The organism is Mycolicibacterium parafortuitum (assembly GCF_002086815.1).
GTDB lineage: Bacteria > Actinomycetota > Actinomycetes > Mycobacteriales > Mycobacteriaceae > Mycobacterium > Mycobacterium parafortuitum.
The window spans coordinates 1-56,273 of record NZ_MVID01000022.1 but is presented as its reverse complement, the minus strand read 5'-3'; the positions used below and the strand labels follow the sequence as shown (position 1 = coordinate 56,273).

The 56,273-nt window shown below is 68.4% G+C and carries 56 protein-coding genes, 1 tRNA gene and 1 pseudogene (1 of these 58 running past the window's edge); 28 read left to right on the top strand and 30 right to left on the bottom strand.

Translation table 11 applies throughout. The features are described 5' to 3' along the window. From BST38_RS20925 to BST38_RS20915, 3 genes are all read left to right on the top strand, one after another. Nucleotides 1-452 carry the final stretch of an MFS transporter gene (locus BST38_RS20925; protein ID WP_083145398.1) on the top strand. Its footprint begins 868 nt before the window's first position, so the window shows 452 of its 1,320 coding nt (coding positions 869-1,320); its start codon lies off the left edge, out of view; the stop codon is at nt 450-452. Between the two features lie 165 nt (nt 453-617). Beyond that, nucleotides 618-1,478: a lysophospholipid acyltransferase family protein gene (locus tag BST38_RS20920; protein WP_083145397.1), complete on the top strand. Its 861-nt coding sequence runs from the start codon at nt 618-620 to the stop codon at nt 1,476-1,478. Nucleotides 1,479-1,485: 7 nt separating this feature from the next. Beyond that, a complete protein-coding gene (locus BST38_RS20915) occupies nt 1,486-2,064 on the top strand; it encodes a TetR/AcrR family transcriptional regulator (RefSeq protein WP_083145396.1) in 579 nt (192 codons plus the stop codon). Nucleotides 2,065-2,073: 9 nt separating this feature from the next. Here the strand turns inward: BST38_RS20915 and BST38_RS20910 are convergent, their stop codons facing one another. From BST38_RS20910 to BST38_RS20890, 5 genes are read right to left on the bottom strand one after another with little or no spacing between them, the layout of a single operon-like run. Beyond that, nucleotides 2,074-2,484: a nuclear transport factor 2 family protein gene (locus BST38_RS20910; RefSeq protein WP_083145395.1), complete on the bottom strand. Its 411-nt coding sequence runs from the start codon at nt 2,482-2,484 to the stop codon at nt 2,074-2,076. A 14-nt stretch (nt 2,485-2,498) separates the two neighbouring features. Further along, entirely contained in the window at nt 2,499-2,915 is a 417-nt protein-coding gene (locus BST38_RS20905; protein WP_083145454.1) for a Zn-ribbon domain-containing OB-fold protein, read from the bottom strand. Between the two features lie 8 nt (nt 2,916-2,923). Further along, complete coding sequence (locus tag BST38_RS20900) at nt 2,924-4,159, bottom strand: thiolase family protein (RefSeq protein WP_083145453.1); 1,236 nt, start codon at nt 4,157-4,159, stop codon at nt 2,924-2,926. 11 nt (nt 4,160-4,170) lie between these two features. Beyond that, the gene (locus BST38_RS20895) at nt 4,171-6,396 is read right to left on the bottom strand and encodes an acyl-CoA dehydrogenase family protein (RefSeq protein ID WP_083145394.1); all 2,226 of its coding nucleotides are present in this window, start codon (nt 6,394-6,396) and stop codon (nt 4,171-4,173) included. Beyond that, entirely contained in the window at nt 6,393-7,406 is a 1,014-nt protein-coding gene (locus BST38_RS20890) for an NAD-dependent epimerase/dehydratase family protein (protein WP_083145393.1), read from the bottom strand. Before BST38_RS20890 ends, BST38_RS20895 begins: the two co-directional genes overlap by 4 nt. 112 nt (nt 7,407-7,518) lie before the next feature. Between BST38_RS20890 and BST38_RS20885 the strand changes: the two genes are divergently transcribed. Genes BST38_RS20885 through BST38_RS20875 form a run of 3 tightly spaced genes read left to right on the top strand, consistent with a single transcriptional unit; the run spans nt 7,519 to nt 10,398 of the window. Continuing rightward, on the top strand, nt 7,519-8,094 hold the full coding sequence (locus BST38_RS20885) for a TetR/AcrR family transcriptional regulator (RefSeq protein ID WP_083145392.1): 576 nt from the start codon (nt 7,519-7,521) through the stop codon (nt 8,092-8,094). 37 nt (nt 8,095-8,131) lie between these two features. Next, entirely contained in the window at nt 8,132-8,578 is a 447-nt protein-coding gene (locus tag BST38_RS20880) for an SRPBCC family protein (RefSeq protein WP_083145391.1), read from the top strand. Then, nucleotides 8,575-10,398, top strand: coding sequence for a sulfatase-like hydrolase/transferase (locus tag BST38_RS20875; RefSeq protein WP_083145390.1), 1,824 nt, complete (start codon nt 8,575-8,577; stop codon nt 10,396-10,398). Before BST38_RS20880 ends, BST38_RS20875 begins: the two co-directional genes overlap by 4 nt. Here BST38_RS20875 and BST38_RS20870 read toward each other — a convergent pair. After that, on the bottom strand, nt 10,395-11,657 hold the full coding sequence (locus BST38_RS20870) for an amidohydrolase family protein (RefSeq protein ID WP_083145452.1): 1,263 nt from the start codon (nt 11,655-11,657) through the stop codon (nt 10,395-10,397). The two genes, BST38_RS20875 and BST38_RS20870, sit on opposite strands and share 4 nt — an antisense overlap. 36 nt (nt 11,658-11,693) lie before the next feature. Between BST38_RS20870 and BST38_RS20865 the strand changes: the two genes are divergently transcribed. After that, entirely contained in the window at nt 11,694-12,536 is an 843-nt protein-coding gene (locus tag BST38_RS20865) for an AraC family transcriptional regulator (RefSeq protein ID WP_083145389.1), read from the top strand. An 11-nt stretch (nt 12,537-12,547) separates the two neighbouring features. On the opposite strand, the gene BST38_RS20860 is transcribed toward BST38_RS20865, so the two are convergent. Then, nucleotides 12,548-13,165 carry a TetR/AcrR family transcriptional regulator gene (locus tag BST38_RS20860; protein WP_237160862.1) on the bottom strand — a complete coding sequence of 206 codons (618 nt, stop codon included), beginning with the start codon at nt 13,163-13,165 and terminating at the stop codon, nt 12,548-12,550. A 117-nt stretch (nt 13,166-13,282) separates the two neighbouring features. Between BST38_RS20860 and BST38_RS20855 the strand changes: the two genes are divergently transcribed. Further along, entirely contained in the window at nt 13,283-13,555 is a 273-nt protein-coding gene (locus BST38_RS20855; RefSeq protein WP_083145387.1) for a WhiB family transcriptional regulator, read from the top strand. Between the two features lie 6 nt (nt 13,556-13,561). Here BST38_RS20855 and BST38_RS20850 read toward each other — a convergent pair whose 3' ends face one another. Continuing rightward, a complete protein-coding gene (locus BST38_RS20850; protein WP_083145386.1) occupies nt 13,562-14,440 on the bottom strand; it encodes an alpha/beta fold hydrolase in 879 nt (292 codons plus the stop codon). A gap of 159 nt (nt 14,441-14,599) precedes the next feature. On the opposite strand from BST38_RS20850, the gene BST38_RS20845 reads away from it, so the two are divergent. Then, entirely contained in the window at nt 14,600-14,863 is a 264-nt protein-coding gene (locus tag BST38_RS20845) for a hypothetical protein (protein WP_083145385.1), read from the top strand. Between the two features lie 273 nt (nt 14,864-15,136). Next, nucleotides 15,137-15,754, top strand: coding sequence for a hypothetical protein (locus BST38_RS20840; protein WP_083145384.1), 618 nt, complete (start codon nt 15,137-15,139; stop codon nt 15,752-15,754). Nucleotides 15,755-15,790: 36 nt separating this feature from the next. Here the strand turns inward: BST38_RS20840 and BST38_RS20835 are convergent. Next, nucleotides 15,791-15,874, bottom strand: a tRNA-Leu gene (locus BST38_RS20835). 162 nt (nt 15,875-16,036) lie between these two features. Here BST38_RS20835 and BST38_RS20830 point away from each other — a divergent pair. From BST38_RS20830 to BST38_RS20820, 3 genes and pseudogenes are all read left to right on the top strand, one after another. Further along, nucleotides 16,037-16,447: a hypothetical protein gene (locus BST38_RS20830; protein WP_083145383.1), complete on the top strand. Its 411-nt coding sequence runs from the start codon at nt 16,037-16,039 to the stop codon at nt 16,445-16,447. Then, nucleotides 16,444-16,788, top strand: coding sequence for a DUF3817 domain-containing protein (locus BST38_RS20825; protein WP_083145382.1), 345 nt, complete (start codon nt 16,444-16,446; stop codon nt 16,786-16,788). The genes BST38_RS20830 and BST38_RS20825 overlap by 4 nt, the downstream gene beginning before the upstream one ends. A 52-nt stretch (nt 16,789-16,840) precedes the next feature. Continuing rightward, nucleotides 16,841-17,977, top strand: a pseudogene (locus BST38_RS20820) (acyltransferase family protein); the annotation flags it as partial. On the opposite strand, the gene rdgB reads toward BST38_RS20820, so the two are convergent. Genes rdgB through clpS form a run of 11 tightly spaced genes read right to left on the bottom strand, consistent with a single transcriptional unit; the run spans nt 17,974 to nt 25,395 of the window. Then, a complete protein-coding gene (rdgB, locus tag BST38_RS20815) occupies nt 17,974-18,582 on the bottom strand; it encodes an RdgB/HAM1 family non-canonical purine NTP pyrophosphatase (RefSeq protein WP_083145451.1) in 609 nt (202 codons plus the stop codon). The pseudogene BST38_RS20820 and the gene rdgB overlap by 4 nt on opposite strands. Continuing rightward, nucleotides 18,579-19,361, bottom strand: a complete 783-nt coding sequence (rph, locus tag BST38_RS20810) for a ribonuclease PH (protein WP_083145381.1) — start codon at nt 19,359-19,361, stop codon at nt 18,579-18,581. Before rph ends, rdgB begins: the two co-directional genes overlap by 4 nt. A 51-nt stretch (nt 19,362-19,412) precedes the next feature. Then, the gene (locus BST38_RS20805; protein WP_083145380.1) at nt 19,413-20,186 is read right to left on the bottom strand and encodes a cyclic nucleotide-degrading phosphodiesterase; all 774 of its coding nucleotides are present in this window, start codon (nt 20,184-20,186) and stop codon (nt 19,413-19,415) included. 58 nt (nt 20,187-20,244) lie between these two features. Next, the gene (gene murI / locus BST38_RS20800) at nt 20,245-21,078 is read right to left on the bottom strand and encodes a glutamate racemase (RefSeq protein WP_083145379.1); all 834 of its coding nucleotides are present in this window, start codon (nt 21,076-21,078) and stop codon (nt 20,245-20,247) included. Next, complete coding sequence (locus tag BST38_RS20795; RefSeq protein ID WP_083145378.1) at nt 21,075-21,752, bottom strand: rhomboid family intramembrane serine protease; 678 nt, start codon at nt 21,750-21,752, stop codon at nt 21,075-21,077. Before BST38_RS20795 ends, murI begins: the two co-directional genes overlap by 4 nt. Continuing rightward, nucleotides 21,749-22,720, bottom strand: a complete 972-nt coding sequence (locus tag BST38_RS20790) for a cysteine synthase (protein WP_083145377.1) — start codon at nt 22,718-22,720, stop codon at nt 21,749-21,751. The genes BST38_RS20795 and BST38_RS20790 overlap by 4 nt, the downstream gene beginning before the upstream one ends. Continuing rightward, nucleotides 22,717-23,013: a MoaD/ThiS family protein gene (locus BST38_RS20785; RefSeq protein ID WP_083145376.1), complete on the bottom strand. Its 297-nt coding sequence runs from the start codon at nt 23,011-23,013 to the stop codon at nt 22,717-22,719. Before BST38_RS20785 ends, BST38_RS20790 begins: the two co-directional genes overlap by 4 nt. A 17-nt stretch (nt 23,014-23,030) precedes the next feature. Beyond that, the gene (locus BST38_RS20780; protein ID WP_083145375.1) at nt 23,031-23,444 is read right to left on the bottom strand and encodes a M67 family metallopeptidase; all 414 of its coding nucleotides are present in this window, start codon (nt 23,442-23,444) and stop codon (nt 23,031-23,033) included. A 25-nt stretch (nt 23,445-23,469) separates the two neighbouring features. After that, nucleotides 23,470-24,504, bottom strand: coding sequence for a P1 family peptidase (locus BST38_RS20775; protein ID WP_083145374.1), 1,035 nt, complete (start codon nt 24,502-24,504; stop codon nt 23,470-23,472). Next, complete coding sequence (aosR, locus tag BST38_RS20770; RefSeq protein WP_083145373.1) at nt 24,501-25,085, bottom strand: oxidative stress transcriptional regulator AosR; 585 nt, start codon at nt 25,083-25,085, stop codon at nt 24,501-24,503. The genes BST38_RS20775 and aosR overlap by 4 nt, the downstream gene beginning before the upstream one ends. A gap of 7 nt (nt 25,086-25,092) precedes the next feature. Next, nucleotides 25,093-25,395, bottom strand: a complete 303-nt coding sequence (gene clpS, locus BST38_RS20765) for an ATP-dependent Clp protease adapter ClpS (protein ID WP_083145372.1) — start codon at nt 25,393-25,395, stop codon at nt 25,093-25,095. A gap of 64 nt (nt 25,396-25,459) precedes the next feature. Here clpS and BST38_RS20760 point away from each other — a divergent pair, with 64 nt between their 5' ends. From BST38_RS20760 to BST38_RS20750, 3 genes are all read left to right on the top strand, one after another. Further along, nucleotides 25,460-26,827, top strand: coding sequence for a nicotinate phosphoribosyltransferase (locus BST38_RS20760; RefSeq protein WP_272818857.1), 1,368 nt, complete (start codon nt 25,460-25,462; stop codon nt 26,825-26,827). Between the two features lie 3 nt (nt 26,828-26,830). Further along, nucleotides 26,831-28,849: an ATP-dependent DNA helicase gene (locus BST38_RS20755; RefSeq protein WP_083145370.1), complete on the top strand. Its 2,019-nt coding sequence runs from the start codon at nt 26,831-26,833 to the stop codon at nt 28,847-28,849. 98 nt (nt 28,850-28,947) lie between these two features. Next, nucleotides 28,948-30,411 (top strand): neutral zinc metallopeptidase, encoded by a 1,464-nt coding sequence (locus BST38_RS20750; RefSeq protein ID WP_083145369.1) that lies wholly within the window; start codon nt 28,948-28,950, stop codon nt 30,409-30,411. A gap of 3 nt (nt 30,412-30,414) precedes the next feature. Here the strand turns inward: BST38_RS20750 and glgP are convergent, their stop codons facing one another. Further along, a complete protein-coding gene (glgP, locus tag BST38_RS20745; RefSeq protein WP_083145368.1) occupies nt 30,415-33,045 on the bottom strand; it encodes an alpha-glucan family phosphorylase in 2,631 nt (876 codons plus the stop codon). 181 nt (nt 33,046-33,226) lie between these two features. On the opposite strand from glgP, the gene BST38_RS20740 reads away from it, so the two are divergent. After that, nucleotides 33,227-35,317 carry an alpha-1,4-glucan--maltose-1-phosphate maltosyltransferase gene (locus BST38_RS20740; protein ID WP_083145367.1) on the top strand — a complete coding sequence of 697 codons (2,091 nt, stop codon included), beginning with the start codon at nt 33,227-33,229 and terminating at the stop codon, nt 35,315-35,317. A 4-nt stretch (nt 35,318-35,321) separates the two neighbouring features. Then, a complete protein-coding gene (gene glgB / locus BST38_RS20735; protein WP_083145366.1) occupies nt 35,322-37,559 on the top strand; it encodes a 1,4-alpha-glucan branching protein GlgB in 2,238 nt (745 codons plus the stop codon). Nucleotides 37,560-37,575: 16 nt separating this feature from the next. On the opposite strand, the gene BST38_RS20730 is transcribed toward glgB, so the two are convergent. The 3 genes from BST38_RS20730 to BST38_RS20720 are packed head-to-tail and all read right to left on the bottom strand — an operon-like array spanning nt 37,576 to nt 40,104. Then, nucleotides 37,576-38,472 carry a tetratricopeptide repeat protein gene (locus tag BST38_RS20730; RefSeq protein WP_083145365.1) on the bottom strand — a complete coding sequence of 299 codons (897 nt, stop codon included), beginning with the start codon at nt 38,470-38,472 and terminating at the stop codon, nt 37,576-37,578. Between the two features lie 13 nt (nt 38,473-38,485). Then, complete coding sequence (locus BST38_RS20725) at nt 38,486-38,869, bottom strand: DUF3817 domain-containing protein (protein ID WP_181792065.1); 384 nt, start codon at nt 38,867-38,869, stop codon at nt 38,486-38,488. A gap of 53 nt (nt 38,870-38,922) precedes the next feature. Then, the gene (locus BST38_RS20720; RefSeq protein ID WP_083145364.1) at nt 38,923-40,104 is read right to left on the bottom strand and encodes an acetyl-CoA C-acetyltransferase; all 1,182 of its coding nucleotides are present in this window, start codon (nt 40,102-40,104) and stop codon (nt 38,923-38,925) included. A gap of 93 nt (nt 40,105-40,197) precedes the next feature. On the opposite strand from BST38_RS20720, the gene mce reads away from it, so the two are divergent. Then, entirely contained in the window at nt 40,198-40,674 is a 477-nt protein-coding gene (gene mce / locus BST38_RS20715) for a methylmalonyl-CoA epimerase (protein WP_083145363.1), read from the top strand. A 15-nt stretch (nt 40,675-40,689) separates the two neighbouring features. Here the strand turns inward: mce and BST38_RS20710 are convergent, their stop codons facing one another. Together BST38_RS20710 and nucS are read right to left on the bottom strand one after the other, a co-directional pair. Beyond that, nucleotides 40,690-40,983: an Rv1322 family protein gene (locus tag BST38_RS20710; RefSeq protein WP_083145362.1), complete on the bottom strand. Its 294-nt coding sequence runs from the start codon at nt 40,981-40,983 to the stop codon at nt 40,690-40,692. Further along, entirely contained in the window at nt 40,983-41,654 is a 672-nt protein-coding gene (gene nucS / locus BST38_RS20705) for an endonuclease NucS (RefSeq protein WP_083145361.1), read from the bottom strand. Before nucS ends, BST38_RS20710 begins: the two co-directional genes overlap by 1 nt. Nucleotides 41,655-41,701: 47 nt before the next feature. Here nucS and BST38_RS20700 point away from each other — a divergent pair, with 47 nt between their 5' ends. The 5 genes from BST38_RS20700 (at nt 41,702) to BST38_RS20680 (ending at nt 49,084) form a co-directional block, all read left to right on the top strand. Continuing rightward, nucleotides 41,702-43,312: an adenylate/guanylate cyclase domain-containing protein gene (locus tag BST38_RS20700; protein ID WP_083145360.1), complete on the top strand. Its 1,611-nt coding sequence runs from the start codon at nt 41,702-41,704 to the stop codon at nt 43,310-43,312. 108 nt (nt 43,313-43,420) lie between these two features. After that, nucleotides 43,421-44,533 (top strand): acyl-CoA dehydrogenase family protein, encoded by a 1,113-nt coding sequence (locus tag BST38_RS20695; RefSeq protein ID WP_083145359.1) that lies wholly within the window; start codon nt 43,421-43,423, stop codon nt 44,531-44,533. A 1-nt stretch (nt 44,534) separates the two neighbouring features. Then, nucleotides 44,535-45,737, top strand: coding sequence for an acyl-CoA dehydrogenase family protein (locus tag BST38_RS20690; RefSeq protein WP_083145358.1), 1,203 nt, complete (start codon nt 44,535-44,537; stop codon nt 45,735-45,737). 4 nt (nt 45,738-45,741) lie between these two features. After that, complete coding sequence (locus BST38_RS20685) at nt 45,742-48,084, top strand: CaiB/BaiF CoA-transferase family protein (RefSeq protein WP_083145357.1); 2,343 nt, start codon at nt 45,742-45,744, stop codon at nt 48,082-48,084. 67 nt (nt 48,085-48,151) lie between these two features. Then, nucleotides 48,152-49,084, top strand: coding sequence for a LysR family transcriptional regulator (locus BST38_RS20680; RefSeq protein ID WP_083145356.1), 933 nt, complete (start codon nt 48,152-48,154; stop codon nt 49,082-49,084). A 2-nt stretch (nt 49,085-49,086) separates the two neighbouring features. Here the strand turns inward: BST38_RS20680 and glsA are convergent, their stop codons facing one another. From glsA to BST38_RS20660, 4 genes are read right to left on the bottom strand one after another with little or no spacing between them, the layout of a single operon-like run. Further along, nucleotides 49,087-50,382 (bottom strand): glutaminase A, encoded by a 1,296-nt coding sequence (glsA, locus tag BST38_RS20675; protein ID WP_083145355.1) that lies wholly within the window; start codon nt 50,380-50,382, stop codon nt 49,087-49,089. Nucleotides 50,383-50,408: 26 nt separating this feature from the next. After that, a complete protein-coding gene (locus BST38_RS20670) occupies nt 50,409-51,002 on the bottom strand; it encodes a carboxymuconolactone decarboxylase family protein (protein WP_083145354.1) in 594 nt (197 codons plus the stop codon). Next, nucleotides 50,999-51,463, bottom strand: coding sequence for a hypothetical protein (locus BST38_RS20665; protein ID WP_083145353.1), 465 nt, complete (start codon nt 51,461-51,463; stop codon nt 50,999-51,001). Before BST38_RS20665 ends, BST38_RS20670 begins: the two co-directional genes overlap by 4 nt. Next, nucleotides 51,460-52,830: an aromatic ring-hydroxylating oxygenase subunit alpha gene (locus BST38_RS20660; RefSeq protein WP_083145352.1), complete on the bottom strand. Its 1,371-nt coding sequence runs from the start codon at nt 52,828-52,830 to the stop codon at nt 51,460-51,462. Before BST38_RS20660 ends, BST38_RS20665 begins: the two co-directional genes overlap by 4 nt. Before the next feature lie 164 nt (nt 52,831-52,994). Between BST38_RS20660 and BST38_RS20655 the strand changes: the two genes are divergently transcribed. The 4 genes from BST38_RS20655 (at nt 52,995) to BST38_RS20640 (ending at nt 56,160) form a co-directional block, all read left to right on the top strand. Further along, a complete protein-coding gene (locus tag BST38_RS20655) occupies nt 52,995-53,501 on the top strand; it encodes a hypothetical protein (RefSeq protein ID WP_083145351.1) in 507 nt (168 codons plus the stop codon). Next, nucleotides 53,494-54,093 carry a TetR/AcrR family transcriptional regulator gene (locus BST38_RS20650; RefSeq protein WP_083145350.1) on the top strand — a complete coding sequence of 200 codons (600 nt, stop codon included), beginning with the start codon at nt 53,494-53,496 and terminating at the stop codon, nt 54,091-54,093. The genes BST38_RS20655 and BST38_RS20650 overlap by 8 nt, the downstream gene beginning before the upstream one ends. A 76-nt stretch (nt 54,094-54,169) precedes the next feature. Continuing rightward, on the top strand, nt 54,170-55,657 hold the full coding sequence (locus BST38_RS20645) for a DNA-3-methyladenine glycosylase 2 family protein (protein WP_083145349.1): 1,488 nt from the start codon (nt 54,170-54,172) through the stop codon (nt 55,655-55,657). Then, entirely contained in the window at nt 55,657-56,160 is a 504-nt protein-coding gene (locus tag BST38_RS20640) for a methylated-DNA--[protein]-cysteine S-methyltransferase (protein ID WP_083145348.1), read from the top strand. The genes BST38_RS20645 and BST38_RS20640 overlap by 1 nt, the downstream gene beginning before the upstream one ends. The last annotated feature ends 113 nt before the right edge of the window (nt 56,161-56,273 follow it).

The window sequence follows — 56,273 nt, the reverse complement described above, 5'->3', positions numbered from 1 at the left end:
CCAGCCTGGTCGGAATCGTTCTCATTCCGCCGCTGGGCGCGCTGTCCGACCGAGTGGGGCGCAAACCGTTGCTGATCGCCGGATCTCTCGCATTCGCCGTGTTCGCCTACCCGCTGTTCCTGCTCCTCAACATCGGGTCGCTGACGGCGGCGATCGCCGCCCACGCCGCGCTCGCCGCCATCGAGGCGGTCTTTGTGAGTGCGTCGTTGGCCGCTGGCGCCGAACTGTTCGCGACCCGGGTCCGTTCCAGCGGATACTCGATCGGCTACAACCTCTCGGTGGCCGTCTTCGGCGGCACCGCACCGTATGTCGCGACCTGGCTGGTGTCGCGCACCGGCAACGACATCGCCCCGGCGTACTACGTGATCGCGGCGGCGATCGTCAGCTTCCTGACCGTGCTGACCATGCGGGAGACCGCGCGCCGGCCGCTGCAGAAATCGCTGCCCAACTAGCTGCACCACCGCGGGGCTGCTCGAGGTACCGGCCCGCCTGCCCCGTGATCAGCGAGACAGACAGAACAGTTCGTCTGGTCGGTATGCTGGAGGAAGACCGGAGCGCACGGGTCAGCGTCGATCGCCGGATCGACCACCCACCCTCCGAAAGGACGACCCCCGCACATGCCATCCACCCCGATCCCGGACTCCGCAGACCGATCGCTCGGCGAACGGCTCTGGCGCACAGCGCTGACCACCGTCGCCGACCACTTCGAGCCGGTGATGAATCTGTACAAGCCCTATGTGGAGGGGGTGGAGCACCTGCCCGCCGACGGCCGTTTCCTGATCGTGGGCAACCACACGCAGATGTCGGCTGCCGAGATCGTGCTGATCCCCTACTGCGTCCGGCAGGCCATCGGATCACAGGTGCGCCCGCTGGCCGACCGGCAGTTCGGAAAGATGCGCGGGCTGCAGGCCGATCTCATCGCGGCCTACGGCGCCGTCGTGGGCTCCCCGGAGTCCGCCGCGACCCTGATGCGGGAGAACGCCACCATCCTGGTGTTCCCCGGCGGAGGCCGCGAGATCGGCAAGTTCAAAGGCGAAGAGTACAAACTCCGCTGGGACAACCGGTATGGATTCGCCCGGCTCGCCGCCGAGCACCGCTACCCGATCGTCACCGCCGCCCTGGTCGGCGGCGACGACGTCTACACGAGCATCACCACCCGCGACAGCCTCTACGGCCGGGCGAGCAGCTGGCTCGGTGAGCGCCTCGGCGGCCGCTCCGACATGGCGATGCCCCTGGTGCGCGGCATCGGCCCCACCCTGATCCCGCAACCGCAACGCATGTATCTGCGATTCGGCGCCCCGATCTCCTCCGCCGAGCCCACCGGCACCCCGCGTGACACCTGGGTCAGCGAGCTCAAGGAGAAGGTCCAGACGCAACTGGAATCCGATCTCGAGGACCTGCAGCGCGTGCGTCGTGACGACCCCTACCGTGCCCTCAACCCGTTGGCCCGGCACCACGCCGCGACACCGCACGCGTGACCCGCTGATGCGAAAACGAGCAGAGCTGCGGAACGAGATCCTTTCCGCCGCACGGGCCGAGTTCGCCCGGCACGGTCTCGCCGGCGCCCGGATCGACCGCGTCGTCAAGGAGTCCCGAGCGAGCCGGGAACGCCTCTACGCCCACTTCGGCGACAAGGAGACGCTGTTCCGCGAAGTCGTCGCCGCCGACGCCGCACACTTCTTCACCGCCGTGGTGCCGCGCCCAGAAGCGTTGGCGGAGTTCGTCGGCGAAATCTACGACCTCGCCCTGGCACATCCCGAACATCTCCGGATGATCACCTGGGCACGCCTGGAAGGGCTCGAGCTCGTCGCTCCCGATACCGACATGGTCCCCACCTCCGGAGCCGCGGTGGTCGTCGCGGCGCAGGCGGGGGGTCATGTCGATGCCGCGTGGAAGCCCGAGGAACTGCTCGTGATGCTGTTCGCCATCGGATTGTCCTGGGCGACATCCCCCGACCCTCAGCTGCAGACCGATGATCCCGCCACGATCGCCAGGCGCCGGGCAGCCGCCGTGGAGGCCGCGGCGCGGGTCATCGAACCACGCACCGGCCGGCGGCAGGGATAGTCGCCGCGATCAGCCCGAGACGACCGTCCGGATGACGACAGTCGTGAAGCGCCGCTTGGCGATCCGCCATCCCGACTCGGTTCGGACCAGTTCGTCGTCGTAGAAGCCGGCGGCGTTGACGCCGGACGTGTTGCCTGGCGCCATGACGAGCGCATCGACATAGGCGTGCGCGGTCGCGGTGTCGCCGTGCACCGTCGCGGCCTGATTGGTGATGCGGTGCAGCGAGTGTCCGATCATGTCGTGCGTGGTGACCATGAAGTCGACGACCGCGTCCACACCCCTCCAGATGCCGATCTCGCCGTAGTCGAGTTCGCAGTCGTCGGTGAACACGGTACGGAACAGCGGCCAGTCGCGGCGGTCGATGCCGGTGGCGTAGCGCACCTGCACGTCGGCGATCTCGCGCCGGTCTGCCTCGGTCATGACGGGCTCCTCGCTCAGCGATCCGCCGGGGCGTACCGCAGCATCGTGACGTCGTGTTCGGGGTAGTCGCAGAACACCGGCTTGACGCGCATACCGATCTCGATGTTCTCGGGTTCGACGTCGACCAGCTCGGTCGAGAAGCGCGGCCCCTCATCCCATTCCACGATCGCCAGCAGGTGCGGGACGGCGTCGGCGAAGTGCGGGCCGACGGGTCGCCGCGCGACGGTGTACGAGTACAGGGTGCCCATACCGGAGATCTCGCGCCATTCCAGATCGTCGGCGAACGTCCTGGGCGCGCGGACCCGCGGATAGAACACGTAGGACTGCAGCGACGGCGAGTACTGGATCACCACGCGATGTTCGGCCAGTGCGTCCCAGAACGGCGCCGTGGTCGGGGTCTTGACCGGCATCGGCCGTTCGAAGGTGGGCATGCTCATCGTCAGTCCCCTTCCAGCACGAGGGTGGTCTGCTCGGAAAGGATGCCGCCGTTGCCCGAGACGAACGCCCGATGGCAGTCGGGGTCCCCTTTTCCTCCTCGCGTCCGGCCGACCTGCGCGGCGCCCGCCCGTCCCATGATCTGGCGGGTGGCGTCACAGACGTGGTGCATACCGCCTGCATTGCCGGCCTGTCCGAAGCCGAGCTGGCCGCCGGCGGTGTTGAGCGGGAAGTCGCCCCGGAAGGTCAGGTCGTGCTCGGCGACGAACTCCATGCCCTTGCCCTTCTCGCAGAACCCGGCGTCCTCCAGGCTCAGCAGCACGGTGATGGTGTAGCAGTCGTAGATCGACACCATGTCCATCTGGTCGCGGGTCAGACCCGACATCGAGAACGCGGTGTCGGCCGCGCGTTTGATCGGTGTCTGCAACAGATCCTCGGCGTAGGTGGGGGTTTTGAACGGCACCTGCTCGCCGAACCCCTTGATCCACACCGGCCGGTTCTTGGCCTTGGCCGCCATCTCGGCGTTGGCGACCACGACCGCGGCCCCGCCCAGACACGGCATCACGATCTCCAGCATGTGCAGCGGATCGGCGATGACGGGGCTGGCGAGCACGTCCTCGATGGTCAGCGGCTTGTCCTTCCACACCGCTCCGTCGGTGTGATTGGCGTTGAAGCGGGTGTCGGTCACGATCTTGGCCATCGCCCGCTCGTCGTAGCCGTACACGGAGGCATAGCGTTGCGCGACCTGGCCGTACGGGCCGTTCTGCCCGAGGTTGCCGTAGGGAATCTCGAATTCCGCCTGGGGAGAACCGAACTGGTTGCTCGACGCGCCGAAGAAGACCGCGTCGATGAGGGGTTTGGGCTTCTTCTCCGACGTCGGGGTCAGATACCGCGCCGGGATCGCGCACAGCACCACATCGCAGATACCCAGCTCGATCGCCGCGGCGGCCCGCCACACCATGCCGACCGCACTGGCACCGCCGAGGTCGACCAGTTCGGCGAAACCCGCACGCACCCCGAGGTATTCGGTCACGGTCGACGGGACGAAGATCTCCGACTCGCCGAGATGCGTGGTGACGATGCCGTCGACCGACTCCCCCGGCAACCCGGCATCGGTCATCGCGGCGTCGGCCAGCTCCGCCCACTGTTCGAGGATGAACGGTGCGGGGGCGGCTTTGTTCAGCCGTTCCGGCGGTAGTTCGACGTAGCCGACGATCGCGGCCTCACCGCGCAATCCCATGCGGTTCTCCTTCACTTGCGGGGCAGCCCGAGGATCATCTGGGCGATGATGTTGAGCTGGATCTCCTTGGTGCCGCCACCGATCAGTTCGGCGGGCAGGTGGAAGTAGGGTTCGACGATCGCCGGATCCGAGTCCTCGACCAGTCCTGCCGGTGCCGCCAGCTCCAGAACGGCCTTGAACGTGCGGCGCAGCATCACGTTCATCGCGACCTTGGCGATGCTCGACGCGGGTCCGGCGGCCTGACCGTCGAGCAGCCGTAGGACTTCGCGTACCGCAAGCACTTTGATGGCGTTGGCGAACGCGTCGGCCTCGCCGAGTGCGGTCAGCACGCGGCCGTGGTCCGGCCGGTCCTCGTCGGCGAGACGGCGCAGGATGGCGGCGCGGTCGAAGTTCACGTACCCGCTGATCGCGACGCGCTCCTGGGCCATCGTCGCGATGGCAAGGTTCCACCCGTCGGTCGGGCCGCCGAGGAGCAGCTCGTCGGGGACGAAGACGTCCCGCAGGAACACCTCGTTGAAGTGCGCCTCCCCGGTGGCCTGCCGGATCGGCTGCAGCTCGATGCCTTCGGAGCGCATATCGACGATGAAGTAGCCGATCCCGCGATGCTTGGCGGCGTCGGGGTCGGTGCGGGCCAGCAACGCACCGAAGTCGGCGGTATGCGCCGAGGACGTCCAGATCTTGTGGCCGTTGATCCGCCAGCCGCCCTCGACTTTGGTGGCGCGGGTGCTCAGTGCGGCCAGATCCGACCCGGCACCGGGTTCGCTGAACAGCTGGCACCAGCCGAGGTCGCCACGCTGGGTGGCTGGGATGAACCGTTCCTGGAGCTCGCGGGGTGCCGAGCTGATCAGGCTGGGCAGGATCCACTCCGAGATGCCCAGCGACGGCCGCACCAGCTCCGGCCGCTTGGCGAACTCCTCGTCGATGATCAGCTGCTGCAGCTGGGTCGCCGCCACACCCCAGGGCTCGGGCCAGTGCGGGGCGATCAATCCGGACTCGGCGAGCAGGGTGCGTTGCGGGCCGGTGGCGAGGTTCGGATAGTCACCCTGACGGCCCGGGGTGTCGTTGACCAGCGTGCGCGCCTCGTCGAGCACGGCGGCGACCTTCGCGCGGAAGTCCGCGTCGAGGTCGCCGAGTTTGACCGACACGTCGCGGGTCCGGGTGCGGGTCAGCTCGCCCAGCGCCTCGGCGAAGGCACCGGCGGGGCCGATCGACGCGGCCAGGCTGGTGGCCTTGCGCCAGTACAGGTGCAGGTCGTGCTCCCAGGTGTAGCCGATCGCGCCGAACATCATCAGCGCGTCGAACGCGAAATCCGGAGCGGGGGCGATGGCCATCAGCGCCGCACCCGAGGCCGCGATCCGGTGCTGCACGCGGTCCTCGAACAAAGACCGCACGGCGTCCCAGGCCGCCGATACGGCCAACTCGCTGTGCACCAGAAGCAGAGCGGCCTGGTGCTGCAACGCCTGGAAGGTGCCGATGGGCTTGCCGAACTGCTCGCGGGTGCGCAGGTGGTCGGTGACCGCCTGCACGCACCAGCGCATCGTCCCGGCGGCCGTCGCCGCGGCCAGCGCCACCGCCACGTCCCGGGCGTCTCCGTCGTCGATGTCCTTCAGCACGGTGTCGGCGGCGCACCGGTACCCGGTCAACCGCACCACCCCGGCGTCCACGGTCTTGTCGGTGCCTTCGCGCCGTTCGACGGCGCATTCCGGCCGGGACGGATCGAGGACGAACCAGGTGGTGCCGCCGTCCTGCGTCGTCGCGGCGGCGATGAGCACCTCGGCCGCGGTGACGCCGAGGGTGACGGGTGAGGTTCCGTCGATCGTCCAGCCGCCCTCGGCGGCGGTTGCACGGAAACCGTTGCCGGAAGGCAGGATCGCCGCGGCGGCCGCGCCGGCGCAGATCCGGCCCAGCACGTCGCGGACCAGTGGGACGTCACCGGCCAGCGCGGCGATCGCGCTCGCGGTCACGGTCTGCAGCACCGGGCCGGGCAGCAGCGCGATCGCGGCCGCCTCCAGCACACACGCCGCGTCGATCAGTGTGCCGCCCTGTCCGCCGACCTCCTCGGGCAGGTGTACGGCATGAAACCCGTTGGCGACGAACTCGTCCCACCACACCGGGAGTTCACCGGAGGCCAACGCGTCGAAAGACCCGCGGGTCTTGTCGACCGGCGCGTGGCGCGTCGCGAACTGGGCGACCGCCTCGGCGAGTTGCTGCTGTTCGGGCATCAGTCCGATCGTCATCGCGCCGCCCCGGATGCCTCGGTCCTGCGCTCGCGGAAGAAGCGAGCGGCCGCGACGATCGCGGCAGGCGTCGGCTGCGGATCCCAGCCGAGTTCACGGACCGCCTTGGAGTGGTCCAGCGGCGTCATGATGTGCATCAGCCGGATGTTGAGCGGGGTGAGCATGGTGTCCTTCTTGCGTAACCGCGCGACAGCGGCGCTGACCCGACTGGCGGCGGACAGTGCCCGGATCGGAACACGATATTTGGGCGGGGCGACACCGACTGCCGCACAGCCGATTTCATGAATCTCCCGAGTGCTCATGAACCGTTCGCTGACGATGTAGCGCTCCCCTGTCCGGCCGCGCTCACCGGCCAGGATCAGCGCGCGCGCCGCGTCCTCGACCCCGACCACCTCGGCGTCGTAACCCTCGATGGAGAACGGCAGCTTGCCGCGCACCGCGGCGGCCAGCATCCCGCCGTGCGGGGTGGGCAGGAAATCGCCGGGCCCGTAGGTGTTGGCGACACACATCGCCACCCCGGGCAGCGCCTTTTCGGCGCAGTAGCGCATCAGCAACTCCTCCGCCGCGACCCTGGACCGGATGTAGTCGCCGCCGGAGGCGGCCCAGTTGTGCTGGGTGCCCTCGTCGGCAAGTCCTCCGACGCGCAGCCCGATGGTGCCGATCGAACTGGTGAACACGAAGCGGTACAGGTCGGCGTCGGACGCGACGTCGAGCACGTTGCGCAGACCGTCGACGTTGGTGCGCCACAGCGGGCGCGGGTCACGCAGCCACGGCCGCGCGTCGACCACGCAGTAGTAGACGACGTCGCAGCCGTCCATCGCGGCGCGCAACGCCTCGGTGTCGAAGATGTCGCCGTAACGCACGTCGACGGGCAGCCCGTCGATGCCGCGGGTGGAGCTGGTGGTCCGGATCAGCACCCGGACGTCGCGCTCGCCCCGGGCGATGAGCTGTTTGGTGACATGGGAGCCGAGGAAGCCGCTGGCGCCGATCACCAGCTTGGTTCCGGCCATTGTGTTTTGCCCTCCGCCACCCGGTCAGACGAGACGCAACGTCTCGTCTTGTGGCACACTACGGGCGATGCGTCAGCGTGTAAAGCCGACAGGCTCCCCTCCGACGGTCCAGATGACCGCCGGAGGGGAGGCGCCGCGTCGGCGCAGCGAGAAGTCCCGGGTCGCGATCGTCGGCGCCACCCGCAAGCTGCTGATGGAACGCGGTTTCGACAAGCTCACCATCGAGGCGGTCGCCGCCCGTGCCGGTGTCGGCAAACAGACGATCTACCGCTGGTGGCCCAGCAGACATGCCCTCGTCGCCGACGTGATCCTTGAGGACGCGGACAAGATCCTGCGGCCCGTCGAGAACACCTCGGACCTCGAAGCCGACATGTGCGCGTGGGCCCTCGCGCTGGCCGGCGCGCTGACCACGGCACGGGGCAACGCGATGCTGCGGATTCTGACCATCGCCGGCTTGGAGCATCCCGACACCGAGGCGAGGCTGCGTGCCGGCTTCAGCGCACCGCTTCACGACAGTGTCCGGAACCGGCTTCGCGCTGCGGGATTCGGTGACGTTTCCGCCCAGGACGCGGCCGATGCGATCGTCGGCGGCATCGTGCACGCGATCCAGATGGAAGGACGGGCGTTCCCACCGCACCGCGCCGAGTCGCTGACCCGCATGGTCCTCGCGGGCGCCTCGGCGGGGTGACCTGACAAACACGGCGCGGACAGAGTTGGATGTACCCATGGCGGACGTCAGTCGTTCCCGGCGGATAGCCGCCGGCCCCGAGGCGATCTGGGCGGTGCTGGCCGACTTCGGATCGCTGAGCCGATGGGCCGACGGCGTCGATCATTCCTGCCTGCTCAACGCCGAGAAGGCCGGGCGCGGGGTGGGGCTGGCCCGCCGGGTGCAGGCAGACCGCGACGCCATCGTCGAGACGATCACCGTGTTCGATGCGCCCCGCCATCTCGCCTACGAGATCGAGGGCCTGCCCCGCGGGTTCGCCGTGACGAACCGGTGGGATCTGCGGCCGGACCGCGACGACACCACGACGGTGACGCTGACGAGCACCGTGACGACGCACCGCCGCCTGCTGCGGTCCGTTGCCGAACGTGCCCTCGCAGCACTGATGGCGCGGCGCTCGGACGCGCTGCTGCATTCGCTCGACCGCGCACTCGGAGGACAGCCATGACCGCCCAGCGACCCGACATCGTCATCGTGATGACCGACGAAGAACGGGCGACGCCGCCCTACGAGGACGACCGAGTTCTGGCGTGGCGCCGGGAAACACTCGGTGGCAGAAGATGGTTCGACGAACACGGGGTCAGCTTCGCCCGCCATTACACCGGGTCGCTGGCCTGCGTGCCGAGCCGGCCGACCATCTTCACCGGCCAGTACCCCGATCTGCACGGGGTCACCCAGACCGACGGCATCGGGAAATCGTATGACGACTCGCGGCTGCGGTGGCTGCGGCCCGGCGAGGTCCCGACACTCGGGAACTGGTTCCGCGCCGCCGGATACGACACCCACTACGACGGCAAGTGGCATATCTCCCACGCCGACCTCACCGACCCTGCCACCGGGAAGGCACTGGCGACCAACGACGACGACGGTGTGGTGGACGAGGCCGCGGTGCGCCGCTACCTCGACGCCGATCCGTTGGCGCCGTACGGGTTCTCCGGGTGGGTCGGTCCCGAACCGCACGGTGCCAGCCTGGCGAACGCGGGTATCCGCCGTGATCGGCTGATCGCCGACCGTGTCGTGGCGTGGCTGACCGCCCGCTACAGGGCCCGCGCCGCGGGAGATCCCGCCGCGCTCCGGCCGTTCCTGCTGGTCGCCAGCTTCGTCAATCCCCATGACATCGTGCTGTTTCCGGCCTGGGCGCGTCGCAACCCGGTTTCGCCGTCGCCCCTCGACCCTCCCCCGGTGCCGCCCGCGCCCACCGCGGACGAGGACCTGTCCACCAAACCGGCGGCCCAGATCGCATTCCGCGAGGCGTACTACTCCGGATACGGTCCCGCCCGATCGATCGAGAACACCTACCGGCGCAACGCCCAGCGCTACCGCGACCTGTACTACCGGCTGCACGCCGAGGTCGACGGTCCGATCGACCGCGTGCGCCGCGCGGTGACCGACGCGGCGGAGGCGGGTTCGCGCGACACCGTCCTCGTCCGGACGGCGGACCACGGCGACCTTCTCGGCGCCCACGGCGGGTTGCACCAGAAGTGGTTCAACCTCTACGACGAGGCCACCCGGGTTCCGTTCGTGATCGCCAGAGTCGGGCGTCACCCGTCGCAGGCGCGCACCGTGACCGCACCGACCTCGCACGTCGACCTCGTCCCGACCCTGTTGTCGGCGGCGGGCATCGATGCCGACGCGACCGCCGCGCAGCTGTCGCAGTCGTTCACCGAGGTGCATCCGTTGCCGGGCCGCGACCTGATGCCGATCGTCGACGGCGCCGACCCCGACGAGGTGCGCCCGGTGTACCTGATGACTCGGGACAACATGCTCGAAGGAGACACCGGCGCTTCGGGTCTGGCACGCCGACTCGGCCTGGTCTCCAGAGTTCCTGCGCCGCTGCGGATTCGGGTGCCCGCTCACACGGCCGCGAACTTCGAGGGCCTGGTGGTCCGCGTCGACGGAGCCGCGGCCGCCGGCGGCGCCGGCCATCTGTGGAAGCTGGTGCGCTCGTTCGATGACCCCGGCACGTGGACCGAGCCGGGAGTTCGCCACCTGGCCGCCGACGGCCTCGGCGGGCCGACCTACCGGCGCGATCCACTCGACGATCAGTGGGAACTCTACGACCTGACCGACGATCCGGCCGAGGCACTCAACCGCTGGCCCGACCCCGAACTGGACGAGTTACGCGCGTACCTGCGTACGCAACTCAAACATGTTCGCGCCGAATCGATCCCGGAGCGCAATCAGCCGTGGCCGTACGCCCGACGCACACCGCCGCAGCGCCCCGGCGGGCCACTGCGGCGGCTGCTCGGCCTCATAGGCGCGGACTAGGCTTTCGCGAGCTGCTTCTCGTTGTAGAGCCGCGCCCACTCCGCCCGCGGACGGATCGACACGTCGACATCAGTTGCCTTGGCGCGCAGGGCGCCTGCCGTAGCTTGTTCCCGGGACGTCAGCTTGAACGGATCCCAGCCGAAGAACCGGCACGAGTTCTCCCACGTGATCTTGTTGATGTCCGACACCGACGCCCCCGCCGCGTCGAGTTCGGCGAGCACCTGCTCGGGCGCGTCGGGCCAGAAGCAGTCCGAGTGCGGGTAGTCGCACTCCCACGCGATGATGTCGATGCCGATCTCGTGCCGAAGCTTCAAAGACGTCTTGTCGGTGACGTAGCAGGCCAGGGAGTGCTCGCGGAACACATCGGAGGGCAGCTTGTCACCGAAGTCGCGGCGCAGCCACTTCTGGTTCGTGTAGTGCCGGTCGCTGCGATCCAAATAGAAAGGAATCCAACCGATTCCCCCCTCGGAGAACGCGAACTTCAGATCCGGGTAGTTGCGCATCGCAGGACCCCACAACAGATCCTGGGCGCACATCGCCGACACCTGGGTGGCCAGGATGATGAGGTTGTCGATCGGCGCGTTGGGCGCCATGCTGATCGCGCCGAAACCGGTACCGATGTGCAGGCACATCACCACGTTCTCCTCCGAGAGCGTGCGGAACACCGGGCCCCAGTAGTCGTCGTCGTGGTAGCTCGGCAGTCCCTCCAGATGCGGAAGCTCGGGCATGGTCACCGCCCGGCAGCCCTTCGCCGCCACCCGGCGGATCTCGTTGCACATCCCCTCGGGAGTCCACGTCGGCAGGATCGCGATCGGGATGAACCGGTCCGGGTAGGAGCCCGCCCACTCGTCGATGTGCCAGTCGTTGTAGGCCGAGACCATCACCAGCGTCACGTCCTCGCGCGTCATGTTGAGGTGGCGTGCCGAGAAGCCGGTGAACGTCGGGAAGCACATCGAGGCCAGGATGCCGTTGCGATTCATGTCGCGGACGCGTTCGTGCACGTCGTAGACGCCCGGGCGCATTTCGGCGAAACCCGCCGGATCGCGGCCCCATTCCTCGGCGGGCCAGGACACCACGGCGTTGAGGCCGCTGACACCCTGCGGCCGGCCCTGGTACATCCACTGGTCGACACCCTTCTCATCGGTGACGACGATGGGTGCCTCGTCCTTGTACTTCTCGGGCACGTGACGCAGGAACATGTCCGGTGGCTCCACCACGTGGTCGTCGATGCTCACCAAGATCAGGTCGTCAGGGCGCATGGTTTCGCTCATATCCAAGTAGTACCGTCTCCCGACATGACCGTCTCTGCGTCTTCGGACAGGATCTTGTCCGAATCGGCCAAGGTTCACGCGAGTCGGGTGATCGACCTACGCCGAGGCGGACACGCACTGGGCGGCAGCTATCTCTACGAGGGCGACGCGCTGATCACCGGCTGGCACTCGCACGACGTACACCAGATCGAATACGCGCTGCACGGCGTCGTCGAGGTGCAGACCCGGTCGGCCCACTACCTTCTGCCGCCGCAGCAGGCGGCCTGGATACCGGCCGGCCTGGCACACCAGGCCGTGATGAATCCCGACGTCAAAACCGTGGCGGTGATGTTCGACCGCACCCTGATCCCCGACGCCGGCGACCGGGCCCGGATCCTGGCGGTGTCGCCACTGATCCGGGAGATGATGATCTACGCCCTGCGCTGGCACATCGAACGTGCGCGCGGCGACGAGACATCCGACGGGTTCTTCCGCACGTTGGCGGCGCTGGTGACCGAGGCGCTCGACCACGAGGCACCGCTGAGCCTGCCGACCTCGGACAACCCGATCGTCGCCGCGGCGATGGACTACACCAAGAACCACCTCGGCACGGTGACCTGCGAGGAGGTCAGTCGCGCGGTGTCGGTGTCGGAGCGCACGCTGCGCCGGCTGTTCGCCGATTCTCTCGGATTACCTTGGCGCACATACCTTCTGAATGCCCGGATGCTGCGCGCGATGGCGCTGCTTGCGGCGCCGTCGCAATCGGTGCAGGAGACCGCCACGGCGGTCGGATTCGACAGCGTCAGCTCGTTCACCCGCGCGTTCGCCCAGTTCTGCGGCGAAACCCCGTCGAGCTATCGCAAACGGGTCGCCGACGACGCAGACTGACCCGGCATCGGTCAGTCGTGGCGGAACAGTCCGTCGCGCAACAGGGCGTCCACGGCGCGCTGCCAACGCTCGAGTTGCTGCGGACTCATGAACGGCTGGGCGAGGTGCCGGTCGAGGTGCGGCCGCAGGCTGATGGCGCCGAGCGCGAGCACGAGCCCGTTGATCGCGGCCCAGGTGACGTCGATGTCCGGGCGCACCTCGCCGCGGTCGATGCGCTGTTGCCAGCGGGCGATGCCGCTGGCGAGCAGGGTGTCGAAGATTCTCGCGCCGATCGGGCTGCCGTCGGCCAGCGCCCTACCCAGGTACGCCACGACGTCGGGTTCCTCGGAAAACATCGTGGTGATCCGGTTGCCGATCTCGGCGACGGAATCGACCGGCGGCTCCGACAGCGGCCGCGACATCATCGACACCACGAGTTTCATCACGTAGTCGTCGACCGCCTCGATCAGCCCCGCCTTGGTCGCGAAATGATGCTGAACCAATCCCAGAGAAACACCGGCCGCCGCGGCGACCCCGCGCATCGTGGTCGCGGCCGCACCGTGCTCGCCGAAGCTGTGTAAGGCCGCCGCGCGGATCCGCTCGAAATTTCGCGGAACCGCGACCCCCACCCGGGCTGACTCAGGTATCACACCCGTCACCGTAGACAACACCCTTCCCAATCGCGCCCCCATCCGGTTCGACAATACACATGTATTGTCCCTACGATACAAACGTATCGTGGCCGAACGGAAGGGAATGGGGGTCCGATGTATCCACTATCGATCGAAGAGGACCCGTGGGCCGCGCCGTGCACCCGTGATCCGGACCGGTGGACCACCACCGCGGACGACGGTGCCAAAGCGCTGTGTCGCGCCTGCCCTCGGCGTTGGCAATGCGCACGCGAAGCGTGTGTGACACCGGGCGCTGTGGGCCTGTGGGCAGGAATCGTGCTGCCCGAGGGCGGCCGCAACCGTCAGTTCGCGCTCAAGCAGCTGCGGTCGCTGGCCGAACGCAACGGATTCTCGGTCAGAAGGCGCTGACGCCGGTCAACTGATCGGTGTCTCGGGCCGTCGCCGGCTCGGTTGTTCCGTGATCGCGATGAAGTCGTCGAGAAGATCGACGACCACATCGGGGGTCTCGACGTGCGGGAAATGCCCCACTCCGTCGAGCACTTCGATCCGGCAACCGGGCCGGTGCTGATCGAGAGCGAAACCGTGGTCAACGGGGATGATGCGGTCCCGGTTGCCCCAGATCACCATCAGCGGCAACTCCGAAGTGAGGTGCAGCTTGTTGAGCGCACTGACCGCCTGCCCGCGGTAGTCCACCACCGAGCGCAGCGTGCGCAGGAACGCCTGGCGCGTCTGCGAATCCGCGAGCGACGAATAGGCACTCCACATCTCCGCCCCGCGCGGCGATCCGACGTTCGCCGCGGAGAACCACGACCGGAGCTTTTCGCCTGCCCGGATCAGCGGCGGCAGCGTGATGACGGGCAGCAGCAGCTCGGAGCCGGGCGCCGAGAGCAGTCGCAACGTCCATCCGACATCCTGGCCGAGCCCGCCGCTGCTGATCAGCACGAGTCGACGGCAATAGTCGGGATGCTGGTAGACGAATTGCATCGCGACCCCGCCACCGAGAGATTGACCGACGATGGTCACCGACGCGACTCCCAATTCGTCGAGCAGGTCTCGCAGCCACGCCGCGAAGGCTCCCAAGGAGTAATCACCCCGCGGCTTGGCCGATTGCCCGTGTCCGAGCAGGTCCGGTGCGATCACCCGATACCGCTTCGACAACTGCGGTATCACCGAGCGCCAGGTGTCGGAGCTGCCCGCCATGCCGTGCAGCAGCAACAACGTCTCATCGCCGGCACCGACGTCGAGGTATGCGACGCGGTCACCGTGGAGATCGAGATACCTCAGATCCGTCATGGCTACCGGATCCCCCGCTTCCCCGCTGACTACTCCACTTCCCCGCAGAGAGAGTCGTCACCCGGGCGACGCGATGAGACCGACACAATGAGATCGAGGTTTCGCGGATTTACCAGAGGGTAACTACGTCCCTGACCACCGCTTGCCCAGGAGGAAACCATGGCCGACAGGGCCGACATCGCGCCGAGCGCCGACGATCCGTTCAACGAGACCGTGGCGACGACCGGGCTGTTCCTCATCGTCACAGCGATCATCTCGCTGGCGTTCGCCCTGGCGAGCTGGGGGCTGGCCGAAACGTTGATCGCCGCATTTGCCGGTGCGGTTGCCCTGGTGAGCTTCACCGCGAGCATCCTGTGCTTCAAGACGCAGGCCAGCGAGGCCACGGTCACCGCCACCGATGCCCCGGGCATTGCTGCTTCTTGATCAACACGCGGTAACCACTGCACGAAATACCTGCTGACTGATCTCTGTAGATTGCGAGACCTGCCCGGGACGACGCAGAAAGCAACCTGAAGCACCAGGAAATCGTTGGCCCCAGAATCCCCTCCGTACACGCACGTCTGCGTAGTATTACGCCGTCGTCAATTTAGATGCGAGTGCAAATACGAGGAGCGGGGCCACCGTGCAGGTCCAGTCAGAGCGGCAGAGCGCCGCTGTGCGGTTCTCCCGGGTCGAGGTCGCGTGCGTCGAGGCCGCATGGATGTAGCAGGTCGCTACCTCGTCAACACCTCGGATCTTGACGACGCCGCCGCGGCCCTGGCCTGTTCCTACAGTCCGATGCGAATCTTTCCGGACACACAGGCGACCGCGAATCCCTGGATCCGAATCTGGCGCACCCGCGTCGGCCCGATGACCCTCGACGACGCCGAGATCAGCTCAGGCATTCATTACGAGATGGACGCCGCCCAGGGCGTGCTGCTATGCCGTGTCCGGGCGGGCACCGTCGACTTCAGCATCGGTGAGCACATCGCGACCTTTGGCCGCGGAGACCTGATCGCGGTGGTCGCCGACGGAATCGCCATGGCGGGCACCATGCGGCAGGCCCGACTCGACCTGATCACCTTTCACCGCACCCTCTGGGGTGAGGTCACCGCACAGCACGGTGACCGTCGCTTCAGCCATCCGCTGAGCCGCTTCGCCTCGCCGGTCAATCCGTCGGCCGGTCAGCAGGTGGTCGACGTCATCGACCACATCCGCAAGTTCGTGGCCAACAACCCGCTGGTGGCCCGTGAACCCCTCGTGGCGGGAAGCGCCGCACGCTATCTCGCGGCAACAATGCTGACAGCGTTCCCCAGCGCCGGCTTCACGGTCTGAGTCACTGAGTCTGATTGCACCACAAGATATCTGGAGTGCGGGCGGTGGGACTCGAACCCACATGTTCTTTCGAACACGGGCACCTAAAGCCCGCGCGTAAACCAATTTCGCCACGCCCGCAGTGGCTGCGATCGTACCAACCCGCCGGCCTGAGTCCTGTCGTAGCCTGAGGGCGGCAAGATCGGGGCGGCCGTGACGAGATCGTGTCGACCTGTCGCAAGGCCGCTCCCGCCCGTCCGGACGAGTTCATCGAACCGAAGGATCGCGCGGTACCGTTGAACCGTGTCCACTACACGGCGTAGGAGGCCGGCGCTCATCCTGTTGGTGATCGCCGCCGCTGCGGGCTGCCTCGCGCTCGCCTGGTGGCAGTGGAGCCGCTACGAGTCGACGACGGGCAGCTTCCAGAACCTCGGCTATGCGATGCAGTGGCCGCTGTTCGCCGGTTTCTGCGTGTACGCGTACTTCAAATTCGTGCGCTACGAGGAAGCCCCGCCCGAACTGCACCCGCCCGACGCCGTCACCGAGATCCCTGCCGAACTGCTCCCCCAGCGACCGACAACTCCGCCTCCGGGCGCCGGCGTGGACGACGATGACGCCGATCCCGCGCTGCGCGAGTACAACGCCTACCTGGCCGAGTTGGCCCGGGCCGACGACAAAGACACCACCCAGCAGACAAGAGGAACCGGCACGTGACCGCACCCGAATCCCCCACTCCGCTCACCCCTGTCGAATCGATCCGCAAAGCGCTCACCGGGTATCGCGTACTGGCCTGGGCGACCGGCCTGTGGCTGATCGCGCTCTGCTACGAGATGGTGATGAAGTACGGGTTCAACGACGATTCGCTGGGCTGGATCGCGGTCGTGCACGGCTGGGTGTACTTCGTCTACCTGCTCTTCACCGCCAACCTCGCGGTGAAAGTCCGCTGGCCGATCGCCAAGACGGTCGGGGTGCTGCTGGCGGGCACCATCCCGCTGGTCGGCATCATCGTCGAGCATTTCCAGACCCAGCGCATCAAGGAGCAGTTCGGCGTCTAGCCCGTCGCCGAGACGGTCTCCACCCCGCCGACGCTGACTACACTCGGTGCCGATGTCAGCCAGCCCCGGTGTGCGCTGCGGCGCCGCGCGGGCGGGGCTGCCGAACGCCGCACCCTCCCGCGATCCGGCGCTCGCCGGGCTCCGCGCGATCGCGGCGCTCTTCGTCGTCGCCACCCACGCCGCATTCGCGACGGGCTACCTCAATCACGGCTACCTCGGCACGATGTACTCGCGGCTCGAGATCGGGGTGGCGATCTTCTTCGTCCTCAGCGGATTCCTGCTGTTCCGACCCTGGGTCCGCGCCGCCGCGGACGGCACCGCACCGCCGTCCGTACGCCGGTACGGACGGCGCAGACTCCGCCGCATCCTGCCCGCCTACCTGGTGGTGGTGATCGCGGTGTTCGAGATCTACACCGTGTTCACGCCGGGACCTAACCCCGGGCAGACGTGGTCCGGACTGCTGCGCCACCTCACGTTCACCCAGATCTACGCCGAGGACTACCTGGCCACCACGCTGCACCTCGGCCTGTCGCAGATGTGGAGCCTGGCCGTGGAGGTGTCCTTCTACGTCGTGCTGCCGGCGCTCGCGTTCGTCATCCTGCGCGTGCTGTGCCTGGGGCGGTGGCAGCCGCGCCGCGCGCTGGCCGGGATCGCGCTGTTGGCCGCGGTGTCACCCGCATGGCTGTTCGTGGTGACGGCCACCGAGGTGTTGCCGAACTCCGCCGGGATGTGGCTGCCGGCGCACCTGGTGTGGTTCGCCGGCGGCATGGCGCTCGCCGTACTGGAGGCGATGGGCAAACGCTGCGCGGCCATCGTCGCGGTCCCGGTCGCGTGCGCGTTGTATCTGGTGGTGTCCACTGCGGTGGGCGGCACCTTCGCCGGGCCCGATCCGATGTGGGCGCCGGTGGCGAAGTCGCTGCTCTATGCGGTGATCGCGACACTGGCCGTGGCGCCGGCGGCACTGGCCAACCGCGACTCCTACACGCGAGTGCTGGGCAGCAGGCCGATGGTGTGGCTCGGCGAGATCTCCTACGAGATCTTCCTGGTGCACGTCGTGGTGATGGCCGTGACGATGGACATCGTGCTGCGTTGGCCGCTGTTCACCGGTTCCATGCCCGGGCTGATCGCCGCGACGCTGGCGCTGACCGTCCCGGCGGCGTGGCTGCTCAACCGGGTCAGCGCACCTCAGGCCAGTGCGCGTAAAGCCGGCAGCAGCGCCGCGAGCGCCCGTCCGCGATGCGACGCGGCATCCTTCTCGGCCGGGGTGAGCTCGGCCGCCGTCCGCTCCGAACCGTCGGGCAGGAACACCGGGTCGTAACCGAACCCGCCGTCACCGCGGGGTTCACGCACGATGGCACCTCGCCACTCACCACGCACCACCGTCGCGTCGGCATCGCCGGTACCGCGCACCAGCGCACACGCCGACACGAACGCCGCGCCGCGCCGGTCGTCGGGGACGTCGCCCAGCTGACCCAGCAGCAGCGCGGTGTTCGCCGAGTCGTCGCCGTGCCTACCGGACCACCGTGCACTGAGCACACCGGGCATCCCGTTGAGGGCGTCGACCTCGAGCCCGGAATCGTCGGCAACCGCGGGCAACCCGGTTGCGGCGAACGCGTCCCGCGCCTTGGCCAGCGCGTTGTCCTCGAACGTCGCCCCGGTCTCGGGGGCCTCGTCGAACGCGGGCACGTCGTCGAGGGACAGCAGCGTCAGTCCCGACAATCCCGCCGCGTCGAGCACGCGACGCAACTCGGCGAGCTTCTTCGGGTTGCGGGACGCGACGAGGAGCCGGCTCAGCTTCCGAACGCTTTCTTCGCGGGCTCGCTGGACTCGGGCAGCGTCCCGGGATACGGCAGTTCCAGCGCCTTGCGCTGAATCTCGAAGAGTTCGTCGCAGGCCGCCATCGCGGCGTCGAGCATCTTGTCCAGAGTCGAGCGTGGGAACGTCGCCCCTTCGCCGGTGCCCTGGATCTCGACCAGCGTCCCGGTATCGGTGGCGACGACGTTCATGTCGACCTCGGCGCGTGAATCCTCGCTGTAGGGCAGGTCGACGCGGACGCGTCCGTCGACCACGCCGACGCTGACCGCGGCGATCGCACACGACAAGGGCCGCGGATCCGACAGCCTGCCCGCCGCACCGAGGTACGTCACCGCGTCCGACAGCGCGACGAACGCGCCCGTGATCGCGGCGGTCCGGGTGCCGCCGTCGGCCTGCAGCACGTCGCAGTCGATCGCGATGGTGTTCTCCCCCAGCGCCGCCAGGTCGATGCAGGCCCGCAGCGAGCGGCCGACCAGCCTGCTGATCTCCTGGGTCCGGCCACCGACACGGCCCTTGACCGATTCCCGGTCGGACCGGTCGTGGGTGGCTGCCGGCAGCATCGCGTACTCCGCGGTGAGCCAACCCTGCCCTGAGCCCTTGCGCCAGCGGGGCACGCCCTCGGTCACGCTGGCGGTGCACATCACCCGGGTCTGGCCGAATTCCACCAGCACCGACCCCGCCGGATGCGTGGTGAAACCGCGGGTGATGCTGACTGGGCGCAATTCGTCGTCGAGCCGGCCGTCTTCTCGTCTTGACACGTGGCCAACCCTAACCGGTCACTCGGACACCGCTACCCCGTGGAGGAAACCTCAGGTACGGGAGACGTCGAACGACTCGTTGCACACCACGGCGTGCACCGGGCCGTCGAATTCCGCCTTGGCCTCACTGATGACGTCCTCGCGCGAGGTCCACGGCGGGATGTGCGTCAGCAGCAGTTCGCCGACCCCGGCCCGGGCGGCCGCGCGGCCGGCCTCGGTGCCGGACAGGTGCAGCCGGGGCGGGCGCTCCGGCGAATGCGTCCACGACGCCTCGCACAGGAACACGTCGGCACCGCGGGCCAACTCGATGAGCTGGTCGCAATACCCGGTGTCGCCGCTGTAGACCAGCGTCGCGCCGGACGGGTCCGTGATGCGCATGCCGTAGGACTCGGTGGGATGGCACACCACGCGCGGAAGCACGGTCAGCGCGCCGATCTGGACCGGTTGCGCATCGACCCAGTGGCGGATGTCGAAGATGTCGGTGAAGTCGTCGATCTCGCCGCCCTCCGGCGACGACGCGGCACCCAGCCGGGCCCAGGTGTTCGCCGGGCCGTAGACGATTCCGCGTTCGGGCGCCGGGGTCGGGTGATAGCGGCGCCACACGAACAGCCCGGGAAGGTCGAGGCAGTGGTCGGCGTGCAGGTGCGAGAGCAGCACGTGCACCGAGTTCGGATCGGCGTGGCGTTGCAGCGCGCCGAGCACGCCTCCGCCGAAATCGAGCACCAACGGCGGCGTGTCGGGCGCGGTGACGAGGTATCCGGACGCAGGCGAATCTGGACCGACAACACTGCCGGAACAACCGAGTACGGTGATTCGCACGCCCATTAGCTTGCCATGCCCACCAGCGGCTTGGCGAAAACATCGCCGCTTTCGGCGAGGAACATCATGTCCGGCTACCCGCGTGACGCTGCACCGGGCGCACCCCGTCCAGTGAGGGTCCCAGGAACCGCGCGGCCAACGCCGTGAACGCGTCCGGATCACCGGTCGCCTCGAACACCCGCTGCGCCGGCGCCCCGGCATCGCGGTGCGGCGCCAGCAGGTCGCGCTCGGTGAGCACCCGCAGCAGATCCTTGGCCGTCTCCTCGGCGCTGGACACCAACGTCACGTGATCGCCCATCGCGAGCTGGATCAGCCCCGAGAGCATCGGGTAATGCGTGCAGCCCAGCACCAGGGTGTCCACCCCTGCACGCTGCAGCGGCTCCAGATAGCCCTCGGCCAGCCCGAGAACCTGACGCCCGCTGGTGACCCCGCGTTCGACGAAGTCGACGAAGCGCGGGCACGCCACCCCGAACAGCTCGATGTCACGCGCGGCGGCGAACGCGTCCTGGTAGGCGCCCGACGCGATGGTCGCCGCGGTGCCGATCACGCCGATGCGGCCGTTGCGGGTGGTCGCGACGGCGCGGCGCACCGCGGGCAGGATCACCTCGACCACCGGGATCGGCGCGTAGCGTTCCCGGGCGTCCCGCAGGCACGCCGACGACGCCGAGTTACACGCGATGACAAGCGCCTTGACGCCGCGCTCGGCGAGGTCGTCCCCGATGGCCAGCGCGTGCGCACGGATCTCGGGGATGGTTAGCGGCCCGTACGGGCCGTTGCCGGTGTCGCCGACGTAGATGATGTCCTCGTCGGGCAGTTGGTCGATCACCGCGCGGGCCACCGTGAGCCCGCCGACCCCCGAGTCGAAGATCCCGACCGGGCGCATCGCGTCCGGCGTCATGAGTTCAGCGACGGCGGACGAACCGGCCGCCGCAGCGCGCGTGCCTTGCGCTCCGGCCCGGACAGCAGATAGGCGGCCAGCACACCGGCGGCGGCGCCGCACAGATGGCCCTGCCAGGAGACGCCGAACGTTCCCGGCAGGACGCCCAGCAGGATGCTGCCGTAGATGAAGAGCACCACGATGCCGACGACGATCTCCCACACCTTGCGGGTGAAGAACCCGAACACGATCAGGAAGGTCAGCCAGCCGAAGATCAGCCCGGAGGCCCCGATGTGATTCGTCTCGACGACCACCCCGTTGTAGGTCGGCGCACCGATGTTGCCGATCAGCCAGGTGCCGAAGCCGCCGACGATCCAGATGATCGCCGTCGCGGAGATGAACCGGGACAGCCCGGCCAGGGTCATCAGGAACCCGAGCACCAACGCCGGGCCGGTGTTGGCCACCAGGTGTTCCCAATTGGAGTGCAACAGCGGGGCGAACAGGATGCCGGTGAGGCCGTCGGTCTCCAGCGGGCGAATCCCGTTGTGGTCCAGCCGGTGTCCGGTCACCGAGTCGTAGGCCTCGATGACGTAGAGCAGAGCGACGAACGACACGACGGTGAGGCCACCAACCAACCACGCGGGCCGTTTGTCCGGCTGCGCGGGAAGCGCCGAGTGACCACCGGTGCCCGTCATGCCCAAAGCTGCCCTTCCAGCGCGTCCTCCGCGTCATCCAGGCTACCGGCGTACGCGCCGGTCGACAGATACTTCCAGCCGGCGTCGCAGACGGTGAACGCGATGTCCGCGCGCTCGCCCGCCTTGAGCGCCTTGGCGGCCATCCCGAGCGCGGCGTGCAGGATCGCCCCGGTCGAGATGCCCGCGAAGATGCCCTCGACCTGCACCAGTTCCCGAGTGCGCCGCACCGCGTCATAGGCGCCGACCGCGAACCGGGTGGTCAGCACGTCGGGGTCGTAGAGCTCGGGAATGAAGCCCTCGTCGATGTTGCGCAGTGCGTAGACACCCTCGCCGTAGCGCGGCTCGGCGGCCACGATCTGCACTCCGGGCACGTGTTCACGCAGGAACCGTCCGGTGCCCATCAGCGTCCCGGTGGTGCCGAGGCCACCGACGAAATGGGTGATCTCGGGTAGGTCGGCGAGCAGTTCCGGGCCGGTGCCGTCGTAATGGGCGGCCGCGTTCGACGGGTTGCCGTACTGGTAGAGCATCACCCACGCCGGGTTCTGCTGCGCGAGTTCCTTGGCTTGCGCGACGGCGGTGTTCGACCCGCCCTCGGCCGGCGAGTAGATGATGCGCGCGCCGTAGAGCTCGAGGAGCTGCCTGCGTTCGATCGACGTGTTCTCCGGCATCACGCAGATCATCTGGTAGCCCTTGAGCAACGCGGCCATCGCCAGCGAGATCCCGGTGTTGCCGCTCGTCGGCTCCAGGATGGTGTCGCCGGGCTTGAGGCGACCGTCGCGTTCGGCGTCCTCGATCATCCGCAGCGCGGGGCGGTCCTTGATCGAGCCGGTCGGGTTGCGATCTTCGAGCTTGGCCCACAGCCGCACATGCGGCCCGTCGTCGGTGTCGTCCCAGCGCGGGGACAGCCTCTGCAATCCGACGAGCGGCGTGTTGCCCAGGGCTTCGAGCAGTGAGTTGTAGCGGGTCACGAGAGCCGCTCAGCGCCCCCGGCCACGGCAGGCAGGATCGTCACCGAGTCGCCGTCGGCGATCGCGGTGTCCAGGCCGCCGGAGAACCGGACGTCCTCGTCGTTGACGTAGATGTTGACGAAACGGTGCAGTTTGCCTGCGTTGCCGGAGTCGATGAGGCGCTCCGAGATCCCCGAGTAGTTGGCCTCGAGGTCGGCGATGACCGCTGCCAGCGTCTCCCCGGAGGCGGTGACACGCTTCTCGCCGCCGGTGTGGGTGCGCAGGATGGTCGGGATGGACACAGAAACAGCCATGTCAGGGCTCCTTGCTTCTAGTACTGCTCGACGATGGTGACGGGCTCTTCGGTGACGACGCCGTCCACGATGCGGTAGCTGCGCACCTCGTGCTCGTCGGGGTCACGCGTCGACACCAGAACGTAGTGGGCGTCCGGCTCGGATGCGTAACTGATGTCCGTCCGGCTCGGGTAGGCCTCGGTCGCGGTGTGCGAGTGGTAGATCACCACCGGCACCTCGTCGGCGTCGTCCATCGCCCGCCACACCTTGAGCTGCTCACCCGAGTCGAAGCGGTAGAACGTCGGCGACCGCTCGGCGTTCACCATCGGGATGAACCGCTCCGGCCGGTCGGACCCCTCGGGCCCGGCGATGATGCCGCAGGCCTCGTCGGGGTGGTCGGCGCGGGCATGCTCGACCATGGCCTCGACCAGGTCGGCACGAATCGTCAGCAAGGTCCGGCTCCCATCTCCCGGCGGTTCACTCAAACGCTCCGGGCAACAGTTCACGGTATGTCGGTATTCCGGCGACACTCTCGGCGGCCAGCACTCCGACCAGTACCGCGCGTGCCAACACCTCCGCCGCGGCCGCGCCGACAGCGGTCATCAGCGCCAGTTCAGGGGTCATCGACGCCGGCGTGGTCGGGTCCGGGTTCACCTCGACGGCTCCGGTGGCCAGCGCGAACACCGTGTCGCCGTCCAGCGGCGTGTGGCACGGATTGATGGTGCGGGCCAGACCGTCCTGGGCGGCGACGGCCACCCGCCGGCAGGCGGCCTTGCTGAGTGCGGCGTCGGTGGCGACCACCGCGATGGTGGTGTTCAGCGGGCTGAGCTCGCGGTGCCGGTCGGCGTACGCGCTGCGCTCGTCCGCGGGCGGCGCCACCAGCCCGAACTCCTCGACGTGCGACGCCAGCCACGGCAGCCCCGTCTCCGGGTCGATGACGTCGCCCGCGGAGTTGACGACCACCAGCGCCCCGACGGTGACCCCGGAGTCCAGCGTCACCGAGGCCGTGCCGACACCGCCTTTGAGCACGCCGGCGCGCGCCCCCACCCCGGCGCCGACGGTGCCGATGCCGACATCGGTGCCCGCCGCCTCCGCGGCGCGGTAGCCGTAGCCAGCGTCCGGGCGGCACTGCCAGCCGCCGACCGGCAGATCGAAGATGACCGCGGCAGGCACGATCGGCACCACGCCACCGTCGATGCCACCCTCGATCGCGACGCCGCGGCCCTGTTCTTCGAGGAACGCCATCACGCCGTCGGCGGACGCCAGCCCGAAGGCGCTGCCGCCGGTGAGCACGACACCGTCGACATGCCGCACGGAGTTCGCCGGATCCAGCAGGTCGGTCTCGCGGGTACCGGGTGCACCGCCGCGGCCGTCGACCGCGCCGACGGTGCCCGGCGGTGTCAGGACGACGGTGGTCCCGGTCGCCCAGCCCGAGCCGAGCGTCGCGTCGCCGTCGATCGCGTGATGGTGGCCGACGCGGATGCCACCCACATCGGTGATCGATCCGCTCATCGCTGTGTCCCCATCAGGGACACCACCAGGTACTCCTGCAGCACCGTCAACCACTGGTAGACGTCCAGGTGGCCGGCCAGCGGATGCTCGCTCGGCAGCCGGTCGGGACCGTCCGGCCCGATCTGCAGCATCGTGCCCAACGCCAGCCGGACGTCGTTGACCGCCGCCACCCAGGCCTGGGCCTCGTCCTCGGAAAGCTCGAACCGTCCGCCCCCGGCCGGAACGGTGTCCAGCACACGTTGCGCCGCTTCCCGTTTCGCGTCGAGGATCTCGGGCTCGTGGAGGCTGCGCAGCGCGCTGTTCAAGCTTTCGGCGGCAGCCGAACCGGCCGGGTGCTGGGTCGCGGGCCGGTAGAAGTCCGGAAGCAGACGCTTCATCGTATCGTCTTGCGGTGGAACAGAATTGCCGGTCCGCATACCGGTGATCTCGGCGAGTTCGTCGAGGGGTGCGGACGCCTCTCGATCGTCGAGCATCCCGAGTATCGAGGTGACCAGGCTGCTCAGCAGCTCGGCCTCGTGAGGGGCCAGCGCCGACCGAAACCGGGGCCCGCCGGGGCCATCCACCCGCTTCCATTTACGCACAGCGTCTTCAACGGTCCTGTTGCAGCGTCGCCCACAGCCCTGCGGCGTGGAGCCTGGATACATCTCTTTCCATGGATTCCCGGCTGCCCGCCGAGACCACCGCCTTGCCCTCGTTGTGCACCTGCAACATCAATTTCGTCGCGTGCGGTTCGGAGTAACCGAAGAGCTTCTGCAGCACGTAGGTCACGTAGGTCATCAGGTTGACCGGGTCATCCCAGACGATGGTCACCCATGGCGCGTCGCTGGCGGCGTCCTCATCGACATCACGGTCTTCGCGAGTACCCGGTTGGGCCTTCGCCGGCGTCACCATGCGGCCAGGATACCGGGAGCGTAGTGCCGCTCTGAAGGTGCTCCGAACCCGATACGGTTGGGTCGTGACCACCTCGCCTCCGGGCAAACCGCCGCGGCAGGAGCGCGCGGCGTCGACGGCGTTGCTGACCGACAAGTACGAGCTCACCATGCTCGCCGCCGCGCTGCGGGACGGCACCGCGCACCGGCGGTGTTCGTTCGAGGTCTTCGCCCGCCGGCTTCCCGACGGCAGGCGCTACGGGATCACCGCGGGCACAGGGCGCTTCGTGGAAGCGTTGCAGGCGTTCAGATTCGACGACGCCGAGCTCGGCATGCTGGACAGCTTCCTCGAACCGGCCACCCTGGAGTACCTCGCCGGCTACCGGTTCGCCGGCGACATCGACGGCTATCCCGAGGGTGAACTGTATTTCCCGGGTTCCCCGGTGCTGTCGGTGCACGGGACGTTCGCCGAATGCGTGGTGCTGGAGACGATGGTGCTGTCGATCTTCAACTACGACGCCGCGGTCGCCTCCGCGGCCGCGCGGATGGTCAGCGTCGCCGCAGGCCGCCCGCTGATCGAGATGGGGTCGCGGCGCGCCCACGAGCAGGCCGCGGTCGCCGCCGCCCGGGCCGCCTATCTCGCCGGGTTCGCCGGGTCGTCGAACCTGGAGGCCGAACGCCGTCACGGCGTACCGGCGCTGGGCACCAGCGCGCACGCGTTCACGCTGCTGCACACCGCCGGGGCAGGCACCACACCGTCGGATTGGGAGAAAGCGGCGTTCGGCGCGCAGGTCGACGCTCTCGGCGCGGACACCACACTGCTCGTCGACACCTACGACATCACCGCCGGTGTCGCCAACGCGGTCGAGGTGGCCGGCCCCCGGCTCGGGGCGGTCCGGATCGACTCCGGCGACCTCGGCGTGCTGGCCCGCCAGGTCCGCGAACAGCTGGACGCACTGGGCGCCACCGGCACCAAGATCGTGGTGTCCGGCGATCTCGACGAGTTCGCGATCGCGGCGCTGCGCGCCGAACCGGTCGACCTCTACGGCGTCGGGACCTCGGTGGTCACCGGATCGGGCGCTCCGACGGCCGGCATGGTCTACAAGCTCGTCGAGGTCGACGGCATCCCGGTCGAGAAACGCAGCAGCCACAAGGAATCCCACGGCGGCCGCAAACGGGCCGTCCGATGGGCGAAGGCTTCGGGCACCATCGTCGAGGAAGTGGTGCACCCGGCCGACCGCCCCGCTCCGGACGTTCCCGCCGATCTGGCCGCACGTCCACTGACCGTCCCGCTCGTGCGGGACGGGAAGCCGGTCGCCGATCTCGGTCTGCACAGCGCCCGCGCCCGCGTCCGCGACGGGCTCCTCAGCCTGCCCTGGGACGGGCTGAAGCTGTCCCGAGGCGACGCCGCGATCCGGACCCGGATCATCGCCCCCACCCCCGGCCGGAGCTGAGCGGTGGAGGTGACCGATCTGCTGGCCACCGTGGTCGCGGCGCTGGGCGGCGCGACCCGCGACGGTCAGATCCAGATGGCCGAGGCCGTCGCGCGCGCGTTCACCACCGGCGAGCACCTCGCCGTCCAGGCAGGCACGGGTACCGGGAAGTCGCTGGCCTATCTGGTGCCCGCCGTCGCGCGGTCGCTGAGCGACAACCGGCCGGTGATCGTGTCGACGGCGACGATCGCGCTGCAGCGACAGCTGGTCGACCGAGACCTGCCCCGGCTGGCCGACGCGCTGGCCGGGACACTCCCCCGGCGACCCGCCTTCGCGCTGCTCAAAGGGCGCGGAAACTACCTGTGCCTGAACAAGATCCACAACGGTTCCGCAGCCACCGAACCCGACGACGTTCCGCAGGAGGAGTTGTTCTCCCCCGTCGCGGCCAGCGCGATGGGGCGCGATGTGCAACGGCTGACGCAGTGGTCGGACACCACCGACACCGGTGACCGCGACGAACTCAAACCCGGTGTGCCCGATAGATCCTGGGCGCAGGTCAGCGTCTCGTCCAGGGAGTGCATCGGGGTGTCGCGCTGCCCGTTCGGCACCGACTGCTTCTCGGAGCGGGCCCGCGAACGCGCCGGACAGGCCGACGTCGTCGTGACCAACCACGCGCTGCTCGCGATCGACGCGATCGGCGACCTCAACGTGCTGCCCGAACACGACCTGCTGGTCGTCGACGAGGCCCACGAACTCGTCGACCGCGTCACCAGCGTGGCCACCGGGGAACTGTCGCCCACCGCGCTGGGCGTCGCGCACCGCCGCGCCGCCCGCGTCGTGCCGCCCGAGTTGGCCCAGCGGCTGGAGGCGGCGATCGCGACGTTCACCTCGGCGCTGTTCGACGCGCGTCCCGGCCGCATCGACGTACTCGATGAGGAACTCGCCAATTACCTGACGGTGCTTCGCGATTCGGCCCACGCCGCACGATCCGCGGTCGACACCTCACGCAACGACCCGAAGACGGCGACCGCACGCAGCGAGGCCGCCACCGCGTTGTCGGATGTCGCCGACACCGCGGCAAGGATCCTGGACTCATTCGTTCCCGCGATTCCCGACCGGACCGACGTGGTGTGGCTCGAGCAGTACGAGGACGGACGGTCGGGCGGGCGCACGATTCTGCGGGTCGCACCGCTGTCGGTGTCGGGCCTGCTGCGGACCCGGCTGTTCGGACATGCCACCGCGGTGCTGACGTCGGCCACCCTGACCATCGGTGGCAGTTTCGACGCGATGGCCGCCGCATGGGGCCTGTCCGGCGGGGCCGACGCCTCCGACGGTCAGGAGCCCAAGGCCCCGCGGTGGCGCGGCCTCGACGTCGGTTCTCCGTTCGATCATGCCAAGGCCGGGATCCTGTACGTCGCCGCGCATCTGCCGCCGCCGGGGCGCGACGGCACCGGGTCCGCCGAGCAGCTCGACGAGATCACCGCGTTGATCGAAGCGGCCGACGGCCGCACGCTGGGGCTGTTCTCGTCGATGCGGGCGGCCAAGGCGGCCGCGGAGGTCATGAGGGAGCGTCTCGACACCCCTGTGCTGTGTCAGGGCGACGACACCACCTCGGCGCTGGTCGCCCAGTTCGCCGAGGACGAGCAGACCTCGCTGTTCGGCACGTTGTCGCTGTGGCAGGGCGTCGACGTGCCCGGCCCGTCGCTGTCCCTGGTCCTGATCGACCGCATCCCGTTCCCGCGCCCCGACGACCCACTGTTGACCGCCCGCCAGCGCCGGATCGCCGCACGTGGCGGCAACGGGTTCATGGCTGTGGCGGCCAGCCACGCCGCACTGCTGCTGGCTCAGGGCGCCGGCCGGCTGCTGCGCCGCGTCGAGGACCGCGGCGTCGTCGCGGTGCTCGACTCCCGGATGGCCACCGCACGCTACAGCGGGTACCTGCGCGCATCGCTGCCACCGTTCTGGGCGACCACCGACAGCACCAGGGTGCGCGCCGCGCTGCGCAGGCTCCGCGGCGCCGAAGACACCGCAGCGGCGCGATAGGCGGCGATAGGCCGAGCCGACGGCGCGGACTCACTATTCTGACGGGAGTACGGCCGACGGCCACGGGGCCGCTGCGCCAGGAGCGAAAGGCGCCGTCGATGAGCCTCACCAGGAGTTTCAGACGGAGGTCCCTCCTGGGGCTGTCCGTGGCCGTCGGCGCCGCGCTGGTCGCGACCGCGTGCACGACGACGATGCCGGGCCGGGCCGTATCGGTGTTCGACGATCCGTTCAAGGTGGCCGGGATGCCCGCGACCGACGGCCCGACGGGTCTGCGCCCCAACGCCGAAGCGCCGGCCCGCCATGTGGAGGGCACCGACGGCGGAGCGATCGACGAGCTCGGAGCGAGTGCGATCAGCGACATCGAGGACTACTGGGCGACGGCCTATCCGGAGACCTTCGACGAGCGGTTCAAGCCGGTCGCCGAGCTGATCTCGTGGGATGCCAACGGCTTTGACGGCGAGTTCTGCGGAGACAGCACCTACGGTCTCGTGAACGCCGGCTTCTGCTACGCCGACCGCACCATCGGCTGGGACCGAGGCGAGCTGCTGCCCGCCCTGCAACGCGCCCACGGCGACATCGGCGTGCTGATGGTGCTGGCCCACGAGTACGGCCACGCGATTTCCCGGCTGGGCGGATTGACCGGCAAGGACACCCCGACGCTGGTCGCCGAGCAACAGGCCGACTGCTTCTCCGGCTCGTACATGCGATGGGTCGCCGAGGACTCCTCTCAGCGTTTCTCATTGAGCACCGGCGAGGGCCTGAACAACGTGCTCGCCGGCGTCATCTCGGTGCGCGACCCGCTGTTGAACGAAGGTGACCCGGACGTCGGATTCGACGAGCACGGTTCGGCTTTCGAACGCCTGTCGGCGTTCCAGTTCGGTTTCACCGACGGTCCGTCGGCGTGTGCGGGCATCGACCTGGAGGAGATCGCACAGCGGCGCGGCGATCTTCCGGTGCTGCTGCCCGAGGACCAGACCGGCGAACTGCCCGTCAGCGAGGAGTCCGTCCGCTCCATGATCGAGGCGATGGAGGTCCTGTTCGAGCCGGAGAACCCGCCGGCGCTGAGCTTCGAGCCCGGCGACGCCGACTCGTGCGCCGATGCCCGCCCCAGCCCGCCGGCCTCGTACTGCCCGGCGACCAACACGATCGTCGTCGACCTCGACGGCCTCGAAGACCTGAGCGCGCCAACCGATCCGGACGATGCCGGCTCCCTGGCCGTCGGCGACAACGCCGCCTACTCGGTGCTGGTCTCGCGCTACATGCTGGCGATCCAGCAGGAGCGCGGCGGTCTCGCACTCGACAACGCCGCGGCCGCACTGCGGACGGCGTGCCTGACCGGGGTGGCCACCGCCAAGTTGACGAAAGAGATCCAGACGCCGGACGGCGACACGATCGCGCTGACGGCCGGCGACGTCGATGAGGCGGTCTCGGGGATCCTGATGAACGGACTGGCCGCCAGTGACGTCAACGGCGATTCAGTGCCGTCGGGCTTCTCGCGCATCGACGCGTTCCGCCTCGGCGTGCTCGGCGACACCCCGCGCTGCTTCAAACGCTTTCCGTGAACCTCAGGCCAAGGTGACCAATCCGAGTTCGCTGGGTCCGGCCAGCAGCCGGTGACACGGCAGCACGCGCACCGTGTAGCCGACAGAACCGGCGAACGGCAACGGCGTGGTCGCCGTGAAGATCTCGTTGCCGCTGTCGGCCGTTCCGGTGTGGATCATCGGCACGGTCGCCGGATCCACCAGCACGTCTCCACCGTCCACCCGGCCGAGCACCGCCTGCACCACCACCTCGTCGGGCCGCAGCCCGGCCAGGTACACCTGCGCGGTCAGGGTCAACTCCGAGCCCAGCAGCGGCACATCGGGCAGCCCGTAGCTGTCGACGTCGGCGATCTCGATCCGCGGCCACGCCTGCTCGGCACGGCGACGGTAGTCGGCGAGCTCGCGGGCCGACCCGAACGGCATCGCGTACTCACCCGAGTCGGGCAGACCGGGCTCGATCACCGCGCGCAGCGCCGAGGCGGCGGGCAGGTAGTACTTCTGCGTGTAGTCACGAACCATCCTGGACGCCAACACCTTCGGGCCGAGCGACTGCAGGGTGTGGCGCACCATCTCGACCCAGCGGGTCGGTATCCCGTGTTCGTCCCGGTCGTAGAACTTGGGCGTGACGGCGCGCTCCAACAAGTCGTAGAGCGCCGCCGCCTCGAGGTCGTCGCGTCGGTTCTCGTCGGCCAGACCGTCGGCGGTCGGGATCTCCCAGCCGTTCTCGCCGTCGTACCACTCGTCCCACCAGCCGTCGCGGATCGACAGGTTCAGCCCGCCGTTGAGCGCGCTCTTCATCCCGGAGGTGCCACAGGCCTCCAGCGGCCGCAACGGGTTGTTCAACCACACGTCGCACCCGTAATAGAGCTTGCGCGCCATCGACATGTCGTAGTCGGGCAGGAACGCGATGCGGTGGCGAAGGTCTTCCCGGTCGGCGAAGCGCACGATCTGCTGGATGAGCGCCTTTCCTCCCTCGTCGGCGGGATGCGACTTACCGGCGACGATGAGCTGGATCGGTCGCTTGTCGTCGAGCAGCAGGTTGGCCAGCCGCTCCGGATCCCGCAGCATCAACGTCAGCCGCTTGTACGTGGGAACCCGGCGAGCGAAGCCGATAGTCAGCACGTTCGGGTCGAAAGCCGTTGGGATCCAACCCAACTCGGCGTCGGAGGCGCCACGCTGCAGGCAGGACCGGCGGAGCCGGGCACGCACGTCCTCGATCAGCTCCGCTCGCAGCTGGTTTCGGATCCACCACAGATGACCGGGGTCGACCTTCTGCAGCCGCGACCAGGACTCCATCTCGCGCAGCTGGGTCAGGTCCTCACTGCCGAGCAGCTCGCGGCCGAGTTCGATCCAGTGCGGGGCCGCCCAGGTCGGCGCGTGTACGCCGTTGGTGATCGATCCGATCGGCACCTCGGCCGGGTCGAACCCCGGCCACAGTTCGTTGAACATCTCGCGGCTGACGCGGCCGTGCAGCAGCGAGACGCCGTTGGCGCGCTGCGCAAGCCGAAGGCCCATGTGAGCCATGTTGAACTTCGACGGGTCGTCCTCTGCGCCGAAGGCGAGGATGCGCTCCAGCGGCACACCCGGCAGCAACCGGGAACCGCCGACGGATGCCTCCTCCGAACCGGTTCCGAAGTAGCGCTCCACCATCTCGGCCGGGAAGCGGTCGATGCCCGCGGCCACCGGCGTGTGGGTGGTGAACACCGTCGACGCCCGCACCACGGCCAGCGCGGTATCGAAGTCGAGGCCGGCCTCGATGAGTTCACGGATCCGCTCGGCGCCGAGGAACCCGGCGTGGCCCTCGTTCATGTGGAACACCTCGGGGGCGGGAAGTCCCTCGATCTCGGTGAACGCCCGGATCGCCCGGACCCCGCCGATGCCGGCCAGGATCTCCTGCTTGATCCGGTGTTCCTGGTCGCCACCGTAGAGCCGGTCGGTAACCGTGCGCAGCTCGTGTTCGTTCTCCGGGATGTCGGAATCCAACAGCAGCAACGGGATTCGGCCGACCTGGGCGACCCACACCTGCGCGTTGAGCTGCGCGTCGTCGGGCAGGGCGAGCTTGATCAGTACCGGGGCGCCGGCCTTGTCGGTCAGCAGTCGCAGCGGCAGACCCTGCGGATCGAGTGCGGGATAGCTCTCATGCTGCCAGCCGTCGGCGGACAGTGACTGGCGGAAGTACCCGGAGCGGTAGTACAGCCCGACGGCGATCAGCGGCAGCCCGAGATCGGAGGCCGACTTCAGGTGGTCGCCGGCCAGGATCCCGAGGCCGCCGGAGTAGTTCGGCAGCACCTCGGCGACGCCGAACTCCATGGAGAAGTACGCGATGCCCTTCGGCGGTTCGACACCCTGCTCATCGGCCAGCCCCTGGTACCACAGCGGCCTGGTCAGGTAGGTGTCGAGATCCTCGGCCAGCATCCCGAGCCGCTCCACAAACGATTCGTCACCGGCGAGTTCCTCCAGCCGCGCAGGGGCCACCTGCCCCAGCAGCGCCACCGGGTCCCCGTCCACCTGATGCCACACCTGTGGATCGATCGCCTCGAACAGATCCTGGGTCGGCTTGTCCCATGACCAGCGCAGATTGACCGACAGCGGTTCCAGCGCCGTCAGTCGGTCGGGAAGATGGGCGCGGACGGTGAACCTGCGGAGTGCCTTCACGCGTCTTGACGTTACTGCGGTCGGCCGCTCGCGTCCGCCGCTCGGATGACCGACAGAAGGTTGAGCCGGACACTACGGTGGGTATAGGCGCGACAGGGCACATCGAAGCCGAAGACGAGACCAGAAACGACGCGCGCGGTGGACGCCGGGCAGCATGTTCGAGTGGTAGGGAGAGTCGCAAGTGACCGCCGGTCGTATCGAGATCGATGACGTCCAGCCCGTGGTTTCCCTCGGGCGTTTCCCCGCCAAGGCCGTGGTCGGCGAGATTCTGCCGGTCAGTGCGACGGTCTGGCGTGAGGGCCATGACGCGGTGGCGGCCACGCTGGTGGTGCGCTATCACGGCACCGACTATCCGGCGCTGGCCGAGGATCCCCCGGGACTGGCGCGCTCGCCGGAAGCCGTCCCGATCCAGGAGGTCGTCACCCCGAGGGAAAAGGGCAGGCCCACCGCGCTGCCGATGGCGCAGGGCCGCACGCCGGACGTGTTCCACGGCCAGTTCGCCCCCGACGCGGTCGGGCTGTGGACGTTCCGCGTCGACGGCTGGAGCGACCCGATCGCGACCTGGCGCCACAACGTCACCGCCAAGCTGGACGCCGGGCAGAGCGAAGCCGAACTCGACAACGACCTGCTGATCGGGGCGCGGCTGCTGGACCGCGCCGCCACCGGGGTTCCTCGTCAGAACCGGTACCCGCTCGCCGAGGCCGCTGCGCGGCTGCGTGAACCCGGCGACCCGTTCTACCGCGCCGGCGCCGCGCTGGCACCCGAGCTCACCGCGCTGCTGGACCAGTTCCCGCTGCGTGAGCTGGTCACCCGCGGGACGCAGTACGGCGTGTGGGTGGACCGGCCGCTGGCCCGGTTCAGCTCCTGGTACGAGATCTTCCCGCGGTCCACCGGCGGGTGGGACCATGCCGGCAACCCGGTGCACGGCACGTTCGCCACCGCCACCAAGGCACTGCCGCGCATCGCGCGGATGAACTTCGACATCGTCTACCTGCCGCCGATTCATCCGATCGGCAAGGTGCACCGCAAGGGTCGCAACAACAGCGTCACCGCCGCCCCCGGTGACGTCGGATCGCCGTGGGCGATCGGCAGCGACGAGGGCGGCCACGACGCGGTGCACCCCGATCTCGGCACCATCGAGGACTTCGACGACTTCGTCGGCGCCGCGCGCGACGAGGGCCTGGAGGTCGCCCTCGACCTCGCGTTGCAGTGCGCCCCGGACCATCCGTGGGCGCGGGAGCATCCCGAGTGGTTCACGGTGCTGCCCGACGGCACCATCGCGTACGCGGAGAACCCGCCGAAGAAGTACCAGGACATCTATCCGCTGAATTTCGACAACGACCCGGCGGGGTTGTACGAGGAAGTGCTTCGCGTCGTCAAGTACTGGGTGTCCCACGGCGTCAAGGTCTTTCGAGTCGACAACCCGCACACCAAGCCGCCGAACTTCTGGGCCTGGCTGATCGCCGAGGTCAAGAACATCGACCCCGACGTGCTGTTCCTGGCCGAGGCGTTCACCCGGCCCGCCCGGCTGTTCGGGCTCGCCAAGCTCGGGTACACCCAGTCGTACACCTACTTCACCTGGCGCACCGCCAAGTGGGAACTCGTCGAGTTCGGTGAATCCATCGCCGAGCACGCCGATTACTGCAGGCAGAGCCTGTGGGTGAACACCCCCGACATCCTGCACGAGAGCCTGCAGCACGGCGGGCCCGGAATGTTCGCGATCCGGGCGGTGCTCGCGTCGACGATGAGCCCCACGTGGGGTATGTACTCCGGCTACGAGTTGTTCGAGCACCGCGCGGTGCGCGAGGGTAGCGAGGAGTACCTGAACTCGGAGAAGTACGAGCTGCGGCCCCGCGATTTCGAGGCCGCGCTCGCCGACGGCGAATCGCTGGAGCCGTTCATCACCCGGCTGAACGAGATCCGTCGGGTCCACCCGGCGCTGCAGCAGATGCGCACCATCACGTTCCACCACATCGACAACGACGCACTGCTGGCCTACAGCAAGTTCGACCCGGCGTCCGGTGATCAGGTCCTCGTGGTGGTGACGATCAACCCGTTCGGCGCCGAAGAGGGAATCCTGTGGCTGGACATGGGCGCGCTGGGTATGGAACCCCAGGACCGCTTCTGGGTGCGCGACGAGATCACCGGCGAGGAATACCAGTGGGGGCAAAGCAATTACGTGCGCCTGGACCCCGCCCGAGCGGTGGCGCATGTGCTGAACATGCCGCAAGTTCCGGCCGACCAACGAACCAACCTGTTGCGTAGGGAGTGACAACATGACCAACGCGTCCAACCTGGAGAAGCAAATCGACAGCCCGCATCTGCGGCCGCACACCGCTGACCTGAACCGGCTGCTGGCCGGTGAGCACCACGACCCGCACTCGGTGCTCGGCGCGCACGAGTACGGCGACCACACCGTCATCCGCGCCTACCGGCCGCACGCCGTATCGGTCGTCGCGGTCATCGGCGCGAACCGGTACGCGCTGCGCCACATCGAGGCCGGGTTGTTCGCGGTCGCCGCACCGTTCACCAACCTGATCGACTACCGGTTCGAGATCCGCTACTCCGACGACGAATCCGCGTTCGTGCACACCGTGGCCGACGCCTACCGATTCCTGCCGACCCTGGGTGAGGTCGATCTGCACCTGTTCTCCGAGGGTCGGCACGAGCGGCTCTGGGAGGTGCTGGGCGCGCACCGGCGCACCTTCACCACCGCCGACGGTGAGGTGACCGGGGTGTCGTTCGCCGTATGGGCGCCGAACGCCAAGGGCGTCAGCGTCACCGGTGATTTCAACCACTGGGGCAACGAAGCGCAGATGAGGGTGCTCGGGTCCACTGGCGTCTGGGAGTTGTTCTGGCCCGGCTTCCCCGAGCACGGCCTCTACAAGTTCCGGGTGCACGGCGCGGACGGCGCGGTCACCGATCGGGCCGATCCGATGGCCTTCGCCACCGAGATCCCGCCGCAGACCGCCTCACGGGTTTTCGAGAGCACCTACACCTGGGACGACGCCGAGTGGATGAGCGGGCGCGCACTGCGTAACCCGGTGTTCGAGCCGATGAGCACCTACGAGGTCCACCTGGGTTCGTGGCGGCCCGGGCTCAGCTACACCGAACTGGCCGAGCAACTCACCGAGTACCTCGTCGAACACGGCTTCACCCATGTCGAGATGCTGCCGGTGGCCGAGCATCCGTTCGGCGGCTCGTGGGGCTACCAGGTGACGTCGTACTACGCGCCATCGGCGCGGTTCGGCTCCCCCGACGAGTTCCGGTACCTGGTCGACGCACTGCACCGCGCCGGGATCGGGGTCATCGTCGACTGGGTGCCCGCGCACTTCCCGAAGGACTCGTGGGCGCTGGGCCGGTTCGACGGCACCGCGCTCTACGAGCACGGCGACCCCCGCCGGGGTGAGCAGCTGGACTGGGGCACCTACGTCTTCGACTTCGGCCGGGCCGAGGTCCGCAACTTCCTGGTCGCCAATGCGCTGTACTGGCTGCAGGAGTACCACATCGACGGCCTGCGGGTGGACGCCGTCGCGTCCATGCTCTATCTCGACTACTCACGCCCGGAGGGCGGCTGGACCCCGAACATCTACGGCGGTCGGGAGAACCTGGAGGCGGTGCAGTTCCTCCAGGAGATGAACGCCACCGTGCACAAGATCAACCCCGGCGTGGTCACCATCGCCGAGGAGTCCACCTCCTGGCCCGGTGTCACCCGCCCGACAAACCTTGGCGGCCTTGGCTTCTCGATGAAGTGGAACATGGGCTGGATGAACGACACGCTGGAGTTCATCAAGCGCGACCCCATCCACCGCAGCTATCACCACCACGAGATGACGTTCTCGCTGCTGTACGCGTTCAGCGAGAACTTCGTGCTGCCCATCAGCCACGACGAGGTGGTGCACGGCAAGGGCACGCTGTGGGGCCGGATGCCGGGTAACGACCACATGAAGGCCGCGGGCATCCGCAGCCTGCTGGCCTACCAGTGGGCCCATCCCGGTAAGCAGCTGCTGTTCATGGGCCAGGAGTTCGGCCAACGCGCCGAATGGTCCGAGGAGCGCGGCGTCGACTGGTACCAGCTCGACGAGCACGGCTTCTCCGACGGGATCCTGCGCATGCTGACCGATGCGAACGCCATCTACCGCAGCCGCCGGGCGCTGTGGTCGCGGGACACCCAGCCAGAGGGTTACTCGTGGATCGACGCCAACGACTCGGCCAACAACGTGCTGAGCTTCCTGAGGTTCGGCGACGACGGCTCGATGCTCGCGTGCGTGCTCAACTTCTCGGGATCCGAACACAGCAGCTACCGGCTGGGCCTGCCGCACGCCGGGACGTGGCGCGAGGTTCTCAACACCGACTCCGACACGTATCACGGGTCGGGCATCGGCAACTACGGCGCGGTCGAGGCGACCGACGAGCCGTGGCACGGCAGGCCGGCCTCGGCGGTGATGGTGTTGCCGCCGCTGTCGGCGCTGTGGTTCGAGCCTGAGATCCCCGAGCACCCGCAGGTGCGCTGACCGGCCGGCGCCGAGGTCAGTACAGCGCGTTGGCGAGGTTGCGCCGCCCCGCGATCACCTCGGGGTCGGCGGGATCGAACAGTTCGAAGAGTTCGATCAGCCGGGTACGAACCCTGGTGCGGTCGTCGCCGGCTGTGCGCTTGACCAACGCCGTGAGCCGCGCGAACGCGGGCGCGATCTGCTGCTGCAGGACCTCGACGTCGGCGGCGGCGAAGGCGGCCTCGATGTCGTCGGGTGCGGCGTCGGCGAGCGCGACCGCGTTCTGCGGATGCGTCGTCGCGCGCTGCAGGAACGCGATCTGGCGCACCGCACCCGTGGCTTCGTCGTGGTTCGGCTCGGCGTCGAGGATCGCCTGGTAGGCGGCGAGGGCGCCGTCGAAGTCGCCCGCGTCGAGCAGCGACCTGGCCTGTTCGACCCGCGGGTCGACCTCGTCCTCGGGCGCCTCGCCGCCCGGGCCGCCGAGCTTCCCGGCGACGGCGTCCAACAGCGAGTCGATCCAGCGGCGAAGCTGGTCCGGCGGCTGCATGCCCTCGAAGCTGGAGATCGGCCGGCCCGCGGCGAGCGCCACCACGGTCGGCACGGCCTGCACACCGAACATCTGCGCGACCCGCGGGGTGGTGTCGACGTTGATCGTCGCGAAGGCCCATCTGGATCCGTCGGCGGCGGCCAGCGCACCGAGGGCGTCACCGAGCTGGATGCTGGCGTCGCTGCGCGGCGACCAGAGCAGCACGACGACGGGCACCTCGGTGGAGCGGACCAGCACCTCGGCTTCGAGGTTGGCTTCGGTGACCTCCACTCCGCCGGGCGTCGCGCCGGATGCGCCTTCGCCGGACGGGGCGGGCCGCTGCTTGAGGGCCGACAGGTCGACCGCACCGGCCAGAGCGGGTGAGATTCGTGGTCCTGGACGTGTCACAAGGACAAGTCTGTCACGTCGTTTCCGGTACCGGAGTGCCCCTCCCGGCGATGCCGTCCGACACCGGTCGCGAGCCCATCCGCCCGGTGCGATCAGCCCATATGAGGAACATCACACTGCCGAGCGGCACGATGCTCGCCAGCAACGCCAGCAACCACGTCAGCGCGCGCCACCGGACCGTGTAGCCGACCGCCAGCGCGGCGGCGACGAACGCGACGAAGACGGCGCCGTGCACGGGGCCGAAGATCTTCACACCGATCTCGGTCTGCGGAGAGCCCAGGTACTTGAAGTACATGCCCAGCAGCAGACCGACCCAGCTCACCGCCTCGGCGAACGCGATCAACCGGAACCATCCCGCCGCGGTGCGGAGGTCATAAGCGCTAGTCATGGCCGCCATTGTGCCCGAAGCGGGCCCCAGCTACTACATTGCGTCGTTGACTACCGGGGCACTCAGGGCCTGCGCAGAACCAGCGCGTCGCCTTGACCACCGGCGCCGCACAGCGCGGCGACCGCGTAGCCCGAACCCTTGCGCGCCAGCTCCAGCGCGGCGTGCAGCGTGATGCGGGCTCCGGACATCCCGATCGGGTGCCCGATGGCGATGGCCCCGCCGTTGACGTTGACTTTCGCCGGATCCACGCCCAGCTCCTTGGTCGACGCCAGCGACACCGCCGCGAACGCCTCGTTGATCTCGATGACGTCGAGCTGGTCGACGGTGATGCCTTCCTTGGCGATCGCCTTCTTGATCGCGTTGGCGGGCTGGCTCTGCAGCGTCGAATCCGGGCCGGCCACCACGCCGTGGGCGCCGATCTCGCACAGCCAGGTCAGACCGAGCTCCTCGGCCTTGGCCTTGTTCATCACCACGACGGCGCACGCGCCATCGGAGATCTGCGACGCGGAGCCGGCGGTGATGGTTCCGTCCTTGCGGAACGCGGGCCGCAGGCCGGACAGCGACTCGACGGTGGTGTCGGCGCGGATGCCCTCGTCCTCGGCGAACTCGATCGGGTCACCCTTGCGCTGCGGGATCTCCACCGGCACCACCTCGTCGGCGAACACCCCGTCCTTCCAGGCGCGCGCGGCCTTCTGGTGCGATTCGGCGGCGAACGCGTCCTGCTCCTCGCGGGTGAACTGGTCGACGTCGTTGCGCTGCTCGGTGAGCGCGCCCATCGGCTGGTCGGTGAACACGTCGTGCAGCCCGTCGTAGGCCAGATGGTCGAGCGCCGTGACGTCGCCGTACTTGTAGCCCGCGCGGCTGTTCATCAGCAGGTGCGGCGCCTGGGTCATCGACTCCTGACCGCCGGCGACGATCACGTCGAATTCCCCGGCCCGGATCAGCTGATCGGCCAGCGCGATCGCGTCGATGCCGGACAGGCACATCTTGTTGATGGTCAGCGACGCCACGTCCCACGGGATCCCGGCGGCGACGGCGGCCTGGCGCGCGGGCATCTGCCCGGCGCCGGCCGAGAGCACCTGGCCCATGATCACGTACTCGACGGCGGAGGCGGGAACGTTCGCCTTCTCCAGCGCGCCCTTGATCGCCACGGCACCGAGGTCACTGCCCTTGAAGCCCTTCAGCGAACCCGACAACTTGCCCACGGGCGTTCGGGCTCCAGCAACGATCACTGATGTCGTCATGGCGACCTCCAGACTTGTTTCGAACGGCTGAACAGAGGCTATACGTGGACCCCGAGCTATTCGAAACCGATGTCGTTAGGTTACGTTTTCTCTATGACCGCCGAGCAGACTGACGCCCGTCCGGTACTGGCCACCGCGCTGGTGACCGGCATTGACCACGTCGGCATCGCCGTCCCGGATCTGGACGCCGCGATCAAGTGGTATCACGACCACCTCGGCATGATCGTGCTGCACGAAGAGATCAACGAAGAGCAGGGTGTCCGCGAGGCCATGCTGTCGGTGCGCGGCGCCCCGGTCGGCAGCGCACAGATCCAGCTGATGTCCCCGCTGGACGAGACCTCAACGATCGCGAAGTTCATCGACAAGCGCGGCCCCGGCCTGCAGCAGCTCGCGTACCGGACCAGCGACATCGACACCCTCAGCGAGCGCCTGCGCGAGCAGGGTGTGCGACTGCTCTACGAAGCCCCCAAGCGCGGCACCGCCAACTCGCGGATCAACTTCATCCATCCCAAGGACGGCGGCGGCGTGCTCATCGAGCTCGTCGAGCCCGCCCAGGATTCGGACCACTAACTCACGGCACCGGGGTCACGACCAGCGACGCGTCGGCCCCCGGGTACCGCGGTGCGTCCAGCACGGTGTGTGCCAGTGCCTGCGGTCCTCGACGTCACCGCCACCGTCGGCCGGCCACACCACCACATGTGCGGTCGCCGGTCTGATCTCGTGGTCGCATCCCGGACACCGGTAGGTCTTGGTCGCGCGCGCCACTGTGATGGGCCGCACCTCGTAGTCGTAGCCGTCGGACCCGGTCTCGATGCGCCGCGGCGCCGGTAGCGGAGCCGCGATCGGCGTCCGCTTGCTCCCCGCGCGCCGCTTCTTCATCAGAACAGGCGGAACTCGTCGTTGTCCATACCGCGCATCTTGTCGTAATCAAGTGTGACACAACGGATTCCGCGATCGGTCGCGAGAGTACGGGCCTGCGGCTTGATCTGCTGGGCGGCGAACACCCCCGCCACCGGCGCCAGCAGCGAGTCGCGGTTGAGGAGTTCGAGATAGCGGGTCAGTTGCTCCACACCGTCGATCTCGCCGCGCCGCTTGATCTCGACGGCGACCGAGCGGCCCTGCTCGTCGCGGCACAGCAGGTCCACCGGACCGATCGGTGTCATGTACTCGCGGCGCACCAATGTGTAGCCGGCACCGAGCAGTTCGACGTGTTCGGCCAACAGCGCCTGCAGGTGCGCCTCCACGCCGTCCTTCACCAGGCCGGGATCCACCCCCAGCTCGTGGGACGAATCGTGTTCGATCGCCTCCACGGTGATGCGCAGCTGCTCCCCCGCCTTGTTCTCGACCACCCAGATCGGGTGGTCGCCGTCAGGCTGCTCGATCACCCAGCACGGCGGGGACATCCAGTTCAGGGGTTTATAGGCACGGTCGTCGGCGTGCACGCTGACCGAGCCGTCGGCCTTGAACAGCAACAGCCGCCGGGCCGAAGGGAGGTGAGCGGTGAGTCTTCCGACGTAGTCGACGGTGCACTGGGCGATGACGAGGCGCACCGAACCACCATAGATGGCCGGGCCCGGGTCACTAGGCTGGCGTGACGATGACCGCCACCAAGAGCGTGCCGCACCGGCTGGGCCGGGTGCTTGAGAGAGTGACTCGCCAGAGCGGTCGGCTGGAGACGCCGGGCTACGGCTCCTGGCTGTTGGGCAGACCGGAGGAGAGCCAGGCCCGGCGCCGCATCCGGATCCAGATCATCCTGACGTTCTTCATCCTGTTCACCAACGTGCTCGGCATCGCGGTCTCCCTGCTGCTGAACACGGTCGCGATCCCGGTACCCAGTGTGTTCTCCGACGCCCCGGCATGGCTGACCTTCGGTGTCACACCCGCCTACATGCTGGTCGCGCTGTTCTTCGGCACGGCCTGGATCACATCGCGGACCGTGCGCTCGCTGCGATGGGCCATCGAGGAACGTCAGCCGACGAGCACCGACCAGCGCAACGTGTTCCTCGCCCCGGCGCGCGTCGCGCAGAAGTTGTTGCTGTTGTGGGGCGTCGGCGCCGTGCTGTTGACCGTGCTCTACGGCCTGCACGACACCGCGTTCATCCCCCGGTTCCTCTTCGCGGTCGGCTTCCCCGGCATCGTCGTCGCCACCGCGTGCTACATGATCACCGAGTTCGCACTGCGTCCCATCGCCGCCCAGGCACTCGAGGCCGGCCGGCCGCCCCGCCGGCTGGCGCATGGTGTGATGGGCCGAACGATGACCGTCTGGCTGCTCAGCTCCGGAGTGCCCGTGCTCGGGATCCTTCTGCTGGCGGTGTTCTCGCTGTCGTTGAAGAACCTCAGCGCCACCCAGTTCGCGGTGGCCGTGATGATCATCGCGTCGTTCGCGCTGGTGTTCGGCCTGACCCTGATGTGGCTGTTGTCCTGGCTCATCGCGACCCCGGTGCGCGTGGTCCGGTCGGCGCTCAAACAGGTCGAGGACGGAGACCTCGACGGCAATCTGGTGGTGTTCGACGGCACCGAACTCGGCGAGCTGCAGCGCGGTTTCAACTCGATGGTGCACGGGCTGCGCGAACGCGAGAGGGTCCGCGACCTGTTCGGCCGCCACGTCGGGCGTGACGTCGCGCTGCTCGCCGAACAGCAGCAGATCGAGCTCGGCGGGGAGGAACGCCACGCCGCGGTGATCTTCATCGACATCATCGGCTCCACGCAGCTGGTGACCAGCAGGCCCGCGGTGGAGGTCGTCGAGCTGCTCAACCGGTTCTTCGACGTCGTGGTCGACGAGGTCGACAACCACCACGGGCTGGTGAACAAGTTCGAGGGCGACGCGGTGCTCGCCGTGTTCGGCGCCCCCGTGGCGCTCGACAACCCCGAAGCCGAGGCGCTGGCCGCCGCCCGCGCGATGGCGCGCCGGCTGTGCGCCGAGGTGCCCGAATGCGACGCCGGAATCGGCGTCGCCGCCGGACAGGTGGTCGCCGGCAACGTCGGGGCCAAGGAACGCTTCGAGTACACGGTGATCGGCGAGCCGGTCAACGAGGCGGCACGGCTGTGCGAGCTGGCCAAGAAGATCGACGGGCACCTCGTCGCGTCGTCGGACACCGTGAACCGCGCCGCCGAGGACGAACGACGGCGGTGGACGCTGGGTGAGATGGTGACGCTGCGCGGGCACGCCGAGCCGACCCGCCTGGCGACGCCGATCTCGCTGACCTGACGGGCGGGATGTCGCAACCGGAAACCCGTGGGTGTGCCGATTCGTGATTTACAGCGGGCCGCCCTGAGCCAACGATGGGGGCAGTAAGCCAGAGGAGGCATGTCGACAATGACGATCAGTGTGGCCGAGCGTGCGGAACTGCGCACCGCGGTCGGCGAGTTGCTCGCCGACAAATGCACCGAAGCGGACGTGCGGCGGGTGATGGAGTCCGACGAGGGTTTCGATCGTGAGCTGTGGCGGCAGCTGGCCGAGCAGGGTGTGCTGGGCATGCTCGTCGACGACGACCACGGCGGACTGGGCTTCGGCGCACAGGAACTCGAGGCCGTCGCGGAGGAGACCGGCGCCGCGCTGCTGCCCGCACCGTTCATTTCCAGTGCCGTGCTGACCGTCGCCCTGATCAACGCCGCGGGCACCGCGGAGGACAAGCAGCGGCTGCTGCCCTCGCTGGCCGACGGCACCGCGATCGGCACCGTGGCGCTGACCGGCAAGTCCGGCACCTGGACGGCCGACGGTGTCGACGTGCGGGCCGCTGAGGACGGAACTCTCACCGGCTCCGCGCACTACGTCACGTGGGGTCAGGTGGCCGACGTCGTGCTCGTGGTCGCGCGCACCGGTGACGGCATCGGGGTGTTCGAAGTAGCCACGGACGGAGCGGGTTTCGAGCGTGCCGCGGTCACCGTCTTCGACCCGACGGTGCGGCTGTCGACGTACACGTTCACGAACACCCCGGCACGCCGCCTCGGCACCGCGGGCTGGGACGCGGTCCAGCAGGCCCTCGACTACGCGGTGATCGCGCTCGCGGGTGAACAGGCCGGCGGCACCCGGCGCATCTTCGACATCACGATCGATTACCTCAAGACCCGGTTCCAGTTCGGCCGGGCGATCGGCAGCTTCCAGGCGCTCAAGCACATGGCCGCCGACCTGCTGCTGGAGGTCGAATCGGCCACCTCCGCAGCGCAGAACGCCGCGGCGCGTTTCGCGGCCGCCGACGACACCGACACCGACGCCGAGGCCCGCGACGGCGCCGTGGCGCTGGCCGGCTTCGCCTGCGCCGAGGCCTACGTCAAGACCACCCTGGCCGCCGTGCAGATGCACGGCGGCATCGGATTCACCTGGGAACACCCCTGCCACCTGTACGTCCGCCGGGCGCGCTCCGGTCTGCAACTGTTCGGCGACTCCGGACTTCACCGCGAGCGTTACCTGATCTCGAAAGGCGCATGACATGAGCGAAGTCGACCTGCCCAGCGCCGAGGAACTGCGCGCCGAGGTTCGTGACTGGCTTGCCCAGAACTGGACCGGCGTCGCCCTGCCCAAGTCCGACGACCCCTGGGTCAGCTCCCCCGAGCGGATCGCCTGGCTGGAGAAGGTCGTCGCCGCCGGTTACGGTGCGCCGACCTACCCGACCGAGTGGTACGGCCGCGGCTACCCCAACAAGCTGGCCAAGGTGATCGCCGAGGAGTTCCGCGCGGTCCACGCACCGGGGGCGTGCCAGGACAAGTTCAGCATCCCCGCCAACACCACGCTCGCGTTCGGCACCGAGCAGCTGAAATCCGATCTGCTGCGCGAGTTCCTGACCGAGAAGTCCCGGACCTGCCTGCTCTACAGCGAGCCCGGTGCGGGATCGGATCTGGCCGGTGTGCGCACCACCGCGGTCCGCGACGGCGACCAATGGATCATCAACGGCCAGAAGGTGTGGACCTCCGGCGCACTCACCTCGCAGTACGCGCTGCTGATCGCCCGCACCGACTGGGATGTGCCCAAGCACAAGGGCATCACCTTCTTCATCGTGCCGATGAAGCAGCCGGGCATCGAGGTCCGCCCGCTGGTGCAGATCACCGGCGACTCACACTTCAACGAGGTGTTCATCACCGATGCCAAGGTTCCCGACGCGTACGTGGTCGGCGGCGTCGGCAACGGCTGGCGGGTACTGCAGACCGCGCTGGCCTACGAGCGCGCCATCATGGGTTCCGGAACCAGCCTGCACCGCAAGCAGTCCCGCGGAAGCAGTCTGGTCGAGATGGCCCGTGCCCACGGCAAGCTGGACGATTCAGCGATCCGCAAGTCGCTGGCCGACGTGCTCGCGCTGCGGGAACTCAACAGCCTCAACAACGCCCGCGCCAAGGCCGAGGCCAAGCAGGGCACCGCCAGCCCGGTCATGTCGCTGGGCAAGCTGGCGACATCGGGCATCCTGCACGCCGAGGCCCGGCTGAAGACCGACATCATCGGCGCTGACGCGCTGCTGGCCGGACCGGACAACCCCGAGGCCGACGAGGTGAACTTCCTGACGCTCAACGCGTTCTTCACCTCGATCGGCGGTGGCACCGATCAGATCCAGCGCAACATCATCGGCGAGCGCGTCCTCGGCCTGCCCAAGGAACCCGAGGTCGATCGTGACATCCCGTTCCGTGAGATCAGGAAGAACTGACCAGATGAGTTACGATCCACCGCTTTCCGGTGTCCGCATCCTGGATCTGAGCACCGGTCCGATGACGGCGGTCAGCCGCCTGTTCGCCGACCTGGGCGCGGAAGTCACGGTCGCGCGGCTGCGCGGCGTGACCGACGACGCGACGGTCGGCCCGTACGTCGGCGGCGTCGCGATCGGGACCGCGATCAACCGCGACGGTATGCCCGCCGTCGAGGTGGATCCGTTCACGCCGGAGGGCCGGGAGGCGTTCTCCGGGCTGCTCGACGGCGCGGACATCCTGATCGAGAGCAGCCGCCCCGGCTCGGAAGCCGAGGCAGCGCTTGCGGTTCGCACCATCCATGCCGAGCACCCGGACCTGGTGATCCTGTCGCTCAGCGACTTCGGGCGGGATACCGAGTACCGCACCTGGCAGGCCACCAGCCCTGTGCTGCACGCACTTTCGAGCGAACTCTCGCGCTCGGGCATCCCCGGGCGCGAGCCGCTGATCCCGCCCGCGGACCTGCCGTACCAGGTGGCGGCCGCCCAGGCCGCGGTGATGACGTTGAGCGTCTTCCTGGACCGGTTGCGCACCGGCGAGGGTGATCTGATCGACTTCGCCGTTCTCGACGGTGCGATGCAGGCTCTCGATCCGCCGTTCGGGTCGGCGGGCAGCGCGTCTGCCGGTGTCGCGGTCAGCGCCCAGCCGCGGAACTGGGATGCCGAGAAGCAGCGCTACCCGATCATCGCCTGCAAGGACGGGCACGTTCGCATCTGCATCCTGTCGAAGCGGCAGTGGCAGGGCATGTTCACGTTGATGGGCAGCCCGGAGGAGTTCGCGGATCCGTCCTTCGACAAGCTCGGGAAGCGATTCCGGTCCCCGCATCTGCTCGAAGCGATCGAGGCGTTCTGCGCCGACAAGACGCGCGCGGAACTGGAGGCCCGGTGCCAGGCGCACGGCGTGCCCGCCGCGGCGGTGCTCACGCTGTCGGAGGCACTCAACGCCGAACACTTCACCGCCCGTGGGTTCTTCCACGATGCGGAGCTGGCCCCCGGCGTGGTGGCCCCGATCCCGGTGGGCGTCAGCGAGATCGACGGCCACCGGGCCAGCTCACTGAACGCACCGCAGACCGCGTCGGCACGTCCGTCGGGGGCGCCGATGCTCGCAGCCAGGCAGCGGAAGGGACAGGGGCTGCCGCTGGAGGGCATCCGTGTCCTGGACCTCGGCGTGATCGTCGTCGGCGCCGACACGGCAAGGCTTTTCGGTGATCTCGGTGCCGACGTGGTCAAGATCGAGCATTCCGCGCACATGGACGGGCTGCGGATCGGGCGCCCGACGGCGATGACGCAGCCGTTCGCCGCGGGCCATCGCAACAAGCGCTCCATCGGCATCGATCTGCGCCTGGAGGAGGGCCGCGAACTCGCGCACCGCCTGGTGGCGCAGTCGGATGTGGTGCTGACCAACTACAAACCGGGCGTCGCCGAATCACTCGGGATGGAATACGCGACGCTGCGCCGGATCAACCCGAACATCGTGGTGGTCGACAGCTCCGCGTTCGGCCCGACCGGCCCCTGGGCGAAGCGGCTCGGCTACGGCCCTCTGGTGCGCGCCGCGGTGGGCTTCACGAACCTGTGGACCTATCCGGGCGAACCGGACACGTTCTGCGACACCGTCACCGTCTACCCCGACCATGTGGCCGCCCGGATCGGGACGCTGTCGGCGCTGGCGTTGCTGCTGCGCCGCGAACGCACCGGAGAGGGTGGCGCGGCGAGCATCTCCCAGGCCGAGGTCATGCTCAGCCATCTGGCCGCCGACATCGCCGCCGACGCACTGCAGCGCGCCGGCCATACCAGCGCCGATGCGGCGGCTGCCGACACACCGTGGGGCCTCTACCGGGCCGCCGGCGAGGACTGCTGGATCGCGATCACCGCGCGTGACGATGCCGACCGGCGTGCCCTCGCCGGGGTCGTGGGTCACTTAGCCGAGGAGGACGGCTCGCTCGACGACGCGGTGCGCGCCTGGACCGCCCAGCGCTCGCATCTGGATGCGATGACCGAACTACAGGCCGCCGGCGTACCCGCGGGTGCGGTGCTGCACGCCCACGAGATCCCGCAGTGGGGCTACTACGAGCAGCGCCGCGCGTTCCGGGAGGAGCTGCATCCGCACGGCACCGAGCCGTTCATGATGGAGAACGTGCAGATCCACTGCGATCACGTGCCCGACCCCCCGCTGGGCCAGGCGCCGCTGCTCGGGGAACAGACCGCCGAGATCGCCGCCGAGCTGCTCGGGCTCGGTGACGACGAGATCGCCGCGCTGCTCGAACGCGGAGTGCTGGAGAACCCGTCACTGCAGGCCCCTGCGCCGATGTGATCGGGCGCGCGCCCCGATCTCGTAGCATCGGGGTGGCACAGGCCACCCCGATGCGGATGCGGCAGGAATGGACATCGACTTCACCAGGCTCAAGTACTTCGTCGCTGTCGCAGACGAACTGCACTTCAAGCGCGCCGCCGACAAGTTGATGATCACGCCGCCGCCGCTGAGCAAGCAGATCAAACTGCTGGAGAAGGAGCTCGGCGGGCCGCTGTTCGAACGCGGCTACCACGAGGTGCGGCTCAGCCCGCTGGGCCAGCAGTTGGTCGGCCCGGCACGCGAGATCCTGCGTCAGGTCGAGGACTTCAAGGCCGCCGCGACGCGCGGGGTGAGCGGGCTGGTCCCGATCCGGGTCAGCGCGACCGCGTACGCGCCGTCGGACCTGCTGGCCGAACTGGAGACCGCGATCTCCGGCTTGCCGGTGCCGACGGAGTTCTCGGTGCCGGGTTCGGCGGCCGAGGTCACCGCGAAACTCATCGCCGGACAGGCCGAGATCGGGCTGATCCATCTGCCGTCCGGGGACAAGCGACTGCGCCACCGGGTGGTGGCCAGTTATCAGGGCGGGATCGCGGTGCGCTTCGACGACCCGCTGGCCTCCCGCGATCTGGTGAGCATCGAGGAACTGCGCGACCGCGACGTGGCGATCGATTTCGCGCGGCCGAACCCGGTGGTGCTGGCCGGGCTGACCCGCATGCTCAACCGCCGCGGTATCCACCGCATCGTCCGCACCACCAACCAGCGCGGCGGCGAGGTCGAGATGGCGACCCAGGTGTTCAACCGCCACCTGGTCGCCGTCGTCAGCTATGCGCCGGACTCGTTCATCGGCAAGATCTTCTCCCCGCCGGAGTTCAAGCTGATCCCGATCGACGAGACCACCTGGGCGCCGGCCGAAATCGCGCTGGCGTGGGCGCCGGAACGGGTGCAGTCCCGTCTGGGCGAGGTCGAGGCGCTGGTTGAGCAGATCGCCGATCGGCTCAGACCGGTACACCGGGGCGTGTGAACTCAGCCGGGGATGCGCTGATGCTGGGCGAGCCACTCGTGGGCGGCCGTCAGCGCTGAGCCCACATCCGGGAAGCGGATGGCCTCGAGGTCTGCCCGGGCACCGACGACCGTGCCGTCGGGGTCGACGAGGAACCCCTGCTTCCCGTCCGCGCACAGCGCCTGGCTCATGTCGGACAACAACGCCCGGGCGGCGTCGTCGATGTCGTCGACGCCGGTCACGTCGAGGATCGCGACGTCGGAGTCGGCGCGTTCGCGTTCAGCGGTGCGCACCAACTGCTCGGCGCCGCTGAAGAGCAGGTCGCCGTGCGCCTCGTACACCCGGATGCCTTCGGCAGGTTCATAGACGGCACGCAGGGTGGCCCGCGAATCGCGCGACACCGTCAAGAAGTGCAGGCCGAGTTGCTCAGAAAGGCTGCGGCACAGGCGGACTCCCCGCACACTATGGCCCTTGGCGTCCAGCAGCGGTGAATAGGTGCCGATGCCGAGCTGGCCCGGCAGCACCGCAACGATGCCACCCCCGACCCCACTCTTGGCCGGCATCCCCACCGCGCTGACCCAGTCCCCCGCCGCGTCGTACATTCCGCAGGTGACCATCACCGACAAGGTCCTCTTGATCACCGACGCATCCGCCACCCTGGTCCCGGTCGTGGGGCAGGTGCCGCCGCGGGCGAGGGTGGCGCCCATGATGGCGAGATCGGTGGAGGTAACGCGCAATGAGCACTGCCGGTAGTACACGTCGAGCACCTCGTCGGGGTCGTCGTCGAGCACACCGAAACTCTGCAGCATGTACCCGATGGCCCGGTTGCGGCTGCCGGTCGCTTTCTCCGACGCGTAGACCTCCTCGTCGAGTTCGAGCCGTCGTCCGGCGAACGCCGAATAGAAGTCCTGGATCATCGCGAAACGCTCTCCGGGGCTGTCGGCAGGAATGAGCGACACCGCGGCGATCGCACCGGCGTTGATCATCGGGTTCTTCGGCGTCTTGGTGAGGTGATCGACGCTGATCTCGTTGAACGCTTCCCCGGACGGTTCCACACCGATCACGGCGTCGACGGCATCAGCGCCTAGGTGCGCGAGGGCGAGCGCGTAGGTGAACGGTTTCGAGACCGACTGGATGGTGAATTCCACTGCTGTATCGCCAGATTCGTACACGAAGCCGTCCACGGACGACAGCGACAGTCCGTATCCGTCCGGGTCGACGCGGGCGAGCTCCGGAATGTAGTCGGCCAGCGCCCCGTCGGTGACCCCGGTGTGCTCGGCGCGGATGCGGTCGAGATAGCGCTGCACCAGTTGGGCCATGCGTCGGAGTGTAGGCGGCGCGCGGGCTACCCGGGGAGCGTTGCGCTGCCGGCCGGCGGGGGAAGCCGCCAGGTCTCGAACGCCATCGCCAGCATGGCGTACGTGCCGACGACAAAGATCAGCTCCATCGCCTGGTGCGTCCCGAGCTCGTCGTTCAGCCGGTGCCACGTGCCGTCACCGGCACGGCCATCACGGAGGAGCTCGTCAGTCGCGTCGAGAACCAGTCGATCGACGCCGGAGAACCCCTCGCAGTCCCCAGCGATGCGACTGATGTCGCACTCGGGCACTCCACCTTCGATGGCGACCTTGGTGTGTTCTCCCCAGAAGAACGCCGACCTTCGGATGTGGGCGACGCGCAGGATCGCGAGCTCCCGCAGCCGCAAGGGCAATTCGCCCCGCTGCAACAGCCATCCGTTGAAGGTCAGGAACCGGCGAGCCATCTGCGGATGGCGCGCCAGCAGACCGATGATGTCGAATTTGAGTGGGTCGGCGGCGTGCCCGGAGCCGGCCCGGGGGACCTTCTCCCCCGGCAGCCCCATCAACGCACCGAACGCGGCGTACTCGTCGTCACCCCATTCCCCCGCGCTCAGCGGCGGCAGGAGGGGTTCGCCTGCCGTCACCCGGCCTGCCCGGCATCGTCGAAACTGGGCAGCGGCGCGGAGTCCGGCAGCTGCATCTGCAGGTACACCGCGATGTAGCTGATCTTGCCGGACCCGTCGAACTCGTAGATCGAGGCGCTGTTGACGACACTGCTGAAATCGCCTATCTGGCTTCGCTCTTCGAGTTCGAGAAGGACGACGTCACCTGCCTCGGTGATCCGTTTGAACGAGCAGTCCCACTCCGAGGACCGCGCCCAGTTCGTCAGGAACTCGGCGTATTCGTCCCAGTTCATCACTTCCTTGAACGGACCGATGCGGACGAAGTCGTCGCCGGCGACAAGCTCGGCCAGCGGCGCCCAGCTGTCTACCGAAAAACCGGGCTCTTTGGCGCTCTTCACCAGCCCGTGCATGGTGCGGCTGTACTCCAGAACCGCTCTGGCACGGCCTGTGCTCTCGCCGATGACGTCGTCGATGGCGGTCATCCCTGCACCCCTGCCGTGGCCATGTAGCGGTCCACCACGGAGTGATAGTGCGCGATTACGACTTCCTCCTTGACCAGCGACATGTGGTCGAGGCGGTCGTTGCGCAGGCCCTTCTGCTGGCGCGGCATCTGCTCGTAATCCTGTTGCAGCGCTTCGAAGTACTTGTGACTACCCGGCGTATCGACCACGATCGGCTCGGCGCGCACGGCATCGCGGAACTCTTGGGGCACATACATGTAGCTGGCCACGTGCCAGATGCAGCGGTTCGGATCGCCGCTGGGATGCGGCCTGGACATGATCACGTGGCATTCACCGGCCCGAACTGTCATGAAGTAGTTCGGGAACAGCACCCAGCCCTGGTTGTCGACCATCTGACTGTCGGTCAGACCGCTGACGTCCAGCCCCATCCCGGTGAGCACCTCACGGGTGGCCTGCTGCAGCAGGGCGCGGGCGGTCACCCCGTCGGGGAAATCGACGTTCCCGTTCGCGTCCTGGTAGGGCGCGATCAACTCCTGGAAGCGCGGGATCACGGCGACAGTGCCGGGGAAGGTCTCGGGAAGGGCGAGAATGCCGGCCACCTGGTCCTGCACCCCGGCCCCCACGACCTCGAAGGGAGCCATTGCGACACTGTGGTTTTCGAAGAACCGGTACCGTGCGGTCTTGGGGTTGATGTGCAGCACCTGCAGCAACTGTGGGTGGATACCGTTGATGTGGTAGCCCTCCTCGAATGCGTCCATCACGACTTTCCAGTTGCATTCGATGGCCTCGGTGACGTCCATGACCGTGGTGAAACGCTCGATGTTGTACGGCTCGAGCAGGCTGACCACCTCCTCACCGAGGTACTCACGCAGCGGCATCGCGTCCGGATCCGGATTGAGGAAGATGAACCCGGCGAAGGTGTCGACAGACACCGGCAGCAGCGAGTTCTCGGCCTTGTCGATCGGGCCGGCCAGGTCCTCGCGCAGCAGGCCCTTGAGCTTGCCTTCGAGGTCGTATGACCACAAATGGTACTGACAGAGGAAGCCGCGCTTGGCATTTCCGGTCTCGGTGATACACAGCGCGTTCCCCCGGTGTCGGCACGCGTTGACGAAGCCCCGAAGCTTCTCGTCCTTGCCGCGGACGATGATGAACGACTGATCGAGGATTTCGTACTTCTTCCAGTCCCCCGGCTTGGGCACATCCTCGGCCCTGCCCGCAATCTGCCACGTACGCCTCCAGATGGCATCCCGCTCCCGGGCCGCGTAATCCGGACACGTGTAGCGGTCCGTCGGGACCGTGGTGTTGAACGTTCCGGGCGCGACGTCATCGAGGCCGAGGCCGAGACCCGAATCCGGGTCCAGCCAATCTCCTGGACGTGTTGCTGGCATCAAGGCAGTCCTCCTCTGTCGGCGGTATCACCCCACCGCTGCGTGACTCCGGCACTCCGAGCGACCGGATGTGACCCGCCTCACGATATACATGGATGTATCAGTGATACAAGGATGTATAACGTGGTCAGTGTCACATTCGTACGATCCGCGAGGAGGCCCCGATGAGCTATCGGCTTGAGGTGGTCACGGACCGCATCGACGAGGCTGTATTGCGGGCCGGGGGGCTGATGTTCGACCACTGTCGTGCCGGCTGGCAGGTCGTGGTCGTCACCGTCGACGCCACACACGCCGAGGCGCTGGCGATCCTCGGCGTGCGCGCAGAGCCTCCGGGTGCCGAATCCGAGGGCAATACCAAGCAGGACAGGTCGTTCCGTACCGTCGTGGCGCCGCTCGAGCACCTCACGACGCCGGAGTCGACCGCGGACGCCTCGCTTCTCTGGGGCGAGCCGCTCGGCGAGACAGCAGGCCGGGTTCTGCTACCGGTGCGACACCAGCTCAGCGCGGCGGCCCGGGCATTCAAATCCCACGCGATGCGCTGTGCCGGCCTCCAGGCATCCGACATGGCTGAGGAGCGGTTCTGGATCCGGGACCGTCCGCCCCTGTCGGCCGTGTCAGGTCGGAGCGGGACACGATCGCCGACCATGGTGGGAGGATGGGCCGGTGGTTGAGCGCTGGACCAAGGAACGCCGTACCGAGCACACCCGGCAGATCCTGCTGGACGCCGCCGAAGAGGTGTTCGCCCGCAAAGGGTTGACCGGTGCCGCCCTCGAAGAGATCGCCGACGCCGCAGGGTTCACCCGCGGTGCGATCTATTCGCAGTTCGGTGCGAAGGAGAAGCTGTTCCTGGCGGTGGTGGACCGGCAGCGCCAGCGGTTTCTCGACGGCTTCGCCGAGATCATGATGTCGTTCCACCGGCTCAGCGACGTCGACGTCGACGAGCTGGCGGAGCGGTGGCGTCAGTTGAGCAGCGGAGCCGACCGGGCAGCGCTGGGTTACGAGCTCACCCTGTATCTGCTGCGCAACCCGCAGGCCAGGGCCAGCGTGGCCGCACAGCGCCGCGAAACCGTACGCGCCCTCGGGGAATTCATCAGCAAGAACGTCGCCCGCATCGGGGGGACGCTCAGCATGGAGGCCGAGACGCTGGCCCGCATCGTGCTGGCCGCCAACGATGGCGTCACGCTGGACAGCCACATCGACGGCGAGGACCTCTACCGGCCCTATCTGCAGCTGGTGATCTCCAGCGTGCGCGCGCCGGCCTGATCTCCGCAGGACCGCCACCGACGACGATGTCGCTTTTCCGCTAGTTTCGTCAGGCGCTGCGTGTAACTGTCGAAGGGTGCACACCGATTTCGACCGCTGCTACCGCGCCGTCCAGTCCAAGGACGCCCGGTTCGACGGCTGGTTCGTCACTGCGGTGCTCACCACCAAGATCTACTGCCGCCCCAGCTGCCCGGTGCGGCCACCGTATGCGCGCAACATGCGTTTCTACCCGACCGCGGCAGCGGCCCAGCGGGCCGGGTTCCGGGCGTGCAAGCGGTGCCGCCCGGACGCGTCGCCGGGCTCGCCGGAATGGAATGTGCGCACTGACGTCGTTGCGCGTGCGATGCGACTCATCGCCGACGGCACCGTGGACCGGGACGGAGTCACCGGCCTGGCATCCCGCGTGGGCTACACGGTGCGGCAGCTGGAGCGGTTGATGCATGCAGAAGTCGGTGCCGCCCCGCTCGCACTGGCACGCGCTCAACGTGCCCAGATGGCGAGGGTGCTGATCGAGACCACCGGGATGCCGTTCAGCGATGTGGCTTTCGCGGCGGGGTTCTCCAGCATTCGGCAGTTCAACGACACCGTCCGCTCGGTCTGCGATCTGACCCCGACGATGCTGCGCAGCCGCGCGCGCACGCGGTTCGGCAGCGATGACACCGTCGGCACAGGGGTGATGTCGTTGCGCCTGCCGGTGCGCACACCGTTCGCCTTCGAGGGACTGTTCGGGCATCTGGCGGCCAGTGCCGTTCCCGGCGTGGAGGAGGTACGCGACGGCACGTTCCGCCGGACCCTGAGGTTGCCGCACGGAACCGGGATCGTCAGCCTGACGCCTCACCCCGGCCATGTGGGCTGCCGGCTCGTCATCGACGACTTCCGGGACCTGTCCGCCGCCATCGCGCGCTGCAGACGGCTCCTGGACCTCGACGCCGACCCGGAAGCGGTCGTCGACACCCTCAGCGCCGATCATCACCTCGCACCTGTGGTCGCCAAGGCTCCGGGACAACGGATTCCCCGCACCGTCGACGAGCACGAGCTCGCCGTGCGGGTGGTCCTCGGTCAGCAGGTCTCCCTGGCCGCGGCGCGCACCCACGCGGGACGCCTGGCCGATGCGTACGGGACACCTGTCCAGGATCCCGAAGGGCAACTCACGCATGTCTTCCCGTCGGTGGAGGAACTCTCCGAGATCGATCCGCAGTACTTGGCGTTCCCCAGATCTCGGCAGCGCACGCTGCAGGCGCTCGTCACGGCACTGTCGGACGGCGCTCTCGTGCTGGACCCGGGCTGCGACTGGGACGCCGCACGCGCGAGCCTGCTGGGAATTCCGGGCATCGGGCCGTGGACGGCCGAGATGATCGCGATGCGCGGGCTGGGCGACCCTGACGCGTTCCCCGTCACCGACCTCGGCGTTGCCGCGGCCGCGAAGCAAGTCGGTCTACCGTCGGACCCCCGACCCCTGGCCGTCCGTAGCAGCGCGTGGAGACCGTGGCGATCGTATGCGACACAACATCTTTGGACAGTGCTCGACCACAGTGTGAATCAGTGGCCACCGAAGGAGAAGTGATGGAGACCGTGCGATACCGGACGATGGACAGTCCCGTCGGGCTGCTGACGCTCGCCGGCAGGGCAGGCCGACTGCAGCATCTGCGCATGGTCGATCAGACCTATGAGCCCGACCGGGCTGACTGGCTGCGCGACGATGCCGCTTTCGACGACGCGGTATGCCAGCTCGACGAATACTTCAGTGGCCGCCGCCGGGAGTTCGACCTCGATCTGGATCTGGTCGGTACGCCGTTCCAGCGGAAGGTCTGGGACGCATTGCGCAGCATCCCGTACGGACAGACGTGCTCCTACGGTGCGATCGCCAAGCAGATCGGTACACCAGGGGCGTTCCGCGCGGTCGGATTGGCCAACGGCCACAATCCCATCGGAATCATCGTTCCGTGCCACCGCGTCATCGGCGCAAATGGAAGTCTGACGGGATACGGCGGCGGATTGGATCGGAAAAGAATGCTGCTGGGAATGGAGAAAAGCAATTCGCCGGCATTTCCGACGCTATTCGACTGAACGTGCTTTTCCCCACAAATGCCTGTGCCCCCCAACAGAGTTGGGGGGCACAGGGCTTAATTTGTGTTCGGCGGTGTCCTACTTTTCCACCCGTGTGGGCAGTATCATCGGCG

What these genes read in the sequence shown, in the direction of transcription:
- clpS (WP_083145372.1), bottom strand. Translation starts at nt 25,395, where the DNA reads ATGGTGACGCCGGCGAAGGCCCAACCGGGTACTCGCGAAGACCGTGAT.
- BST38_RS20900 (WP_083145453.1), bottom strand. Translation starts at nt 4,159, where the DNA reads ATGGGATTGCGCGGTGAGGCCGCGATCGTCGGCTACGTCGAACTACCG.
- BST38_RS20905 (WP_083145454.1), bottom strand. Translation starts at nt 2,915, where the DNA reads ATGCCCACCTTCGAACGGCCGATGCCGGTCAAGACCCCGACCACGGCG.
- murI (WP_083145379.1), bottom strand. Translation starts at nt 21,078, where the DNA reads ATGACGCCGGACGCGATGCGCCCGGTCGGGATCTTCGACTCGGGGGTC.
- BST38_RS20725 (WP_181792065.1), bottom strand. Translation starts at nt 38,869, where the DNA reads ATGGCGGCCATGACTAGCGCTTATGACCTCCGCACCGCGGCGGGATGG.
- BST38_RS20665 (WP_083145353.1), bottom strand. Translation starts at nt 51,463, where the DNA reads ATGACCGCCATCGACGACGTCATCGGCGAGAGCACAGGCCGTGCCAGA.
- BST38_RS20915 (WP_083145396.1), top strand. Translation starts at nt 1,486, where the DNA reads ATGCGAAAACGAGCAGAGCTGCGGAACGAGATCCTTTCCGCCGCACGG.
- BST38_RS20690 (WP_083145358.1), top strand. Translation starts at nt 44,535, where the DNA reads ATGAGCGAAGTCGACCTGCCCAGCGCCGAGGAACTGCGCGCCGAGGTT.
- BST38_RS20700 (WP_083145360.1), top strand. Translation starts at nt 41,702, where the DNA reads ATGACCGCCACCAAGAGCGTGCCGCACCGGCTGGGCCGGGTGCTTGAG.
- glgB (WP_083145366.1), top strand. Translation starts at nt 35,322, where the DNA reads ATGACCAACGCGTCCAACCTGGAGAAGCAAATCGACAGCCCGCATCTG.
- BST38_RS20775 (WP_083145374.1), bottom strand. Translation starts at nt 24,504, where the DNA reads ATGAGCGGATCGATCACCGATGTGGGTGGCATCCGCGTCGGCCACCAT.
- BST38_RS20875 (WP_083145390.1), top strand. Translation starts at nt 8,575, where the DNA reads ATGACCGCCCAGCGACCCGACATCGTCATCGTGATGACCGACGAAGAA.
- BST38_RS20910 (WP_083145395.1), bottom strand. Translation starts at nt 2,484, where the DNA reads ATGACCGAGGCAGACCGGCGCGAGATCGCCGACGTGCAGGTGCGCTAC.
- BST38_RS20805 (WP_083145380.1), bottom strand. Translation starts at nt 20,186, where the DNA reads ATGGGCGTGCGAATCACCGTACTCGGTTGTTCCGGCAGTGTTGTCGGT.
- BST38_RS20660 (WP_083145352.1), bottom strand. Translation starts at nt 52,830, where the DNA reads ATGCCAGCAACACGTCCAGGAGATTGGCTGGACCCGGATTCGGGTCTC.
- BST38_RS20640 (WP_083145348.1), top strand. Translation starts at nt 55,657, where the DNA reads ATGGAGACCGTGCGATACCGGACGATGGACAGTCCCGTCGGGCTGCTG.
- BST38_RS20895 (WP_083145394.1), bottom strand. Translation starts at nt 6,396, where the DNA reads ATGACGATCGGACTGATGCCCGAACAGCAGCAACTCGCCGAGGCGGTC.
- glsA (WP_083145355.1), bottom strand. Translation starts at nt 50,382, where the DNA reads ATGGCCCAACTGGTGCAGCGCTATCTCGACCGCATCCGCGCCGAGCAC.
- BST38_RS20785 (WP_083145376.1), bottom strand. Translation starts at nt 23,013, where the DNA reads ATGGCTGTTTCTGTGTCCATCCCGACCATCCTGCGCACCCACACCGGC.
- BST38_RS20685 (WP_083145357.1), top strand. Translation starts at nt 45,742, where the DNA reads ATGAGTTACGATCCACCGCTTTCCGGTGTCCGCATCCTGGATCTGAGC.
- BST38_RS20880 (WP_083145391.1), top strand. Translation starts at nt 8,132, where the DNA reads ATGGCGGACGTCAGTCGTTCCCGGCGGATAGCCGCCGGCCCCGAGGCG.
- mce (WP_083145363.1), top strand. Translation starts at nt 40,198, where the DNA reads ATGACCGCCGAGCAGACTGACGCCCGTCCGGTACTGGCCACCGCGCTG.
- BST38_RS20695 (WP_083145359.1), top strand. Translation starts at nt 43,421, where the DNA reads ATGACGATCAGTGTGGCCGAGCGTGCGGAACTGCGCACCGCGGTCGGC.
- BST38_RS20680 (WP_083145356.1), top strand. Translation starts at nt 48,152, where the DNA reads ATGGACATCGACTTCACCAGGCTCAAGTACTTCGTCGCTGTCGCAGAC.
- BST38_RS20795 (WP_083145378.1), bottom strand. Translation starts at nt 21,752, where the DNA reads ATGACGGGCACCGGTGGTCACTCGGCGCTTCCCGCGCAGCCGGACAAA.
- BST38_RS20870 (WP_083145452.1), bottom strand. Translation starts at nt 11,657, where the DNA reads ATGCGCCCTGACGACCTGATCTTGGTGAGCATCGACGACCACGTGGTG.
- BST38_RS20855 (WP_083145387.1), top strand. Translation starts at nt 13,283, where the DNA reads ATGTATCCACTATCGATCGAAGAGGACCCGTGGGCCGCGCCGTGCACC.
- BST38_RS20720 (WP_083145364.1), bottom strand. Translation starts at nt 40,104, where the DNA reads ATGACGACATCAGTGATCGTTGCTGGAGCCCGAACGCCCGTGGGCAAG.
- BST38_RS20850 (WP_083145386.1), bottom strand. Translation starts at nt 14,440, where the DNA reads ATGACGGATCTGAGGTATCTCGATCTCCACGGTGACCGCGTCGCATAC.
- BST38_RS20655 (WP_083145351.1), top strand. Translation starts at nt 52,995, where the DNA reads ATGAGCTATCGGCTTGAGGTGGTCACGGACCGCATCGACGAGGCTGTA.
- BST38_RS20890 (WP_083145393.1), bottom strand. Translation starts at nt 7,406, where the DNA reads ATGGCCGGAACCAAGCTGGTGATCGGCGCCAGCGGCTTCCTCGGCTCC.
- BST38_RS20710 (WP_083145362.1), bottom strand. Translation starts at nt 40,983, where the DNA reads ATGAAGAAGCGGCGCGCGGGGAGCAAGCGGACGCCGATCGCGGCTCCG.
- BST38_RS20920 (WP_083145397.1), top strand. Translation starts at nt 618, where the DNA reads ATGCCATCCACCCCGATCCCGGACTCCGCAGACCGATCGCTCGGCGAA.
- BST38_RS20845 (WP_083145385.1), top strand. Translation starts at nt 14,600, where the DNA reads ATGGCCGACAGGGCCGACATCGCGCCGAGCGCCGACGATCCGTTCAAC.
- BST38_RS20865 (WP_083145389.1), top strand. Translation starts at nt 11,694, where the DNA reads ATGACCGTCTCTGCGTCTTCGGACAGGATCTTGTCCGAATCGGCCAAG.
- BST38_RS20885 (WP_083145392.1), top strand. Translation starts at nt 7,519, where the DNA reads ATGACCGCCGGAGGGGAGGCGCCGCGTCGGCGCAGCGAGAAGTCCCGG.
- BST38_RS20750 (WP_083145369.1), top strand. Translation starts at nt 28,948, where the DNA reads ATGAGCCTCACCAGGAGTTTCAGACGGAGGTCCCTCCTGGGGCTGTCC.
- BST38_RS20840 (WP_083145384.1), top strand. Translation starts at nt 15,137, where the DNA reads ATGGATGTAGCAGGTCGCTACCTCGTCAACACCTCGGATCTTGACGAC.